At 49.5% G+C, this 41,289-nt stretch carries 39 protein-coding genes and 1 pseudogene; 18 read left to right on the forward strand and 22 right to left on the reverse strand.

The window, feature by feature from the left end; all coding sequences use genetic code 11:
* The 3 genes from BEG40_RS22200 to gadW all read left to right on the forward strand — a co-directional run.
* A partial coding sequence (locus tag BEG40_RS22200; RefSeq protein WP_286135164.1) for a hypothetical protein occupies nucleotides 1-80 on the forward strand: 80 nt, incomplete at its 5' end.
* A gap of 367 nt (nucleotides 81-447) precedes the next feature.
* Nucleotides 448-1,248: a DNA-binding transcriptional regulator GadX gene (gene gadX, locus BEG40_RS19670; protein WP_001191771.1), complete on the forward strand. Its 801-nt coding sequence runs from the start codon at nucleotides 448-450 to the stop codon at nucleotides 1,246-1,248.
* 382 nt (nucleotides 1,249-1,630) lie between these two features.
* Nucleotides 1,631-2,359 (forward strand): acid resistance transcriptional activator GadW, encoded by a 729-nt coding sequence (gene gadW / locus BEG40_RS19675; RefSeq protein WP_000951546.1) that lies wholly within the window; start codon nucleotides 1,631-1,633, stop codon nucleotides 2,357-2,359.
* Between the two features lie 353 nt (nucleotides 2,360-2,712).
* Here gadW and mdtF read toward each other — a convergent pair whose 3' ends face one another.
* The 4 genes from mdtF to hdeD all read right to left on the reverse strand — a co-directional run bounded on the left by mdtF (nucleotide 2,713) and on the right by hdeD (nucleotide 9,201).
* On the reverse strand, nucleotides 2,713-5,826 hold the full coding sequence (gene mdtF / locus BEG40_RS19685; RefSeq protein WP_105285992.1) for a multidrug efflux pump RND permease MdtF: 3,114 nt from the start codon (nucleotides 5,824-5,826) through the stop codon (nucleotides 2,713-2,715).
* Between the two features lie 24 nt (nucleotides 5,827-5,850).
* Complete coding sequence (mdtE, locus tag BEG40_RS19690; RefSeq protein ID WP_309246982.1) at nucleotides 5,851-6,960, reverse strand: multidrug transporter subunit MdtE; 1,110 nt, start codon at nucleotides 6,958-6,960, stop codon at nucleotides 5,851-5,853.
* A 411-nt stretch (nucleotides 6,961-7,371) separates the two neighbouring features.
* Nucleotides 7,372-7,899, reverse strand: a complete 528-nt coding sequence (gene gadE, locus BEG40_RS19700; protein WP_000576683.1) for an acid resistance transcriptional activator GadE — start codon at nucleotides 7,897-7,899, stop codon at nucleotides 7,372-7,374.
* A 732-nt stretch (nucleotides 7,900-8,631) separates the two neighbouring features.
* Nucleotides 8,632-9,201, reverse strand: a complete 570-nt coding sequence (hdeD, locus tag BEG40_RS19705) for an acid-resistance protein HdeD (RefSeq protein WP_000965661.1) — start codon at nucleotides 9,199-9,201, stop codon at nucleotides 8,632-8,634.
* 254 nt (nucleotides 9,202-9,455) lie between these two features.
* On the opposite strand from hdeD, the gene hdeA reads away from it, so the two are divergent.
* The 3 genes from hdeA (at nucleotide 9,456) to BEG40_RS19720 (ending at nucleotide 10,942) form a co-directional block, all read left to right on the forward strand.
* Nucleotides 9,456-9,788: an acid-activated periplasmic chaperone HdeA gene (gene hdeA, locus BEG40_RS19710; RefSeq protein WP_000756548.1), complete on the forward strand. Its 333-nt coding sequence runs from the start codon at nucleotides 9,456-9,458 to the stop codon at nucleotides 9,786-9,788.
* A gap of 116 nt (nucleotides 9,789-9,904) precedes the next feature.
* Nucleotides 9,905-10,231: an acid-activated periplasmic chaperone HdeB gene (gene hdeB, locus BEG40_RS19715; protein ID WP_016158878.1), complete on the forward strand. Its 327-nt coding sequence runs from the start codon at nucleotides 9,905-9,907 to the stop codon at nucleotides 10,229-10,231.
* A gap of 63 nt (nucleotides 10,232-10,294) precedes the next feature.
* Nucleotides 10,295-10,942: an MgtC/SapB family protein gene (locus BEG40_RS19720; protein ID WP_016231541.1), complete on the forward strand. Its 648-nt coding sequence runs from the start codon at nucleotides 10,295-10,297 to the stop codon at nucleotides 10,940-10,942.
* 52 nt (nucleotides 10,943-10,994) lie between these two features.
* Here the strand turns inward: BEG40_RS19720 and BEG40_RS19725 are convergent, their stop codons facing one another.
* Genes BEG40_RS19725 through shuT form a run of 6 tightly spaced genes read right to left on the reverse strand, consistent with a single transcriptional unit; the run spans nucleotide 10,995 to nucleotide 16,216 of the window.
* Nucleotides 10,995-11,765, reverse strand: a complete 771-nt coding sequence (locus BEG40_RS19725) for a heme ABC transporter ATP-binding protein (RefSeq protein WP_000622219.1) — start codon at nucleotides 11,763-11,765, stop codon at nucleotides 10,995-10,997.
* Nucleotides 11,762-12,754, reverse strand: coding sequence for a heme ABC transporter permease ShuU/ChuU (gene shuU / locus BEG40_RS19730; protein ID WP_000910395.1), 993 nt, complete (start codon nucleotides 12,752-12,754; stop codon nucleotides 11,762-11,764). The genes BEG40_RS19725 and shuU overlap by 4 nt, the downstream gene beginning before the upstream one ends.
* A gap of 51 nt (nucleotides 12,755-12,805) precedes the next feature.
* Entirely contained in the window at nucleotides 12,806-13,429 is a 624-nt protein-coding gene (chuY, locus tag BEG40_RS19735; RefSeq protein WP_000189340.1) for an anaerobilin reductase, read from the reverse strand.
* Nucleotides 13,429-13,923, reverse strand: a complete 495-nt coding sequence (gene hutX, locus BEG40_RS19740; RefSeq protein ID WP_000020032.1) for a heme utilization cystosolic carrier protein HutX — start codon at nucleotides 13,921-13,923, stop codon at nucleotides 13,429-13,431. Before hutX ends, chuY begins: the two co-directional genes overlap by 1 nt.
* Nucleotides 13,924-13,935: 12 nt before the next feature.
* A complete protein-coding gene (gene hutW, locus BEG40_RS19745) occupies nucleotides 13,936-15,273 on the reverse strand; it encodes a heme anaerobic degradation radical SAM methyltransferase ChuW/HutW (RefSeq protein WP_001056418.1) in 1,338 nt (445 codons plus the stop codon).
* Between the two features lie 19 nt (nucleotides 15,274-15,292).
* Nucleotides 15,293-16,216, reverse strand: coding sequence for a heme ABC transporter substrate-binding protein ShuT (gene shuT / locus BEG40_RS19750; protein WP_024191052.1), 924 nt, complete (start codon nucleotides 16,214-16,216; stop codon nucleotides 15,293-15,295).
* Between the two features lie 775 nt (nucleotides 16,217-16,991).
* Here shuT and chuA point away from each other — a divergent pair.
* Nucleotides 16,992-18,881: a TonB-dependent heme/hemoglobin receptor ChuA/ShuA gene (gene chuA / locus BEG40_RS19760; protein ID WP_309487038.1), complete on the forward strand. Its 1,890-nt coding sequence runs from the start codon at nucleotides 16,992-16,994 to the stop codon at nucleotides 18,879-18,881.
* A gap of 48 nt (nucleotides 18,882-18,929) precedes the next feature.
* On the forward strand, nucleotides 18,930-19,958 hold the full coding sequence (chuS, locus tag BEG40_RS19765; protein WP_105285994.1) for a hematinate-forming heme oxygenase ChuS: 1,029 nt from the start codon (nucleotides 18,930-18,932) through the stop codon (nucleotides 19,956-19,958).
* A gap of 61 nt (nucleotides 19,959-20,019) precedes the next feature.
* On the opposite strand, the gene BEG40_RS19770 is transcribed toward chuS, so the two are convergent.
* From BEG40_RS19770 to arsR, 5 genes are all read right to left on the reverse strand, one after another.
* Complete coding sequence (locus BEG40_RS19770; RefSeq protein WP_000478613.1) at nucleotides 20,020-20,550, reverse strand: helix-turn-helix domain-containing protein; 531 nt, start codon at nucleotides 20,548-20,550, stop codon at nucleotides 20,020-20,022.
* A gap of 141 nt (nucleotides 20,551-20,691) precedes the next feature.
* On the reverse strand, nucleotides 20,692-21,258 hold the full coding sequence (slp, locus tag BEG40_RS19775) for an outer membrane lipoprotein Slp (RefSeq protein ID WP_001044202.1): 567 nt from the start codon (nucleotides 21,256-21,258) through the stop codon (nucleotides 20,692-20,694).
* Between the two features lie 386 nt (nucleotides 21,259-21,644).
* On the reverse strand, nucleotides 21,645-22,070 hold the full coding sequence (gene arsC, locus BEG40_RS19780; protein WP_000065770.1) for a glutaredoxin-dependent arsenate reductase: 426 nt from the start codon (nucleotides 22,068-22,070) through the stop codon (nucleotides 21,645-21,647).
* 12 nt (nucleotides 22,071-22,082) lie between these two features.
* A complete protein-coding gene (gene arsB, locus BEG40_RS19785; RefSeq protein ID WP_010357270.1) occupies nucleotides 22,083-23,372 on the reverse strand; it encodes an arsenite/antimonite:H(+) antiporter ArsB in 1,290 nt (429 codons plus the stop codon).
* Nucleotides 23,373-23,426: 54 nt separating this feature from the next.
* Complete coding sequence (gene arsR / locus BEG40_RS19790) at nucleotides 23,427-23,780, reverse strand: As(III)-sensing metalloregulatory transcriptional repressor ArsR (protein WP_105285995.1); 354 nt, start codon at nucleotides 23,778-23,780, stop codon at nucleotides 23,427-23,429.
* Nucleotides 23,781-24,522: 742 nt separating this feature from the next.
* On the opposite strand from arsR, the gene dinQ reads away from it, so the two are divergent.
* A complete protein-coding gene (gene dinQ / locus BEG40_RS19800; RefSeq protein WP_001295215.1) occupies nucleotides 24,523-24,606 on the forward strand; it encodes a damage-inducible type I toxin DinQ in 84 nt (27 codons plus the stop codon).
* A 53-nt stretch (nucleotides 24,607-24,659) separates the two neighbouring features.
* On the opposite strand, the gene gorA is transcribed toward dinQ, so the two are convergent.
* Together gorA and rlmJ are read right to left on the reverse strand one after the other, a co-directional pair.
* Nucleotides 24,660-26,012, reverse strand: a complete 1,353-nt coding sequence (gorA, locus tag BEG40_RS19805; RefSeq protein ID WP_000160819.1) for a glutathione-disulfide reductase — start codon at nucleotides 26,010-26,012, stop codon at nucleotides 24,660-24,662.
* Nucleotides 26,013-26,083: 71 nt separating this feature from the next.
* On the reverse strand, nucleotides 26,084-26,926 hold the full coding sequence (gene rlmJ / locus BEG40_RS19810) for a 23S rRNA (adenine(2030)-N(6))-methyltransferase (protein ID WP_010349921.1): 843 nt from the start codon (nucleotides 26,924-26,926) through the stop codon (nucleotides 26,084-26,086).
* Between the two features lie 262 nt (nucleotides 26,927-27,188).
* Between rlmJ and prlC the strand changes: the two genes are divergently transcribed.
* A complete protein-coding gene (gene prlC / locus BEG40_RS19815; RefSeq protein ID WP_105285996.1) occupies nucleotides 27,189-29,231 on the forward strand; it encodes an oligopeptidase A in 2,043 nt (680 codons plus the stop codon).
* A 7-nt stretch (nucleotides 29,232-29,238) separates the two neighbouring features.
* Nucleotides 29,239-29,991: a 16S rRNA (guanine(1516)-N(2))-methyltransferase RsmJ gene (gene rsmJ / locus BEG40_RS19820; protein WP_000686600.1), complete on the forward strand. Its 753-nt coding sequence runs from the start codon at nucleotides 29,239-29,241 to the stop codon at nucleotides 29,989-29,991.
* Nucleotides 29,992-30,037: 46 nt separating this feature from the next.
* Here the strand turns inward: rsmJ and dtpB are convergent, their stop codons facing one another.
* Both dtpB and uspA read right to left on the reverse strand, forming a co-directional pair.
* The gene (dtpB, locus tag BEG40_RS19825; protein ID WP_016158891.1) at nucleotides 30,038-31,507 is read right to left on the reverse strand and encodes a dipeptide/tripeptide permease DtpB; all 1,470 of its coding nucleotides are present in this window, start codon (nucleotides 31,505-31,507) and stop codon (nucleotides 30,038-30,040) included.
* Between the two features lie 312 nt (nucleotides 31,508-31,819).
* Nucleotides 31,820-32,254: a universal stress protein UspA gene (gene uspA / locus BEG40_RS19835; RefSeq protein ID WP_000323571.1), complete on the reverse strand. Its 435-nt coding sequence runs from the start codon at nucleotides 32,252-32,254 to the stop codon at nucleotides 31,820-31,822.
* 390 nt (nucleotides 32,255-32,644) lie between these two features.
* Between uspA and uspB the strand changes: the two genes are divergently transcribed.
* A complete protein-coding gene (gene uspB, locus BEG40_RS19840) occupies nucleotides 32,645-32,980 on the forward strand; it encodes a universal stress protein UspB (RefSeq protein ID WP_000626187.1) in 336 nt (111 codons plus the stop codon).
* Nucleotides 32,981-33,047: 67 nt separating this feature from the next.
* Here uspB and pitA read toward each other — a convergent pair whose 3' ends face one another.
* Nucleotides 33,048-34,547 carry an inorganic phosphate transporter PitA gene (gene pitA, locus BEG40_RS19845; RefSeq protein WP_000902771.1) on the reverse strand — a complete coding sequence of 500 codons (1,500 nt, stop codon included), beginning with the start codon at nucleotides 34,545-34,547 and terminating at the stop codon, nucleotides 33,048-33,050.
* Nucleotides 34,548-34,777: 230 nt separating this feature from the next.
* On the opposite strand from pitA, the gene BEG40_RS19850 reads away from it, so the two are divergent.
* Nucleotides 34,778-35,977, forward strand: coding sequence for a BaiN/RdsA family NAD(P)/FAD-dependent oxidoreductase (locus BEG40_RS19850; RefSeq protein ID WP_105285997.1), 1,200 nt, complete (start codon nucleotides 34,778-34,780; stop codon nucleotides 35,975-35,977).
* Between the two features lie 67 nt (nucleotides 35,978-36,044).
* Here BEG40_RS19850 and BEG40_RS19855 read toward each other — a convergent pair whose 3' ends face one another.
* Nucleotides 36,045-36,932 (reverse strand): LysR substrate-binding domain-containing protein, encoded by an 888-nt coding sequence (locus BEG40_RS19855; protein ID WP_000566329.1) that lies wholly within the window; start codon nucleotides 36,930-36,932, stop codon nucleotides 36,045-36,047.
* Nucleotides 36,933-37,064: 132 nt separating this feature from the next.
* Between BEG40_RS19855 and BEG40_RS19860 the strand changes: the two genes are divergently transcribed.
* From BEG40_RS19860 to BEG40_RS19880, 5 genes are all read left to right on the forward strand, one after another.
* The gene (locus tag BEG40_RS19860) at nucleotides 37,065-38,075 is read left to right on the forward strand and encodes an aldo/keto reductase (RefSeq protein ID WP_000023622.1); all 1,011 of its coding nucleotides are present in this window, start codon (nucleotides 37,065-37,067) and stop codon (nucleotides 38,073-38,075) included.
* A gap of 19 nt (nucleotides 38,076-38,094) precedes the next feature.
* Nucleotides 38,095-38,892, forward strand: coding sequence for an SDR family NAD(P)-dependent oxidoreductase (locus tag BEG40_RS19865; protein WP_000762716.1), 798 nt, complete (start codon nucleotides 38,095-38,097; stop codon nucleotides 38,890-38,892).
* 25 nt (nucleotides 38,893-38,917) lie between these two features.
* On the forward strand, nucleotides 38,918-39,334 hold the full coding sequence (locus BEG40_RS19870; RefSeq protein WP_001140838.1) for an SRPBCC family protein: 417 nt from the start codon (nucleotides 38,918-38,920) through the stop codon (nucleotides 39,332-39,334).
* 157 nt (nucleotides 39,335-39,491) lie between these two features.
* Entirely contained in the window at nucleotides 39,492-39,704 is a 213-nt protein-coding gene (locus tag BEG40_RS19875) for a YdgH/BhsA/McbA family protein (RefSeq protein ID WP_000848792.1), read from the forward strand.
* Nucleotides 39,705-39,722: 18 nt separating this feature from the next.
* Nucleotides 39,723-40,820, forward strand: a complete 1,098-nt coding sequence (locus BEG40_RS19880; protein ID WP_105285998.1) for an alkene reductase — start codon at nucleotides 39,723-39,725, stop codon at nucleotides 40,818-40,820.
* 103 nt (nucleotides 40,821-40,923) lie between these two features.
* On the opposite strand, the pseudogene BEG40_RS19885 reads toward BEG40_RS19880, so the two are convergent.
* A pseudogene (locus BEG40_RS19885) lies at nucleotides 40,924-41,232 on the reverse strand (permease); the annotation flags it as partial.
* Between the last annotated feature and the right edge of the window lie 57 nt (nucleotides 41,233-41,289).

A 41,289-nucleotide genomic window follows, 5' to 3' on the forward strand; every position in this document is an offset into this window, starting at 1 on the left:
ACAAAGCCTCCCTGAAATATCTCAGCGATCACCCGAAATTGCAGGGTATTGCTCATCAAAATAGCTTTAAACATACCTGATAACAGGATGCTATAAGGGACCTCAGCCCCGGCTGGCAAGCCGGGGCTGAGAGTTCGGTCAGAATATAACCCGGAAATATTGGTTTATATTCATATTGTTATTAAGTTGTATAAAGTATGAATGTTTATAAATTATAATGGTATAAGTGAAATATCACCTTAAGGTATTATTCACCAGGTATTCATTATCTTGCATTTTTATCTATGCATTTTTGTATTATAAATACCATAATACTGCGCAATTTATTCCACTCATTATCCTTTTTCTTACCGCTTCGTTTAAATTTATACGCCAGTAAATTTGACTTAGATATAATGCGTGCTACATTAATAAACAGTAATATGTTTATGTTATATTAAGTCAACTATGCAATCACAACATGGCACTTGTCTCATTGCGTACGCAACACATAAATATATTCTCACCGTGGCTAATGGTGAATATCGCTATTTGAATGGCGGTGATTTGGTCTGCGCGGATGCAAGTCAGGTTTTAGTTTCTAACTCCTTAGAAAATTTAGTATTTGTCACGAAGGAAACGCTTTCATTATTTCTCCAGATGCTCAAGGAGGAGGCATTAATTTTCCATGCTCATAAAAAAGCACCTTCGTTAATTATTCACCACTGCGCCAAAGAAATTCCAGTTTTTCAGGAAGTTGCACAACTCTCGCAGCAACATAATCTCCGCTATGGTGAGGTATTGCGCAAAAGAGCATTAATATTTGCATTATTGTCAGTTTTTCTTGAGGATGAGCAGTTTATACCGCTACTTGTGAACATATTACATCCCAATATGCGCACGCGAGTTTGTACAGTTATCAACAATAATATCGCTCATCAATGGACATTATCACAGATCGCCAACGAGTTACTGATGAGTCAGAGTCTGTTAAAGAAAAAATTGCGTGAAGAAGATACGTCTTATTCACAACTGCTCACCGAATGTAGAATGCAGCGTGCATTACAACTTGTTGTAATGCCTGGTATTCCAATAAAACGTGTAGCAATGTCCTGTGGCTATAACAGCATGTCATATTTTATTTACGTTTTTCGAAATTATTATGGGATGACACCCACAGAGTATCAGGAACAAATAGCACAAGGAAGGTTCAATGGCGACTCAATGACAAGGCTTGTTACAGAGGAAAATTTTATAGTTCGGCTGTAAGAATAAGATTACAAAGTCTGCCCGAACATAAAAAAAACCCGGCATAGGGGACCGGGAAGAGGATAGTCTGCCGTCTCCAGACTAATAAACCGTTATAACACTCCCTGTTGGCACGGGAAACTTTTGTGCTCTCAGTAAGTTAAATATAACGTTTGCTGGAGATAAGATCAGCCAAATTTTTATAAACATAGGCTATACGATTTTTAAAAATATAATTTTATTGTATTTACTTACTTCCAATTAACTGTTATGCAAATTTGCGTAATAGGTAAATTATGATCCTACTAAATATGGCAGTTTTAGCCCTGAGGAACAGTCAGGCATCATTTCATCAGTATACTGAAATTGAAATAATCGCAGTAATGGAATATAAGGGATAGTCATGGCTCATGTTTGCTCGGTGATCCTCGCCTGCCGTTCGTTCGATATTTATCATGAACAGCAAAAAATATCGTTGAACAAAGAGAGTATTCTACTACTGGAGAAAAATTTGGCAGACGATTTTTCGTTTTGTTCACATGATACGCGACGTCTGGATATCGATGAGCTGACGGTTTGTCATTACTTACAAAATATTCGTCAGGCACCACATAATTTGGGGCTACATAACAAAAATCGTTTATTAATTAACCCAGAGCCGCCCATGCCTCTGGTGATAGCGATTTTTGATAGTTTTGCTAAATCCGCTGTAAATTCTCCGATATTGAGCAATATGCTCTATCTTTCCTGCTTATCAATGTTTTCTCATAAGAAAGAGCTTATACCCTTACTTTTTAACAGTATCAGCACTGTCTCGGGGAAAGTTGAACGTATTATTAGCTTTGATATAGCCAGGCGTTGGTATCTGCGTGATATCGCAGAAACAATGTATACCAGTGAGAGCTTAATCAAAAAAAAGTTGCAGGAAGAAAATACTTGCTTCAGTAAAATATTACTCGCCTCGAGGATGTCGATGGCCAGAAGACTACTTGAGTTACGGCAAGTTCCTCTACATACCATTGCTGAAAAATGTGGGTATAGCAGTACGTCGTACTTTATAAATACATTTCGACAATATTATGGCATCACACCACATCAGTTTGCACAGCATTCGCCGGGAACCTTCTCCTGATTTTGGGTATTGGTCAGGATCTCACACTCGCTGCATGTAAAACTCTTTCCTGATTATCTCTGCCGGAACCAACGGCAAGTTCTCTTTGGCAGTTCGCAAACGGGTATTAGTATTTTCAGGAGGAAAAGACGCAGCATGTTTGGGATTATTAAGCTAACAATTCATATAATTACGGGAATGCTGGTCTGTATTGTGCTGTTCAAATTGATGACCAATGGCTGGAGTGGTTTCTACTTTCACTGCTGTTTGTTAAGTCTGGTATTCCTCACGATTAGCTGGTTGTTGAGTAGTGAGTGGTTGCGAGGAAAGAGTAAGGCCGAACGCTCATGTTCAACCTTACTCTCATTCATACGTTACACTTTTTTAATGCGGGCAAAGAGATGTTCCACAACGACAAAAAAGACGGGAACGAAGTAAATTGCCAGCACAGTTGCTGCAAACATCCCCCCCATAACGCCTGTACCTACCGCGTTTTGTGCGCCGGAACCTGCGCCATGACTGATAACCAGCGGCAGCACGCCAAGAATAAAGGCCAGAGAGGTCATGAGGATTGGGCGTAAACGCATCCGCGCCGCTTCGATAATCGCTTCTACCGGCGTCTTCCCTTCTTTCTGCATCATCTCAACCGCAAATTCGACGATCAGGATGGCGTTCTTGGCGGAAAGCCCGATGGTGGTCAGCAACCCGACCTGGAAGTAGACGTCATTGCTTAATCCGCGCAGGTCAGTTGCCAGTAATGCACCAATGACACCCAACGGTACAACTAACATCACCGAGAACGGAATTGACCAGCTTTCATACAGCGCGGCGAGGGCGAGGAACACCACGACCAGTGAAATGGCATACAGTGCGGGAGCCTGGTTGGAGGATAACGCTTCCTGATATGACAGCCCGGTCCAGGAGTAGCCGACGCCCGCCGGAAGTTTAGCGACCAGATCCGCCATAAATTTCATCGCGTCACCGGTACTTTTCCCGGCAGCGGCTTCCCCTAAAATCTCCATCGACGGAATGCCGTTGTAACGTTCCAGTCGCGGCGAACCGTAGGTCCATTCTGTTGAAGAATATGCAGAAAGCGGAGCCATCGTGCCAGAGGCGTTGCGTACATACCATTGGTTGATGTTGTCTGGCAGCATACGGAAGGGCGTTCCAGCCTGGACATACACTTTTTTCACACGCCCCTGATTGAGGAAGTCGTTGACGTAGCTACTGCCGAAGGCGGTAGAGAGGGTCTGGTTGATATCAGACAGTTCCACGCCCATCGCTTCGGCTTTCGCGGCGTTGACGTTCACTTTGAACATCGGCGTATCTTCCAGGCCGTTCGGGCGAACCGCTGTTACCTGATCGGGTGATTGTGCTGCCAGCGACAACAACTCGTTTCTCGCCTGGGTCAGCTTTTCGTGCCCCAGGTTGCCGTTGTCCAGTAGTTCCATATCAAAACCTGATGCTGTACCCAGCTCCGCTACCGCAGGTAAGTTGAACGGGAAAATCATCGCTTTATTGATACTGCTCAGAGCCACCATTGCCCGCTGAATGATTGCGGTCACCGAGTTTTCCTCGCCGACGCGTTCAGACCACGGCTTGAGGCTGATAAACGCCAGACCGTTGTTTTGCCCCTGACCGCTGAAGCCAAAGCCGCCAACGGTAAACACCGACTGGACATTATTTTTCTCTTTGGTCAGATAGTAATCAGTCACCTGTTGCAGCACTTTCGTGGTGTTAACCATGGTGGAACCTGACGGTAGCTGCGCGGTGGTCATAAAGACCCCCTGATCCTCTTCCGGTAAGAAAGAGGTCGGTGTACGCAGGAACAGCACCGCCATCCCGGCACAAATCAGTAGGTAAACCACCATATAGCGACCAGTGCAACGCAGCAGTGAGCGGGTGCTGTCGGTATAGTGCTGAGTCGATTTTTCAAACAGATGGTTGAAGCGTTCGAACAAGGCGTTCGGTTTGTGACCACCTTCCGGTGCGGCTTTCAGAATGGTGGCGCAAAGTGCCGGGGTCAGGCTCATCGCCACAAACACCGAAAGCAACATGGAGGAAATCAGCGTAATGGAGAACTGGCGATAAATTTCCCCGGTCGCGCCGCTCATAAAGGCCATTGGCATAAACACGGCGGACAGAACAACGGCAATCCCGACCAACGCACGCTGGATTTGCCCCATCGATTTATGCGTCGCTTCCTGCGGCGGTAGCTTATCTTCCGCTATCACGCGCTCGACGTTTTCCACCACCACGATGGCGTCATCCACCAGAAGCCCTATAGCTAACACCATCCCGAACATGGTGAGGGTGTTGATGGTAAAACCGACCGCCGACAAAATCGCGAACGTACCGAGAATAACCACCGGCACGGCGATAGTCGGGATAATCGTAGCGCGAATGTTCTGTAAAAACAGATACATGACCAGGAAGACGAGGATGATCGCCTCAACCAGCGTTTTGAAAACTTCCTGAATTGAAATTTGGATAAACGGCGTAGTGTCGTAAGGATAAACCGTCTTCAGGCTGGCGGGGAAATAGGCTGATAAGCGGTTGAGCTCTGCTTTTACTGCCCGCGAGGTATCGAGCGCGTTTGCCCCGGTAGCCAGTTTGATGGCGATACCGGCGGCAGGTTTGCCGTTATAGCGCGCCACGGTAGAATAATCTTCCGCCCCCAGCTCGACGCGAGCAACGTCGCGCAGCAATACTTGCGAACCATCTTGCTGAACTTTCAGCAGGATTTTGCCAAATTCTTCCGGCGTTTGTAGGCGCGTCTGCACAATGATTGAGGCATTCAGTTGCTGGTCTGCCGCCTGTGGCATCCCCCCCAGTTGACCGCCGGAAATCTGGTTGTTTTGTACTTTGATTTGGGAAATAACATCAGAAGGAACGAGATTGTATTTATTGAGTTTTTGCGGGTCCAGCCAGATACGCATGGCGTACTCTGAACCAAAGAGCTGTACGCTACCGACACCTGCGGTACGGCTGAGTGGATCTTTAATATTAGAAGCCACATAGTCCGCGATGTCGTACTGGTTGAGGCTGCCGTTATCAGAGATAAACGCCGCCACCATCAGGATATTGCTGCTCGATTTATTGACGCTAATTCCTTGTTGCTGTACCGCTTCGGGGAGCGATGGCATGGCGAGTTGCAGTTTATTTTGTACCTGAACCTGCGCGATATCGGGCGATGTTCCCGTCTCAAAGGTCAGGGTGATGGATGCATTACCTGCTGCATCGCTGGTTGATGACATATACATCAGGCCATCAAGCCCATTCATATTTTGTTCAATCACCTGAGTGACTGAGTCTTCTACCGTTTGCGCATCAGCGCCCGGATAGGTGGCGCTGACGGTGATGGTCGGCGGCGCAATCTGCGGATACTGCGCAACCGGTAAGTTCATGATCGCCAGACCGCCTGCGAGCATCAAAATAATGGCAAGTACCCAGGCAAAAACCGGGCGATCAATAAAATAGTTAGCCATGAAAGTCCCCTTAAGCCTGCAACGTTATTGTTTCGATTCGGTGCTGGCGTTTTCCTGGCTGGAGGAAATTGCGCGTGCCTTGATACCCGGATGTATGCGTTGCAAACCGGAAACGATCACCCGATCGCCAGCCTGCAAACCAGAGGTAACAACCCACTGGTTTCCGATAGCTTTGGTCGCGTCAATTTCGCGTAACTGCACGACATCGTCTTTATCCAGAATGAGCGCCGTCGCTTTACCCTGAGCGTTGTGGGTAACACCTTCCTGCGGCACCAGTAACACATTCTGGCGGCTACCTTCATCCACTAATGCTGTGACGTACATGCCTGGCAGTAAGTCACCATTTGGATTGGGGAAAATCGCACGCAACGTGACGGAACCCGTGGTTTCATCTACCGTCGGGTCGGAAAATTTCAGCGTGCCGGTCTGGCTGTAACGTTTGCCATTTTCCAGATTAAGCTGCACAGGCGTACTGCCCTGAACCTGTTTGATCTGCCCACTGGCGACTTCCTCTTTCATGCGCAAAAAATCTTGCACTGACTGGGTGAGATCGACATAAATCGGGTCAAGACGCTGCACGGTAACCAGGGAATCAGCTTGATTAGCGGTAACTAATGCGCCGACGGTCACCGACGATTTTCCGCTGACGCCCGTAATCGGCGAGGTGACATTTGCGTATTGCAGATTGATCGTCGCCTGCTCAACAGCCGCTTTGGCGACGGTGACGTTGGCTTCTGCTTCATTCAGTTGGGTGCGCGCGGTGTCGTAATCCTGACGGCTAACGTAGTTGGTCTTCAGCAACGATGCCTGGCGGTTAAAGGTGATGCGGGCATTGCTGGCGGTGGAGAGAGCTTTCGCCAGCGAACCTTTGGCGGAGTTCAGCTCTGCCTGTAAAGGTGCAGGATCAATCTGATACAGCGAGTCGCCCTGGTTAACTTTATCGCCTTCGATAAAGTTGCGTTTAATGATAATGCCGCCTACCTGGGGGCGTATCTCAGCAACTTCATAAGGAACAGTTCTGCCGGGCAGTTCGCTCATCACATTGACCGAACCGGGAGAGAGTGTCACCACACCCACTTCAGGTGTCATCGCGGCGGCATTTTCCGTCGATTTGTCATCGCAGGCGGTGAGTATCGCGCCGCAGAATAACAACGGTATTAACAGTATTCTTTTTCTGTTCATTTTAGTCCCTGAAAACTCGTGAGAAATAACGGTTCTTTGAATTGCGTGCGGGGAGAGGTATGAGGGATTTACAGACCAGCGGCATAATGCAAGTCATGAGCTTGTAAGCCTGTGAGAGAGCATGTAGGCAGAGCGACCAATATCGTGATGTTAATGGCAAAAAAAATGTTGCCGTTCTGCCGACAGTCTCTGTCTGCATCCGGGCAACGAAGGTTTCTACTGGTGGATACACAAACCAGGGGAATAAATTCGTTTTCGCTTCTCCTTGGGTTATCACCGGGAGTAATGGAGTCAGCATTTGCATCCCTCGTCATGCCAGCCATTAATTTCAAACAATTATCGCTGGGTCACTTCGGCGCCTTATTAAAAATAAGAAGAAATTCCCAGAGTCACGATGTCGCTCATACGTCTCAGTTTCAGCTTGTACATGATATTGAATTTCTGGATCTTTAACGTTTGCTGCGAAATATTTAGTGTTGATGTGATATTACTTTCATTTTTGTTTTTCAGAATCAGTTGCATAATTTTGAATTGATTGTGCGAGAAACATAATTGAGAATTCTTATGGGGTAAGTGTTTTCCATAAGTAATATCAATCAGGTTTTTAATACTTTCTTTGCGGCTGATAAAATAAATAGGCGACTGACTTTTCAGTTTACTGATGTGATAAGGTGCCAGAACAATGATTCTTTCGGCATCTAATTTCTCAAGAAACTTAATAGCTTCTTCATCAAGGATATGATTATGATAGGTATCAATGATCACCTTGAATGGTTTGTTGCCTATGCTTTTGAGCTCTGACAGGGAATTGATTTTTATCATTTCGTGATTATCTTTCAACTGCAAAAAGCCCTGTAAAAGAAAAGAATCCTTCGTCATGAGAAAAATCATAACTTGCTCCTTAGCCGTTATCGTTTCGAACATGCTGTCCTTTTCATTATTTACATCCATGTCCGAATATGGTGTTCAATATAGTAAACGCCTATAAGAACCTTGCCCTTCGTGAACTAATACGTCTATTAACACTAATCAAAACTTCAGATTTAGCCATCATCTGGTCCATATATTGATCCTAGGTAAGATTCCTGGTTGTTATTGATTTGTAATTAATAAACAAAACATTAACACGCTGCGGACTTCTACCCAAGAATAAGTTATAAATAATCCATTTGTGATCTCTGAAGAATATGACTAAAGTTAAAGCGTAATCCGATTTAAATATTGAGTCTCCTTGTTTCTATTTAAGCTGGCAATTGGATTGCCAGCTTTCTTTTAGTGCATTGATAGTGAAAAAATAAACTCTGTAATATTTGTTTATCTACCTATAGCATCGATGTTTATGGAACCTTCAATTCACTTTCTCACAGCACTTCTAAAACATTAAACCTGACAACGAAAAATATCAGCCATGATAATGTTTGAAATGGCTAATTCGCCGTGAAATAAATAAAAAATACAAAAATTTCAGATAGTTGATTTAATCGCTGTGTGCGATTTATTTCAACGATAGTACGTGTTTTATCAAAGTAGCTATGCGGTGGTGTGGGTATTAGCCACCTCATAATCATTGTGCGTGACTATGAGGCAGGCTAAAAAATAGAGCGGAGATACGTCGGCTAGTTATTATTTTTTAACGAACAAACTAGCAAAACTGAACAGGCTGGCGGCGCTAAATATGAGTTCGATCCCTACCAGGGTAGATACCAATGTCACAGAAACCATCGGTGTTGCGCCAAGGAATATCCAGGCAATGACGATATCCAGCACACCAATAACGAGTTGTAGCCAGCTACCTTTCATTGAACGCTGACGATACCAGCTCATCAGGCGAATAACCCCTGCGACGCAGAACAGACCCGCAATAAACGCTGCAATGGCGAAAATCCCTAGCTCCGGTGCGCGGATAAAGAAATAGCCGATCAATAAATAGGCTACTGCCACGAGGAACCCCGATAATACAGGCCAGAAATTATGACTGCGGTTGCTGAATAATCCAACAATAAGTGCAATGCCCGAGCAGATTAATAATACGCCAACTACCGTGCTTAGAATATCACCAGAAACAAACGGGAAACTGATACACAGTAAACCGACGATGAACAGCAGTACTGCAATAAACTGGATCGCTCTGCGATGCTTCTTAAGCATATCCAGATCAAACTTCAAAATTGTTGCCTTATCTATATATAACATAGAACCACCCTATAAATTTAAGAAGGAAAACCCCTGCTATCAATCTATGCCAAAAATGCATCTGAGAATGCAGTTGATTTAATAAAAATTTCCTAATTACCGTGCTTGATGACCGTGTAACTTGTTGTATTAGAATAAAAATATCTGATTTTGATATTTTGTCTCAACATGACATACCCAGAAAACCAGGTTATAACCTCAATGTCGAAATTGATTCGTGACGGCTCTTTCACTTTATAGTTGAGGATATTACGATGAAAAAAGTATTAGGCGTTATTCTTGGTGGGCTGCTTCTTCTACCTGTAGTGAGCAATGCAGCCGATGCGCAAAAAGCAGCTGACAATAAAAAACCTGTCAACTCCTGGACCTGTGAAGACTTCCTGGCTGTAGACGAATCCTTCCAGCCGACAGCTGTCGGTTTTGCTGAAGCTCTGAATAATAAAGACAAACCGGAAGATGCGGTTTTAGATGTTCAGGGTATTGCAACCGTAACCCCTGCGATTGTTCAGGCTTGTACCCAGGATAAAAAAGCCAGCTTTAAAGATAAAGTTAAAGGCGAATGGGACAAAATTAAGAAAGATATGTAATTACGGGAATGCGTTACATCGTATTTCCTTAAATATTGAACAGGCCGGAATATCTTGCTTATAAAGCAGGTAATCCTCCTGTTCATATATCAATTATTTATTGAATGGGTTGTAAAATGAATATTGCATCTCTACGTAAAGCCATTGTTTTCGTTGGCGCTGTAGCGGCACTGTCACTGGTTAATGCGCAATCTGCACTGGCAGCTAATGAATCGGCTAAGGATATGACTTGTCAGGAATTTATTGACCTGAATCCGAAAGCGATGACACCTGTTGCATGGTGGATGCTGCATGAAGAAACAGTTTATAAAGGTGGCGATACAGTAACCTTAAATGAAACTGACCTGACTCAGATCCCTAAAGTGATTGAATATTGTAAGAAAAATCCGCAGAAAAATTTGTATACTTTTAAAGATAAATTGGCAAATGTCCTGCCGAATTAACAGGAATAAAGCAAAAAGGAGTAGCAAGCCGAGCCATCTTGCTGCTCCTTTTTGCGTTTTTATATGACTACCGAATTTATTATTCGTTTGATCCTGGCCGCAATTGTTTGTGGTGCTATTGGCATAGAAAGGCAAATACGCGGCAAGGGTGCTGGTTTACGTACTCATGTCTTGATTGGCATGGGCAGCGCGCTGTTCATGATTGTGTCGAAATATGGTTTTGCTGATGTGCTGGCGTTGGATCATGTCGGGCTTGATCCCAGCCGTATTGCCGCTCAGGTCGTCACTGGCGTCGGATTTATCGGTGCGGGGAACATCCTCGTTCGCAATCAAAATATTGTCGGTTTAACGACCGCTGCGGATATTTGGGTAACGGCAGCCATTGGTATGGTGATTGGTAGCGGCATGTATGAACTGGGGATTTACGGTTCCGTGATGACCTTGCTGGTGCTGGAAGTCTTCCATCAATTAACCTTCCGCCTGATGAACAAAAATTACCATTTACAGCTGACGTTAGTGAACGGTAATACGGTATCAATGCTCGACTGGTTTAAGCAGCAGAAAATAAAAACAGATTTAGTTTCGTTGCAGGAAAATGAAGATCATGACGTGGTTTCCATTGATATCCAGCTTCATGCCACGACGTCGATAGAAGACCTGTTGCGATTATTAAAAGGCATGGCAGGGGTGAAAGGCGTTTCAATTAGCTAATCTGTATCGTTATTTATTCGGCAGGAGTACCAGAGCGGTACTCCTGTTGGTTTTAATGATCGAGGACGATCAGTGGTGAGTGGTTGGCAGGATCTTTTAACACGGTAATATCCGCGCCATAGAGCATTGTCAGCGCCTGTTGTGTCAATACGTCCTGCGGTTTGCCATTTGCGACAACCTTTCCTTTTTGCATCAAAACAACACGGTCAGCATAACGGGCTGCAAGATTAAGATCGTGCAATACGCAGCAGACGTTAAATTGCCGTTCGCGAACTAACTGGCGTAATAAACGAAACAGATGTTGTTGATGGTGAATATCCAGCGCCGACGTCGGTTCATCAAGAAATAACCATTTCGGTGAGGGGACAGGTTCCCAGAGTTGCACCAGCAGGCGAGCCAATTGCACACGCTGTTGTTCACCGCCGGATAATTGCCGGTAGTCGCGGTTAGCGAGTGCCTGACAGTCGCATAACGCCATAATCTGCACCGTTTCACCACTCTGATGGCCGGTACGATGCGGATGCCGCCCCATCTGGATAACTTCCTGTACGCTGAATGGAAATGCCATGTGGCTATTTTGACGCATCACGGCCCGGTGTTTCGCCAGTTCGGTGATTGACCATTCATTTAATGGCTTATTAAACAACCGGCATTCGCCGCTATCAGGTTGAAGGTAGCCGGTTAGCTGGCGAAGCAGCGTGGATTTTCCCGCGCCATTAGGGCCGAGAATGGCAACAATTTCTCCGCCGGGAAAAGTCAGCGAGACATTATCAGTCAGACGCCGTCCATGAAGGCTATAAACCAGGTTTTTGGCGCTGATCATGTGATCCTCCGGTTACGCAGAATCAACCACATAAAATAAGGGCCGCCAAGCAGACTGGTTAATAATCCCACGGGCATTTCTGCGGGCTGTACCAGCGTGCGGGCAAGCGTGTCTGCCATCAGCAATAAACAGGCGCCGGCGAGGGCAGAGCAAGGGATTAACCAGCGGTGATTTGCCCCGGTCGTCATGCGAATCAGATGCGGGATCACCAGGCCAATAAAGCCGATAATGCCGCTTACCGATACGGCAGCGCCAACCAGCAGTGAGCTAATCAACAGTAATTGCTGGCGTTTACGCTTTACGTTGACGCCGAGGTAATGGGCTTCTTCATCACCAAGCTGGAGTAAATTTAGCGTTCCAGCGAGACAGGTTGTTGCCATAATGGCTGGCAGAATGAATGAACTGGCGACCAATAACGTCGGCCATTGCGCCTGACCGAGATTACCCATCATCCATAATGTCAGTTGTCGTAGCTGCTGTTCATCGCCGATATAGCTCAGTATGCCGATCGCCGCACCGCACAGGGCATTGATGGCGATCCCGGCCAGTAACAATTGCATCATGCTGCCATCGCGATGGCGCTGTGTGATGAGAAAAATGACGGTACAGACCACTAAACTGCCGGCGATGGCAAACACCATTTGCTCATAGAGCACCAGCACCACTGGGAAGGAGAAGGGCAGCACAATAGCAACGCCAACCATTAATGCAGAACCGCTACTGACGCCAAGTAATCCAGGGTCAGCCATTGGGTTGCGAAAAAGCCCCTGCATAATCACCCCGGCGGTTGCCAACGCTGCGCCTACCAGCACTGCCAGTAAAACGCGAGGCAGGCGAATATTCAGCCAGATATCGCGGTATTCCTCATCAAAAAGGGCATCAAAACTGATCTTTAACGCTCCCTGACTGGCACCGAACAGCACCAGAGCAAGCAATAATAGTGATAGCCCCATAAAGACACTGGCGGAAGAAAATGAATCCTTGAGCACGCAAAACTCCATTACGACATTACGGCGCGGATATTCCGCGCCGGGAGGGGATTACGCTGGTTTCAGATCTGGTTCAATCAGACTGTAGATCTGCTTGTTGAGTGTCGGCTGACTGGCCAGTTCAGCAATATGTGCAGCGACATCGGCACGGCGGACAAAACCATGGCATTCCTGATTTTGTATCCGTAACGCTTTACCCGTTGCTGCGCCATCAAGCAGACCGCCTGGACGGAGAATGGCGTAATCAAGTTGGCTGGTTTGCAGCCAGCTTTCCGCCAGCGTTTTTTCCCGTACCGCCTGACCAAACGCGGCTTTGGCGCGATCCGATAAAAACGGCCAGCTATCTCCGCATCCCAAAGAGGTCACCAGAATCATGCGCTTGATACCGGCCTTTTCGGCCTCATCAATCACTGTTCTGTGCGCCAGATAATCCTGTGCGCCACCCATTGTTGAGATTACAAGCGCATCCGGGCCAGCCGCGCGGCAGGCCGCTGCGACCACGCTGGCATCACAGGCGTCGCCTGTAAAAACCTGCACACCTTGTTGTGCCAGTTTAGCCGCAGCGTCTGTACGGCGAACGACAGCAACGACCGGACGTTGTTCCGCCAGCGCCAGTGCAAGCGTTCTGGCTCCAACTCCCTTTCCGCCTGCGCCAAAGAGTAGCCACGGCGTCATCAGGCATGTTCCTTCAGAGATGCCGCCAGAGCATGGAAGGCGCTGACTTGTTCGCTCAGGAGTTGACGATGGTCATCCCTGCCGAGGAAGATTTTCAGCATGGCGCTGCCTTCCTTATTGAAAAAGAGAATAGAGGCAGTGTCCATGCCCATGAATTTACGTTCGATTAAGGCAATATGTGTGCAGTTTTCTGCTTTGATATGCCCGGACATGCCGTGCTTTCCGCGTAGGTTGAAATAGCCGTGACGATGGAAACCCGAAGGCAGTTCTCCGCTAAATTCAAGGATCACATCGGCAGTATGCACCAGCGTGGTGACGTTGCCCCATTCGCAGACGGTATCCCAGACAGTATCGAATTTATCGCCTGACACGACCGTCGGAGAGGGCAGATTTTTCACTACCTCCAGCAGTGTGGTGTTGTATTGTTCGGCGATCGCTTCCAGCGTACCGTCTGGCTCCGTTTTCAAAAATTCCTGTAACGAGACATGGCTCATAAATCACTCCTGTTATGGTTTTCCAAGCGCAATCGCTGGCGCATTAAGTACCTGAATCAGTTCATTAAGAGACTGCAAAATATTGCTTGCCCAGAAACGACCTTCATTGGTCAGCCGCAGGCAAGTTGAAGCATCGCGGCTTAAGCCTTTTTGGTGCCACTGAGCCAGTAACGGCGCGAGTTTTTCGGCATGTGGCGTAAGTTCGTCCAGTGGTACACGCGCCGTTTCAATGCCCGATTGCAAGGTATGACGCCACTGCGCGTTACGTTCGGCGTTACGCATGATCATCATCAGCGGTTTTTTGCCTGCCGCGACGGATTCATGCCAGGTCTGAAGATTACGTTCGTTCATCCAGGAGTAACCATTAACCGAACCGCCAGCACCGGAACCAAAGGCCAGACAATCGGCACCCTGTTTAATCAGCAGGTTATAGAGATTACGTTCGCGTGTGGTGCGACCCCAGTGGCTGTTACTGATGCAGCGCCAACCGGCATCGTCCATGAAGTCACACCCTTGCAGATAGAGATCGCGACGTTCTGCCGGAGAGGGCACGGTAGTGCGCCCGTTTTCCACGGCTTTGCCCAGCGGCGTGTTGGGCAGGACATTGAGCGCATAGAGATCGACACCATCGAGACCGATATCGCGGGCAATAGCCAGATCTTCTCCCCAGGTTTGCGCATCCTGACCTGGCAGGCCGAACAGCAGGTCGCACACCACCGCAGCCCGGTCGCGTTTGACCAGGCTTTCCATAAACGCAATGGCGGTCGGACCATCAGAGGTGCGTGCCATTTTCTTGCGGATTTTGCTGTTAAATGACTGAATACCAATCGAGAAACGATTTGCTCCTGCGTCAAGGCAAGCATCGATTCGATCAGCATCAAAATTCAGTACCCGGCCTTCAATGGTGATTTCACAATCGGGTGCCAGCGGTAATTTCTCTCGTAGTGTGGTGATGATTCTGGACAAATCGCGCGCCGAGAGCGCGGAAGGTGTGCCGCCACCGAAATAGACCGCGTGGATGGGTGCGGACTGATGCAATACGCTGTCTGCCTCCAGCTCGATTTCTCGAATCAGGGCATCGGTGTAACGAGCGCACGCATCTTCGTTAAAACGATTCTGATAAAAGCCACAAAACGTGCAGTGTGTCGCGCAAAAAGGAATATGCAGATAAACCAGTCGTTTACGAGGTGAAGTCGTTTGACCAATCATCTCTTGCCAGGTTTGTGCCAGTTGTTCTTTGGCGACCGGAATGGCCCCACGAAACGGCATCATGGCGCGCCTGTCTTTAAATGGCTGGTCTCCGTCTAAAGCAAAATGTGGCGTGAGATCCAGGGTGTTTTTCATGTTCATACGTCTGATTTAAATCCGTTTATTGCGGCCAAAGCTGCTGGTGTAAAGACTCAACGACATCAGCAATACGCGGGCCCATTCCCAGAATCAGGTTTTGATCAACGGTGATAATGCGCTGGTTCTTCCAGGCGGCGGTGTGGGTAATTCCGGCAATAGAACGCAGCCGATTAATATCGCCATCGACCATTTGTGAGGTGACGACAATCACTTCAGGGTTAGCCGCAATCAGCGATTCCGCGCTGTAGCTTTTGTACTGCTGGTGGGTAGCGACGTTTTCTGCACCGGCAAGTGACAGAATGGCGTCTGCGACGCTGCCTTTACCGGCAACCTGTGGCGCACTGCCGCCTGCGGAGAGAATAAACATCGCTTTAACTGGAGCTTTTTTGGCCGCCACGCTTTGCTGTACCCGCTCCAGGCGTTGGTTGATCTGTGTCACCAGCGCGTCGCCTTGTTCAGGAACCTGTAACGTTTTCGCCAGTTGGCGAATGTTGGCGTACATCTGCTCAAGGGTGGCGGGCACACGCGGTAGGGTGACGACGTTGACCTTCTGCGCCCGTAGCTGGTCGAGCACAATTTGCGGCCCGGCATCCTGCCAGGTAATTACGCTATCCGGGCGAAGTGACAAAATGCCTTCACTGCTCAGTTGCTTCCAGTAGCCAATATGCGGCAGTTTGGCGGTTTCTGGTGGATAAGATGTCGTTTCATCGACACCAACCACGCGGTTGCCAGCACCCATCGCGTAGATCAGTTCCGTCAGTGACCCTCCAGCAACCACGATACGTTCGGTCGCCGTTGCGCTAAAAGCCCAGCTAAGAGCCAGTACTGCCGTAAACAGTTTTTTCATGGGGATATGATTTACCGTGGTCTTCGCGGCAGAGGCCACGGCTGAAATACATAACGTTAGTGGGGAAAAAAGACACGGCCTGGTGGTGATCCTTGGCATCATATGAGAACTCTTATCAAATTGAGAATGATCATGATTATCATTTGAGTTATATATGAAATACCACCATCGATTCAATACGCAAGGCGTTACAAGCGTATTTATTTTTGATTTTTATCAAGATGATTCGTCAGCTAACGTTATTGTTACCGACTAAATTTGAGGGCGGGGAAAAGGCGAAATACCAGCAATGTTGCGGGTTGCAGGGCAAAGAGATAGCAAAATTATTGCAGTTAACGACAAAGATTCGTTACGGCACGGTGGGGCGAATTGTGACAAGGAGGCTGTGGTTGATGAGACATAAACAGATTTTATAACCCCCTGTTTAGTGTGTTAATAGCGGTTAAAAAAAGCTTGATCATAAAAAATTGATCGATAATAATTCTCATTATCAAGTTGGTATTTAACAACACATGATCATATGGATAATGAAACTATAACTTTTGTAAGGGATAACGCACTGCACTCTTCACTCCAGACGTGGTGTACCACCAGACCTGATAAAGAGGGCGTGTATTTGCGCAATTGTCAGAAATACCAGGTAATTTCACGGGATATAAACGCCAATTAACTCACCTGGCTAATACTATCGCTTTGAATCGTAAATAAATTTATTTTCGCCAGCCACCCCGGTTTTTACCCAGGCAGCCAGCATTTTTTATTTTCCTCATGGAGAATCGCTATGTCACGTCCGCAATTTACCTCGTTGCGCTTGAGTTTGTTGGCTTTGGCTGTTTCCGCCAGCTTGCCGACGATTGCTTTTGCTACTGAAACCATGACTGTTACTGCAACGGGGAATGCCCGCAGTTCCTTCGAAGCGCCAATGATGGTCAGCGTTATCGACGCTTCCGCCCCTGAAAACCAAACGGCCACTTCAGCCACCGATCTGCTGCGCCATGTTCCTGGGATTACTCTTGATGGTACGGGACGCACAAATGGTCAGGATGTGAATATGCGTGGCTATGATCATCGCGGCGTGCTGGTTCTTGTCGATGGTGTTCGTCAGGGAACTGATACCGGACACCTGAATGGTACTTTTCTCGATCCGGCGCTGATCAAACGTGTTGAGATTGTCCGTGGGCCTTCGGCATTACTGTATGGCAGTGGCGCGCTGGGAGGGGTTATCTCCTACTATACGGTCGATGCAAAAGATTTATTGCAGGAAGGACAAAGCAGTGGTTTTCGTGTCTTTGGCACTGGCGGCACGGGAGACCATAGCCTGGGGCTGGGCGCCAGTGCTTTTGGGCGAACTGAAAATCTGGATGGTATTGTGGCCTGGTCCAGTCGCGATCGTGGTGATTTACGCCAGAGCAATGGTGAAACCGCGCCGAATGACGAGGCTATCAACAACATGCTGGCGAAAGGAACCTGGCAAATTGATTCTGCCCAGTCTCTGAGCGGGTTAGTGCGTTATTACAATAACGACGCGCGTGAACCCAAAAATCCGCAGACCGTTGAGGCTTCTGATAGCAGCAACCCGATGGTTGATCGCTCAACGATTCAACGTGATGCGCAGCTTGCTTATAAACTCGCTCCGTTGGGCAACGACTGGTTAAATGCCGATGCAAAAGTTTACTGGTCGGAAGTTCGTATTAATGCGCAGAACACGGGGAGTTCCGGCGAGTATCGTGAACAGACAACAAAAGGTGCCAAACTGGAGAACCGTTCCACTCTGTTTGCCGATAGCTTTGCCTCTCATCTGCTGACATATGGCGGTGAGTATTATCGTCAGGAACAACATCCTGGCGGTGCGACGACGGGCTTCCCGCAAGCGAAAATCGATTTCAGCTCTGGCTGGCTGCAAGATGAGATAACCTTACGCGATCTGCCGATTACCTTGCTTGGCGGAACCCGCTATGACAGCTATCGCGGTAGCAGCGACGGCTACAAAGATGTGGATGCCGACAAATGGTCGTCTCGTGCAGGGATGACTATCAACACGACCAACTGGCTAATGTTATTTGGCTCGTATGCACAGGCATTCCGCGCCCCGACGATGGGCGAAATGTATAACGATTCTAAGCACTTCTCGATTGGTCGCTTCTATACCAACTATTGGGTGCCGAACCCGAATTTGCGTCCGGAAACCAACGAAACTCAGGAGTACGGCTTTGGGCTGCGTTTTGATGACCTGATGTTGTCCAATGATGCCCTGGAATTTAAAGCCAGCTACTTTGATACCAAAGCGAAGGACTACATCTCCACTACCGTCGATTTCGCAGCGGCGACGACCATGTCGTATAACGTCCCGAACGCCAAAATCTGGGGTTGGGATGTGATGACGAAATATACCACTGATTTGTTTAGCATTGATGTGGCCTATAACCGTACCCGTGGCAAAGACACCGATACCGGTGAATATATCTCCAGCATTAACCCGGATACTGTTACCAGCACCCTGAATATTCCCATTGCCCACAGCGGCTTCTCTGTCGGTTGGGTCGGTACGTTTGCCGATCGCTCAACACATGTCAGCAGCAGTTACAGTAAACAACCGGGCTACGGCGTGAATGATTTCTACGTTAGTTATCAAGGACAGCAGGCGCTCAAAGGCATGACCACCACTCTGGTACTGGGCAACGCCTTCGATAAAGAGTACTGGTCGCCGCAGGGTATCCCGCAGGATGGTCGTAACGGAAAAATTTTCGTGAGTTATCAATGGTAATCATCTGCCCCGATATTTCGGGGCGTTTATCTGGAAGGAAGAGAGACAATGAACCACTACACACGCTGGCTTGAGTTAAAAGAACAAAATCCCGGAAAGTACGCGCGTGACATCGCAGGTTTAATGAATATTAGCGAAGCAGAGCTGGCATTTGCCCGTGTCACGCACGATGCGTGGCGGATGCGTGGCAATATTCGTGAAATTCTGGCGGCACTGGAAAGCGTTGGCGAAACCAAATGCATTTGCCGGAACGAATATGCTGTTCATGAGCAGATTGGTGCTTTCACGAACCAGCATTTGAACGGTCATGCCGGATTAATACTCAACCCGCGTGCGCTGGATTTGCGACTGTTTCTCAATCAGTGGGACAGTGTTTTCCATATAAAAGAAACCACGGCTCGCGGCGAACGCCAGAGTATTCAGTTCTTTGATCATCAGGGCGATGCGTTACTGAAAGTTTATGCCACCGACAATACTGACATGGCGGCATGGAACGAGCTTCTGGGGCGTTTTATCGTCGAAGAGAATACGCCGCTTGAGTTAAAAGCCGTTGATGCGACTGCCGCACAAACCGACGTAGATGCCAGTGTGGTCGAGCAAGAGTGGCGGGCGATGACCGACGTTCATCAGTTTTTTACGTTGCTCAAGCGCCACAACCTGACTCGTCAGCAGGCGTTTAATCTGGTGACAGACGATTTGGCCTGCAAAGTACCCAACAGCGCGCTGGCGCAGATACTGGAATCCGCCCAGCAAGATGCTAATGAGATCATGGTATTTGTTGGCAACCGTGGTTGCGTACAGATCTTCACCGGTGTGGTTGAAAAAGTGGTGCCGATGAAAGGCTGGCTGAATATTTTCAACCCAACGTTTACTCTTCACCTTTTAGAGGAGTGCATTGCTGAAACCTGGGTTACTCGTAAACCCGCCAGTGACGGTTATGTGACTAGTTTGGAATTGTTTGCTCATGATGGTACGCAGATTGCGCAGCTCTATGGTCAACGTACAGAAGGCGAACAGGAGCAAGCGCAATGGCGTAAACAGATTGCGGCATTGACGCAGGAAGGTGTTACTGCGTAAAGCGTAATTGTGTGGAGGTCTGGCGGTCGCCGGGCCTCTTTATAAATATCAGCTGGTGAGTTCAGACCAGATAATCAATATGTTGATGACGTACCAGTTCGTTGATCCGCTTAAGGTTAAGAATCATCATAATATTGTGTTTATGGCAATAGAATGTTTTCAGCGAAATTTTTAATTTCCCCAGAATATCTTCCGTCGTCATTTGATTAGCAATGCAGGTCAGAACCTGATGTTGTTTGCATGAGAGTGACACATCCGCTTCTGGCACAGAACAGTAACTGCCATTAAGCAGCGCGACAAAGTCAATAATCGTAATATTTCTCTGGACAAAGGTTACCGGGACTTTTCCCAGACAACGTTTAATATTAAACGGTGAGAAAACAATGACATGAACAGGCTTCAGATGTTCAATTTTGTTGAGTATTGAAGAATGAAAGACATTATTCATTAACGTGTCAATAATCACTAAGGCATTCTGATGCAATGTTAAGTCGATCTCTTCTTCGTTCTGTATATGAACGACATTACCCTTACTTAAAATATTTTTCATGGCGGTGAAAAACATTGTATCCCTAGTAATTATAAGAAACATAACCGACTCCTGTTGCGGACATTAACTTTATAATCAGGTGCCAAAGGTAATAAATAGAGAGGATATTATAATTATAGTTATATATAAATATTCATACTAAAGATGCAGATATTTGAAAAATATCTGCATCTTTAAACTAAATCATTTCACCAGTTCTGGTGTTACCTGGCTAACCGCATTAGTGTAGTAAGGTGCGCCCCAGCCTGGTTCAGGCCAGAATGCGCCGTAGCCGTAATCCCACAGGTTGTAGGTGGTGTTGACCACTTCTCTCAAATGCCACACCTGAATACCTTGTACATTCACGTCAACGAAGTTATACGGGACTTTATTGATAAATCCAGGTTGTTCGCCCTGAATTGTGCCGAGAACGGTAACAAAGTGATTGCGGTAGTTCACTGGGTCAAGGAAGCCATTTTGTCTGGCGAGCAGGCGACCCTGATAGTTGGCTTCAATTTCAGGTTTGGCATAGCTATCCAGCGGTAATACGGCGATTTCTAACAACGTATCTGTTTTGCCGTTAATAACGTTGATAACCTTACCGCCAAAGCGTGCCTGTTGACCAACATACAAATTTGGTTGGTTATGAACAGCAACAAAACTTTTTTGAATATCAGGTTGGTTATTGCCTTTGATATTTTGCGGAATCGAACTACATGCGGCAAGAAAAAATGAAAGGCTGAAGATGAGTGCACCTTTTGTCTTGTTCATGTTACTATCCTTATCAACAAATGTTAAAACCATAATAGATATTTCTTTATAGTTTTCATCCGATTCTTAGGCGATATGCCTGATAGTAACGTAAACCTGTCTGATATTTATATCCTTGAACATTAGTCCCGGATAGCATTAACATATGAAGTTATTATCCGCCTCCTTGTAATATTAGTTCTTTATTTAATTATTATAATGAGTTTATTTTTTCTCTCATGTTACATGGAGTACTAATTATTAGCATTATGGTGATAACCATTTATTAAAATGGAAACTATTTATCCGCGAGGGCAGGAAGCGCAATTTACTGAAATTGCGCGATCATGCATCCGGTAAGAAATGATACGCGTTCGTCAGAGATTGGGGGCACAGCCCCCCTTTGTTTATTTTAATCGTTTACCCGAATCATCAACCACTTTCTCGCCATCTTCCTTGCTGAACGCGCCTTTTTGCGCATCTGGCAGGATCTCCAGCACCACTTCCGAAGGACGGCAAAGACGGGTTCCCAGCCGCGTTACCACGATTGGACGGTTAATCAGAATCGGGTGTTGCAACATAAAGTCGATTAACCGATCGTCAGTAAATTTATCTTCTGCCAGACCCAGTTCCTCATACGGTTCAACGTTTTTACGCAGCAGAGCGCGAACAGAAATCCCCATATCAGCAATGAGTTTTACCAGCTCATCACGCGTCGGCGGGGTTTCCAGATAGTGGATAATGGTCGGTTCTGTACCGCTGTTGCGGATCATCTCCAGCGTGTTACGCGACGTGCCGCAGGCCGGGTTGTGATAAATGGTAATGTTGCTCATATCAGTATCTCATTACAAAGTGAAAGAGAGGCGTAGCGCCAGCGCCACCAGCGTTACAAACAGTACCGGCAGGGTCATGATAATTCCTGTGCGGAAGTAATATCCCCAGGTAATCGTCATATTCTTCTGCGAAAGTACGTGCAGCCAGAGCAGCGTTGCCAGGCTACCAATAGGTGTAATTTTCGGCCCCAGATCGCAGCCAATAACGTTGGCGTAAACCATCGCTTCTTTGATCACACCAGACGCCGTGCTGCTATCAATAGACAACGCACCAACCAGTACCGTAGGCATATTGTTCATGATCGAAGAGAGGAAGGCTGTCAGGAATCCGGTGCCCAGCGTCGCCGCCCACAGACCGTTATCTGCCAGTACGTTGAGTACGCCAGAAAGGTAATCTGTCAGTCCCGCATTGCGCAGGCCATAAACCACCAGATACATACCGAGCGAGAAGATGACAATCTGCCAGGGTGCACCGCGCAGCACTTTACCCGTATTGATAGCATGACCGCGTTTAGCGACGACAAATAATATCAGCGCACCCACCGCCGCAATGGCGCTTACCGGAATGCCGAGTGGTTCCAGGACGAAAAATCCCACCAGCAGAAGCAGTAAAACAACCCAGCCAGTTTTGAATGTAGCAGGATCTTTAATCGCTTCGGCGGGAGATTTCAGCAGCGCCATATCGTAGTTCTGCGGAATATCTTTGCGGAAATAGAGATGCAACATCACCAGCGTGGCCAGTATCGCGGCGATATCCACCGGCACCATTACCGAAGCATATTCGCGAAAGCCAAGACCAAAGAAATCTGCCGAAACGATATTCACCAGGTTCGAGACGATAAGCGGCAGGCTGGCGGTATCGGCAATGAATCCGGCCGCCATCACGAACGCCAGCGTAGTGCCTTTGCTGAACCCTAACGCCAGCAGCATGGCGATGACAATCGGCGTTAAAATAAGCGCCGCGCCATCATTGGCAAACAGGGCTGCAACGGCGGCACCGAGCAGGACAATCCAGGTAAACAACAGGCGACCACGACCATTGCCCCAGCGTGAAACGTGCAGCGCCGCCCATTCGAAAAAGCCGGACTCATCCAGCAGCAGACTGATGATAATAACGGCAATAAATGCGGCAGTTGCATTCCAGACGATATTCCACACTACAGGAATATCGCCAGGATGAACCACACCTGTAACTAACGCCAGTATTGCGCCCAGCGTTGCACTCCAGCCGATGCCTAAACCTTTCGGTTGCCAGATAACCAATACGATGGTCAGGACAAAGATAGCGCCTGCCAGTAACATAATGCCTCCCGGATATAACACATGCGAAAATTCATATGTGTTTAGATAAAATTTTTAACTGCAAATGTTCTTACTGTCTGCGGAACAATTTTGTCGGGCCAGGTTACGGACAATAGCCTGAACATTTTCCTGTTCACATCGCCAGGTCTGCTCAATAATTTTTGCAGCCCAGGAAGGAATATGCGGCGATAAACGGTAATGAACCCACTTACCTTGCTTGCGATCCAGCAATAAACCGCTTTCCCGCAGCAATGCCAGGTGGCGTGAGATCTTGGGCTGCGACTGATTCAGGGCAGTACAGAGATCACACACGCATAACTCCCCCATCTCACTGAGCAGTAATACGATGCCCAGGCGGGTCTCATCGGCAAGAATTTTGAAGAGTTGGATGGGTAACAGAATTGACATATTGCGCTCCTGATTGTTGCAGGTAGTGTCTCTCTTCAAAACGGATAAGTCAAAAACATATATGGTTTAACGGATGCGTAGGTGCAAAGGAAGGTAATGGGTGTGAATTAAGCGTTGGGTATTCATTTGAAAAAAGGCCCGAATCAGGACGTAAAAAAACCGACTTGTCGTCGGTTTTTTACTTTTCAGCCCAGAGTTGGTGGCTCTGGCTGGAGTGAGATAGTCATCATCTAACAGCTCAATACTATTAGCCAGTGGCTAACATTGCAAGAATTAGCGATTTCTTCCGCTGGCAGAGGGGCAGTTTGGTATACATGGCGGTGAAAGAGGATTTATATACTTTCACTTGATCGCCGCCGTATTAAGCCTTGTCCGAATCAGGACGTAAAAAAACCGACTTTGCGTCGGTTTTTTACTTTCCAGCCCTGAGTTGGTGGCTCTGGCTGGAGTGAGAATGCCATCATCTAACGCATCAATGCTAATACCATACTGAAACTATTGCAAGGACATGCTGGTTTTATAACCTGAATATACTGTATGATTATCCAGTTAGCTCTGAGGCATTTTCACTCTGGCAATGCGCATAAACGCTTTCAAAGTCCTGATCAGTGGTACGGGTGGTGCCGTTAACTGATGCTCTGGCCGGAGTGAGATAGTCGTCATCTAACAATGGGACATGCGCCGTGACAGGCAATGGATGAGTAAGCGGATGCATTCTCACTCCATCGCATGGAGAAAACGGGTGATTGATAAAGCAATCATCGTTCTTGGAGCGTTAATTGCGCTGCTGGAACTGATCCGCTTCCTGCTTCAGCTTCTGAACTGATAGCGGAAACGTAGCTAAGGGCTAAGAGCACACTACTCTTAGCCCTTTAATATTTAACGCATGGTCACGAACTCTTCTGCCGCCGTCGGGTGAATGGCAACCGTGTTGTCGAAGTCTTTTTTGGTTGCGCCCATCTTCAGCGCCACCGCGAAGCCCTGCAACATTTCGTCCATGCCAAAACCAATGCCGTGAATACCGACAATTTTCTCTTCCGGTCCAACGCACACCAGCTTCATGCGGCACGGCTGGCGGTGAGTGGTGACGGCGGTATACATCGCGGTGAAAGACGATTTATACACTTTCACCTGATCATCGCCGTACTGCTCACGCGCCTGCGGTTCCGTTAAACCAACAGTACCAATCGGCGGATGGCTGAAGACCACGGTCGGAATGTTGCTGTAATCCAGATGCTCATCCGGCTTGTTGTTAAACAGCCGTTCAGAGAGACGGCGACCCGCCGCCACCGCGACCGGCGTCAGTTCCACTGCACCTGTGTTATCGCCCACCGCGTAAATACCTTCAACGTTAGTATTTTGATATTTATCGACGACGATATAGCCTTTTTCGTTGGTTTTAACGCCAGCGGCTTCGAGGTTGATGTTGTCATTGGCAGGTTCACGTCCAATCGCCCAAATCAGGCAATCCACCGTTTCACTGCGACCATCTTCCAGCTCCAACGTCAGGCTGCCATCGGCATTTTTCACCACCGCTTTCGGGATTGCATTGGTGTGCAGCTGCGGGCCTTCAGCGTTCATCACTTCGACCAGTGTTTCAGTGATCATCGGGTCAAAGCTGCGCAGCGGCGCGTGTTTACGCACAAACAGATGCGTCTTCGCGCCGAGGCCGTTAATAACGCCAGCCAGTTCAACGGCGATGTAACCCGCACCAACAACTGCCACGCGCTCTGGCAAAGCGGGTAGGGCAAAGAAACCATCGGAATCAATGCCATATTCCACGCCCGGAATATCCGGGTGGCTTGGACGACCACCGGTGGCGATCAGAATATGATCGGCCGTAATGGTTTCACCGTTTACCTCCAGCGTTTTGGCATCAACGAAGCGGGCAAAGCCCTTGATTACATCAACGTTATTTTTACCGAGCACGTTTTCATAGGAAGTATGAATACGGTCGATATAGGCGGTACGGCTGGCGATCAACGTTTCCCAGTTGAACTTATTTATGGTGGTATCAAAGCCATAATCCGGGCCGTACATGTGGATCGCTTCGCGGATTTGCGCCGCGTGCCACATCACTTTTTTCGGCACGCAGCCAACATTCACGCAGGTGCCGCCCAGTTCTTTGGCTTCAATCAGCGCGCATTTCTGACCGTACATAGCCGCGCGGTTGATGGAGGCGATACCGCCGCTGCCGCCGCCGATGGCGATGTAATCATAGTGTTTAGTCATGACATATTGTCCTTATCGTTGATTACCGCGATTGTAGCGCGAGACGTAATAGGTGCCAGCGATGGTTGCAATTACTCCGGCACGATCCAGCTTACGGTGGCGTGCCCGGTGCCTGCCGGAACCAGTTTGCTGTGCAGCCACGGCAGCACGTTGTTCATTTGCTGCTCCAGCTTCCAAGGTGGATTAATCACAATCATGCCGGAAGCGGTCATACCACGGCGGTCGCTGTCTGGCAGCACCGCTAGTTCAATTTGCAGAATTTTGCGAATGCCGGTCGCTTCCAGGTCGTGGATCATGCGCTTGATCTGCTGGCGCAGCACCACCGGATACCATAATGCGTAAGTGCCGGTAGCGAAACGTTTGTAGCCTTCTGCTATTCCGCTGACCACCGCCTGATAGTCGGTTTTCATTTCATACGGTGGGTCGATAAGTATCAAACCACGGCGGGAAACTGGCGGCAGTTTTGCTTTCAGTTGCAGGAAACCGTCGGCTTTTTCTACGCGCGCACGGCTGTCTTTCTGAAATTCAGAACGCAGCAACGGGTAATCGCTCGGGTGTAGCTCGGTCAGTTGCAGGCTGTCTTGTTCACGCAGTAACTGACGGGCAATCAACGGCGAACCGGGGTAGTAACGCAACTGTCCGCTACGGTTGAAGTGTTTTACCACATTGATGTACGGCTCCAGTTCTGCGGGCAAATCGTCCTGCTGCCAGATACGGGCGATGCCTTCGAGATATTCGCCAGTACGCTCGGCATGTTCGCTGCTTAACTGATAACGCCCGGCACCCGCATGGGTATCGAGATAGAGAAACGGTTTATCTTTCTCTTTCAGCGACTCGATGATCAGGCTCTGAACGGTGTGTTTAAGGACGTCGGCGTGGTTGCCAGCGTGAAAGCTGTGGCGATAACTGAGCATGGGTAAAGGTGTTCCGGTAAGTAAAAATCGGCCCGTATTCGGGGCGCACAAAAGCATATCAGGACAGTATACCGAAAAGAGGACGTCGCCGCGAAAGCGTAACGTTTCTCATTGAAATTCACTACACTTAACCCCATGCTATTACCCATTACGCGTCGGATGGCATCGGCCTATTAACGTAGGCCGGATAAGACGTCAGCGTCGCCTCCGGCGAAAGCGCCTGTGAGCGTTTCGTTCCCTCTATTTAACCAGGACTGTACCTATGACGAATTCGTTACTGACTCCCTTTGAATTGCCTCCGTTTTCTAAAATTCTCCCGGAACATGTCGTTCCTGCTGTCACTAAGGCGCTGAACGACTGCCGCGAAAATGTGGAGCGCGTGGTAGCGCAGGGGGCACCGTACACCTGGGAAAATCTCTGCCAACCGCTGGCGGAAGTGGACGATGTGCTGGGACGTATTTTCTCCCCGGTCAGCCACCTGAACTCGGTGAAAAATAGCCCGGAGCTGCGCGAAGCCTACGAACAAACGCTGCCGCTGCTGTCGGAATACAGCACCTGGGTAGGGCAACACGAAGGGCTGTACAAAGCGTACCGCGATCTGCGCGATGGCGATTACTACGCCACGCTGAACACGGCACAGAAGAAAGCGGTTGATAACGCACTGCGTGATTTTGAACTCTCTGGCATCGGTCTGCCGAAAGAGAAACAGCAGCGTTACGGCGAAATTGCCACCCGTCTTTCTGAGCTGGGCAACCAGTACAGCAACAACGTCCTCGATGCGACGATGGGCTGGACCAAACTCGTCACCGACGAAGCGGAGCTGGCGGGGATGCCAGAAAGCGCGCTGGCTGCAGCAAAAGCCCAGGCCGAAGCGAAAGAACTGGAAGGCTATCTGCTGACGCTGGATATCCCAAGCTACCTGCCGGTAATGACCTACTGCGACAATCAGTTTCTGCGTGAAGAGATGTATCGCGCTTACAGCACCCGCGCCTCCGATCAAGGCCCGAACGCCGGTAAGTGGGACAACAGCAAGGTGATGGAAGAGATCCTCACCCTGCGTCACGAACTGGCGCAACTGCTGGGCTTTGAAAACTACGCCTTTAAATCCCTTGCCACTAAAATGGCAGAAAACCCGCAGCAGGTGCTTGATTTCTTAACCGATCTGGCAAAACGTGCGCGCCCGCAGGGCGAAAAAGAGCTGGCGCAACTGCGCGCCTTCGCCAAAGCGGAATTTGGCGTCGATGAGTTGCAGCCGTGGGATATCGCATACTACAGCGAAAAACAGAAACAGCACCTCTACAGCATCAGTGACGAACAACTGCGTCCGTACTTCCCGGAAAACAAAGCGGTTAACGGCCTGTTTGAAGTGGTGAAACGTATTTACGGCATCACCGCTAAAGAGCGTAAAGATGTTGATGTCTGGCACCCGGATGTACGTTTCTTTGAACTGTATGATGAGAACAACGAACTGCGCGGCAGCTTCTACCTCGACCTGTATGCCCGTGAGAACAAGCGCGGCGGGGCGTGGATGGATGACTGCGTAGGCCAGATGCGCAAAGCCGACGGCTCGCTGCAAAAACCGGTCGCGTATCTGACCTGTAACTTCAACCGCCCGGTGAACGGTAAACCGGCGCTGTTTACCCATGACGAAGTGATCACCCTGTTCCACGAGTTCGGTCATGGTCTGCATCATATGCTGACCCGCATCGAAACTGCCGGTGTTTCCGGGATCAGCGGGGTGCCGTGGGATGCGGTCGAACTGCCGAGCCAGTTTATGGAAAACTGGTGCTGGGAGCCGGAGGCGCTGGCGTTTATCTCCGGTCACTATGAAACCGGCGAACCGCTGCCGAAAGAGCTGCTGGATAAAATGCTGGCGGCGAAGAACTACCAGGCGGCGCTGTTTATTCTGCGCCAATTAGAGTTCGGTCTGTTCGATTTCCGCCTCCATGCAGAGTTCCGCCCGGATCAGGGAGCGAAAATCCTCGAAACCCTGGCAGAAATCAAAAAACTGGTTGCCGTGGTGCCGTCTCCGTCATGGGGTCGTTTCCCACATGCATTTAGCCATATCTTTGCCGGTGGTTATGCCGCAGGTTACTACAGCTACCTGTGGGCCGATGTGCTGGCGGCGGATGCCTTTTCGCGCTTTGAGGAAGAGGGGATCTTCAACCGTGATACTGGACAGTCGTTCCTCGACAACATTCTGAGCCGTGGCGGTTCAGAAGAGCCTATGGAACTGTTCAAACGCTTCCGTGGTCGCGAACCGCAACTGGATGCGATGCTGGAGCATTACGGCATTAAGGGCTGATCATTCAGTGAAAATCTGCTTAATTGATGAATCGGGCGCCGGAGACGGCGCCTTATCTGTTCTGGCGACCCGTTGGGGGCTGGAGCACGATGAAGACAACCTGATGGCGCTGGTATTAACGCCGGAGCATCTGGAACTGCGTAAGCGTGATGAGCCGAAACTTGGCGGCATTTTCGTTGATTTTGTCGGCGGGGCAATGGCGCACCGACGCAAATTCGGCGGTGGTCGCGGTGAGGCGGTAGCAAAAGCGGTGGGCATTAAAGGCGATTATCTGCCGGATGTCGTCGACGCCACCGCAGGGCTGGGGCGCGATGCCTTTGTACTGGCTTCGGTCGGCTGCCGCGTGCGGATGCTGGAACGTAATCCGGTGGTTGCCGCATTGCTCGATGACGGCCTGGCGCGTGGCTATGCCGATGCGGAAATCGGCGGCTGGTTGCAGGAACGGTTGCAGTTGATTCACGCCTCCAGCCTGACGGCGCTGACCGATATTACTCCGCGCCCGCAGGTGGTCTATCTTGACCCGATGTTCCCACATAAGCAGAAAAGCGCGCTGGTGAAAAAAGAGATGCGTGTGTTTCAGTCGCTGGTGGGGCCGGATCTCGATGCCGATGGGTTGCTGGAGCCTGCGCGGTTGCTGGCGACCAAACGTGTGGTGGTGAAGCGCCCGGACTATGCGCCGCCGCTGGCGAATGTCGCCACACCGAACGCGGTTGTTACCAAAGGGCATCGCTTTGATATTTATGCGGGTACGCCGGAGTAAAAGTAAAACGGGTAGCGTTATAGCTACCCGTTTTTCTGCAAAAAAATTAATGGCTTTCCGGTGTCTCAATCATTCGTTTCAGCCAGGGCACCATCATCAACATCACTACTGCAACGCCCAGCGTGACCAGACCAATCTTACCAAACACGTTGGTGTAGACAGGTAACGTCTCAAGCGGATCGGTAATATTGTCTGGCACTGCGGTAAATGTTGCCACATAGCCGCCGAGCAAGAACGCGGCAGCCTGCGTCAGAAACCACATCCCCAGAATAAAACCCATCAAATGCTGCGGCACCAGAGCAGCAACCATTGCCAGCCCCAGGGCGCTAATAAACAGTTCACCCAGGCTCTGGAACAAGTAAACCAGCACGATAAACCACGGTGATGTCAGCCCCTGCGCATCAGCAAACCACATCCCCGCAGCGGCGGCAGTCAGAAAACCCAGCGAGCACATAAACATGCCGAGAGTAAATTTCATCGGCATCGAGAGGTCTTTGCCTTTGTTACCCAGATGAGTATAAATGCCCGCCAGTATTGGGCTGGCGAGTACCACCCAGAACGGGTTAAGCGCCTGGAAGCTGACCGGGTTGATGGAAAAACCGAGAATTTCATGATGCACGTTGTTGATGGCAAAGAAGTTCAGCGACGTTGGCATCTGGGCGTAGAGGATGTAAAACACCACCGCTTCGAGCATCAGCACAAAGGCGACAAACATTTTATTGCGCCCGGTTTTATCCAGCTTGAATGCCTGGCGGAAGAAGATAATGGTGACAACGATGGAGAGGACGATCAGTACCAGATTGGCGACTTCTACGTTGTGCATCAGCCATGCACAGACGAAGATCATCACTACGCTGCCAATCAACACGTACAACAGTTTGCCGAAGTTCAGTGGTCGGAAGTCTGGATCTGACCCAATATTTTGCACCATCCCGCGACAGGCGATGTAGACCAGTAGCGCGACAATCAAACCTACCCCGCACAGGTTATAGGTAACGGAATAACCAAATCTATCGGCAATCACTGGTGCCAGCGACAGCGCCACCAATGAACCAATATTGATCGACATGTAAAACAGAGTGAAAGCACCATCCAGACGCGGGTCTTTCGGTGGATAGCATTTAGAAAGCAGGCTTGCCGGGTTGGCTTTAAACAAGCCGTTGCCGACGGCAATAGTGCCCAGGGCGATGAAAATCAGATCAGGCTTAAGTAGCGACATTCCGGTCATGAAGTAACCAATCGCCAGCACAATAGCCCCAAGAACAATGGTGCGTTTAGTCCCAAGTAGGTGGTCGCCGACATAGCCACCAATGGAGATAAGTCCATAGACCAGCGCAGCAAAAGCGCCAAAGGTGACAAAGGCCTGCTCTTGTGAGAATCCGAGCTGTTTAACGAAGAAAACTGCCAGCACGCCTTGCACGCCGTAGTAGCCGAATCGCTCCCATAATTCGACAAAAAAGATCATGAAAAATGGGCGAGGTTGTTGCAGCATCCCGGTGGGTGTTGTTGTATTCATATTTATTAACCTTCCAATACCATCCTGAAAAGTATGAATGCGTAATTGATTGCGCGCGAAAGATTTTACAGATGTCTAAGATTTTTAATATTGATGTGGTAAATAGTTATATGCACTATTTCTATAGAAAATAACCAGATAATCATGCTGGTTGTTTGAAGTAAGATGGTTTTACATTCTGCTTTTTGATGTGCTGAAAATTTGGATAGCTCTATGTATCTATGAACCTGCAGGCCGTATCTGGAAAACAGGAGTGCGCAAAAGCAGAACGCCCGCATAAGCGGGCGTCGGGAGCAAGTCGGGAGGGGATGATTATTCTTCTTCGTCGCGCAGCGGAACAATCAGCATATCAACGTGAACGGTGTTGATCAGTTGACGCGCGGAAGACATCAGTTTGCTCCAGAAGTCCTGGTGATGACCACAAACAACCAGATCCATATCGTATTTCTTGATTGCATCCACCAGAACCTGACCCAGATCGCCGCTGCCGCTTAGGGTTTCAGTGATTGGGTAACCTGCGTTGGTGGAGAGCTCGGTCAGCGCGTGATGAGTCTCTTCGGAGATGCGTTTCTGCATATCACCCAGATTCACATCAATAAGCCCGGTGTATAGGTCAGAGTAGTTTACATCTACGTGGATCAGAGAAACCTTCGCATTGTAGGGGCGAGCCATAGAGACTGCTTTCTCTACCAGAACTTTGCTTTCCGGGGAGAGATCGACCGCGATGAGAATGTGTTTATAAGCCATAGTGTTACTCCTTCCATAAAGTTGTCGATGACTGGCCAGCTAGCGTTTCTTGTGCCGTTACGTCACCCGCGTCCTGCGAACTACGTGCGCGGGGCTAACCCAGCCGTAAAGATTCAGTGTTAAGACCATCCTTACCTTATAGCGACCCGGATGATCCGTCAATCCGCCTTGCTTACCAATCAGATAATCAAATTTTCGAGATGAATATATTGATAGTGGTTAACCTTATGGAAAAAAAACAAGCTGATCTCCTACACTATCTATAGAGCCGCTCGGATGTGTGTCACGACAAAAGCGGTTTCTCCAGGACCTGGTGTTAACTGATTGGCAGCGTATCGGGAGCGGTAGCCCCGGAGTGGAACTCCGTGGGCCGGTCGCCGGGGAGGAGGTATGATAAGCACCGTCGCATTATTTTGGGCTTTATGTGTCGTTTGCATTGTTAACATGGCGCGCTATTTCTCATCACTACGCGCGTTGTTAGTGGTACTGCGTAATTGCGATCCATTGCTCTATCAATATGTAGATGGAGGGGGCTTTTTTACCTCACATGGCCAACCTAACAAACAGGTGCGTCTCGTTTGGTATATCTATGCTCAGAGGTATCGCGATCATCACGATGATGAGTTTATTCGTCGCTGCGAGCGTGTGCGTCGGCAGTTTATTCTGACCAGCGCCTTGTGTGGTCTGGTCGTGGTAAGCCTGATTGCATTGATGATCTGGCATTAAGTACCACAGCAATAACGCATAAAAAAAGCGGGTCAGAAAACTGACCCGCTCGTTTTTATGCGTGCGATTACAGGAACTGCAAGGAGATCCAGTACAGCCCGCCGGAGAGCAGTATCGCAGCCGGGAGAGTAAACACCCACGCCATCAGAATGCTGGTTACTGTTTTACGCTGTAAGCCGCCACCATCAACAACCATCGTCCCCGCTACGGAAGAGGAGAGTACGTGAGTGGTGGAAACCGGCATCCCGGTATAACTCGCCAGGCCGATAGACACCGCAGCCGTCATCTGGGCAGACATCCCCTGAGCGTAGGTCATGCCTTTCTTACCGATTTTCTCACCGATAGTCGTTGCCACGCGACGCCAGCCAATCATCGTACCGATACCTAACGCCAGCGCGACCGCCATGATGATCCACACCGGAGCGTACTCGATGGTACTCAGCATATCGGACTTCAGTTTCTTCAATAGACGCTGATCATCTGCTGTGACGCCAGGCATTTTCACCACTTTGTCGATGGTGTCAGAAACGCACAGCATAATGCGGCGCATCTGGCTACGTTGGTCAAGCGACAGCTTGTCGTAGCTTTCCACGTCAGCAGTCAACATGCCTTTCAGGCGATTGAGCGCGTTAATGGTATTCGACGGATGGCAATGGAACTCCGCAGGTTGTGTTGCGCCTGCTTCCGGAGTCGGTACTAACTGATCAGCACCGGTCGCCTGTTTCAGCAGTGCAGGGTGTTGCTCAAAATAAGCTTCCACGTTGTTGATTGCATCACGGGTACGAGTGATTTCGTAGCCTGAGGCATTCATATTAACCACGAAGCCCGCTGGTGCGACGCCAATCAGCACCAGCATAACCAGACCAATGCCTTTCTGACCATCGTTCGCACCGTGAGAAAACGCCACGCCGACAGCGGAAAGGATCAGCGCGATACGCGTCCAGAACGGCGGCTTTTTCTTGCCGTCTTTCTTTTCACGCTCCGCTGGGGTCAGGTGGATACGGGCGCGTTTCTTAGTGCCGCTCCAGTAGCGACGCAGCAAGAAAATCAGACCGCCAGCAAACACCAGGCCGACAATAGGGGAAACGATCAGAGATGCGAAAATACTTAATACTTTCGGGATATTGAGTGCATCCACCACTGACGTACCGGTCATCAACGCATTGGTTAAACCAATACCGATGATTGCGCCGATCAGCGTATGGGAGCTGGATGCAGGCAAACCAAAGTACCAGGTACCCAGGTTCCAGATAATCGCTGCCAGCAACATAGAGAACACCATGGCGAGACCATGGGACGATCCCATATTAAGCAGCAAGTCTGTCGGTAGCATATGCACAATGGCATAGGCAACACTAAGACCACCCAGCAAAACACCCAGGAAGTTGAACACTGCCGCCATAACCACTGCGAGCTGAGAACGCATCGCGCGGGTATAGATGACAGTTGCCACAGCGTTGGCTGTGTCATGGAAACCATTAATGGCTTCGTAGAACAGCACAAAAGCCAGTGCAAGCAATAATAACAGCCCGGTATGCAAATCCAGGCCAGCAAACAAATGTAGCATAGGACGTTACGCCATTTTGAGGACATGAACGCGGCGCATTATCAGTGACTTTCGCGGCGCGGGCAAAGTGAAATATAGATTTTTTTGATTTGCCTCCTGTATGATTTTTACCCAAAAAATAATTATCTTATATAATTCAGGTAAATACTTCCCCTAAGTAATATTGATGCTGGTGCGACCACTGAGGAATCTTTACAATTCACGCCCGTTTTTTCTAAGAGGAGCGCAACGTGGAAAGGTTTGATGCCATTATTATAGGCGCTGGTGCGGCTGGTATGTTCTGTTCTGCGCTGGCAGGTCAGGCGGGACGCAGAGTTTTGCTGATTGATAATGGTAAAAAACCGGGGCGCAAAATCCTCATGTCTGGCGGTGGGCGCTGCAACTTTACCAACCTTTATGTCGAACCTGGCGCCTATCTGAGCCAGAATCCGCATTTTTGTAAGTCAGCTCTCGCCCGCTTTACCCAGTGGGATTTCATTGATCTGGTCAATAAACACGGCATCGCCTGGCACGAGAAAACGTTAGGACAACTCTTCTGTGATGACTCTGCACAGCAGATTGTCGACATGCTGGTGGATGAGTGTGAAAAGGGTAATGTGACCTTCCGATTGCGCAGCGAAGTGCTGAGTGTGGCAAAGGATGAAACGGGGTTTACGCTTGAACTGAACGGTATGACCGTCGGCTGCGATAAACTGGTCATTGCCACCGGAGGCCTCTCGATGCCTGGTCTGGGCGCATCGCCGTTCGGTTATAAAATTGCCGAACAATTTGGCCTCAACGTGTTGCCAACCCGCGCTGGCCTGGTGCCATTCACCCTGCATAAACCGTTGCTGGAAGAGTTACAGGTGCTGGCGGGCGTGGCGGTGCCTTCGGTGATCACCGCTGAAAACGGCACCGTATTTCGCGAGAACTTACTCTTCACTCATCGTGGCTTATCCGGCCCTGCGGTATTACAGATTTCCAGCTACTGGCAGCCGGGCGAATTTGTCAGCATCAATCTGCTACCGGATGTGGATCTCGAAACCTTCCTTAATGAGCAGCGTAACGTACATCCAAACCAGAGCCTGAAGAACACCCTGGCGGTTCATCTGCCGAAACGGTTGGTTGAACGGTTACAACAACTGGGGCAAATCCCGGATGTCTCGCTAAAACAGCTCAACGTGCGTGATCAACAGGCGCTGATTACCACATTAACCGAATGGCGTGTGCAGCCCAACGGCACCGAAGGCTATCGCACCGCCGAAGTGACGCTCGGCGGTGTGGACACCAACGAACTCTCTTCACGGACAATGGAAGCGCGCAAAGTGCCGGGGCTGTACTTCATTGGTGAAGTGATGGACGTCACCGGCTGGCTGGGGGGCTATAACTTCCAGTGGGCGTGGTCGAGCGCATGGGCTTGTGCGCAGGATTTGGCGGCTGTGAATAAATAATAAAAATTCGGCGCCGTTATCAACATCAAGGCCGGGAAGCGGGAACTAATGGTTCCCGCTTAACGTTTTATTCACCGCGCAAAATCTGGCGGAAATGGGAAACCAGCGGACGTTGGTTGGCTTTATGCCATGCTGCCCATAATTGCGTTGAATAATTCATCCACGGCAATTCACGTAATACCACCCCTTCCGGCGCATTATGACGCAGACTATGTTGAATTAAGGCCAGACCTAATCCCGCAGCGACCAGACCTAATGCCGTGAGTGGTTCACCCGCTTCCAGGCGAATATCAGGATTAAACCCGGCGTTAACACAGGCGGCGACAAAATGATCGCGAGAATGCGCATCGTCGTTATGAATCACCGCAATCCACTGCTCATCGCCAAGTTGTGACGCGACAAGGTTTTCCTCCTGCGCCAGAGGATGATTTTGCGGTAAGGCCAACAACATTCGATCATCCAGAACCTGAATATATTCCAGATCCTGCTCGCTGTCGGCGGGCGGCGTATCGACCAGAGAAAAATCGAGACTGCGCTGGCGCAGGCCTTCAATCTGGGTGGCCGGTGGTTGGCTGTAAAGTGCGATATGCACATTCGGACGCGATACACGTAACGTACGTAGCGCCGTAGAAAGCACCCCGGAATGCATGGCGTTTTCAATATAGCCAATACACAAGCCACCATCTTCCCCCCGTCCCAGGCGTTTGCCTAACGACTCCAGACGGTTGGCGTGTGTCAGCAACGAACGTGTTTCGGCAAGGAATGTCTGTCCATCAGCGGTCAGGCGAATGCGCTGCTGATTACGCTCAAACAGCATCAGCCCCAGCCGTTCTTCCAGTTGTGCAATCTGGCGGCTCAGCGGTGATTGCGAGATATGTAATCGCTCGGCTGCGCGTCCCACGTGCTCTTCTTCTGCGACCACCACGAAGTACTTCAGTTGGCGTAAATCAATCATGTTAGACCTCAAAGGACTTAAGTCAGACGAATTATGTCCTATCAAGTCACAACCTCGCAAGGTAATGTGATCCACGTCACAGGGCGATAGCAAAAAACGCCCGAACCCAAACCGAATAATTGAGGACATCTTATGAGCATCAAAAATTTACTTCCCGGCAAAATTGGCTTAGGCGGCGCACCGCTCGGCAACATGTTCCGTGCCATTCCGGAAGAAGAGGCCCACGCCACCGTGAGCGAAGCCTGGAACCTGGGCGTGCGTTACTTTGATACCGCGCCGCTGTACGGCTCTGGCCTTTCTGAGATTCGTATGGGTGAAGCGCTGTCTCAGTATCCACGCGATGAATACGTTCTGAGCAGCAAAGTCGGCCGCATCATGCTGGACGAAATGGAAGATCCGGCAAAACGTGATTTCGGTGAAAAAGGTGGCCTGTTCGAACACGGCCTGAAAAACAAAATTCTGAATGACTACTCTGCTGACGCCACGCTGCGCTCGATTGAAGACAGCCTGAAACGCCTGAAAACAGACCGTCTGGATATTGTCTGGATCCACGACCCGGCGCAGGACTTCTACGGTGACAGCTGGCTGGAGCAGTTCAACATTGCTCGTACCGGTGCGTTTCGTGCGCTGACGCGTTTGCGTGACGAAGGTGTGATTAAAGCCTGGGGACTGGGTGTGAACCGCGTCGAACCTTGCGAACTGACGCTGGCGCTGGACGAACCGAAGCCAGATGCGTTCCTGCTGGCGGGGCGTTATTCCCTGCTGGATCACGAACGTGCGCTGCAACGCCTGATGCCAGAAGCACTGGAACAGAATGTGGATATCGTTGTCGGTGGTCCGTACAGCTCTGGCGTACTGGCAGGCGGCGAGCACTTTGAATATCAGAAAGCCTCTGCGGCCATCCAGCAGAAAGTGGCGCAAATTAACGCCATTGCCACACGTTTCAATGTGAACGTTAAAGCAGCTGCGCTGCAGTTTGCGCTGGCAAACCCGGCCGTTGCGGCGGTTATTCCTGGCTCCAGCCGTCCTGGCCGTATGGCAGAAGATCTGGCTGCACTGAATGCGCCTGTTCCGGCTGAATTCTGGGCAGAAATGCGCCGTCAAAATCTGGTTGCGGAAAACGCTCCGCTGCCGACCCGTTAAGCAACCTGGTGAGAAAACGATGAAACTGGATCTGACAGGTAAAGTCGCGGTGGTCAGCGGCTCAACCTCCGGCATTGGGCAGGGTATCGCCGCCGGACTGGCAAAAGCAGGCGCAACGGTGGTTGTCGTCGGCCGTAAACAGAGCGGCGTTGATGACGCCATGGCTGCGATTGCGGCACAAACTCCCACAGCGTCACTGCGCGGCGTGGTGGCCGATCTCAGCACCGAAGACGGCGTGGCTGCGCTGATCGCTGCAGTCCCAACGGCTGATGTGCTGGTCAATAATCTGGGTATTTTCAACGATAAAGATTTCTTTAGCGTGCCGGATGATGAGTGGATGCACTTCTATAACGTCAACGTCCTCTCCGGCGTTCGTCTGGCGCGTCACTATGCGCCAGGCATGACGGAACAGGGCTGGGGGCGGATTATCTTTGTCTCGTCTGAATCCGGCGTGGCAATCCCTGGCGACATGATCAACTACGGCGTCACCAAAGCCGCGAATCTGGCGGTCTCTCATGGTCTGGCGAAACGACTGGCGGGGACCGGTGTGACCGTCAACGCCATTCTGCCAGGGCCAACCTTTACCGATGGCCTGAAAGAGATGCTGGCGGATGCCGCTGCACAGTCGGGACGCAGTGCGCGTGAACAGGCCGATGAGTTTGTTAAAACCTCGCGTCCGAGCTCCATCATCCAGCGTGCGGCGGATGTGGAAGAAGTGGCGAATCTGGCGGTTTATCTCGCGTCACCACTTTCCTCGGCAACCACAGGGGCAGCCCTGCGCGTCGATGGCGGTGTCGTCGACACCCTGACTATGTAACCCTATAAATTAAGAGAAAATTATCATGGCTAAAACAACTGTATCAATCGAAATCCCGGCTTCTGCCGACGCCGTATGGCAATTGATGGGCGGCTTTGATGCGCTGCCAGACTGGCTGCCATTCATCCCGAAAAGTGTGGTGACAGAAGGTGGTCGCGTTCGTTCGCTGACAACCTCTGACGGTGGCACTGTGGTTGAACGTCTGGAAGCGTTTGATAACCGTCAACGCAGTTATACCTATTCCATTATTCAGGCACCGTTCCCGGTGGTGGATTACCTCTCCACCATTACCGTTCATGAAACCGCCGACAGCCAGGTTTCCCGTGTGGAATGGTTCGGTGAATTCACCCCGGTGAATGTGACGAACGAAGAGGCCGAGGCGCTGTTTACCGGCATCTATCGGGATGGTCTCAAGGCGCTGAAGGACAACTTTGTTGCCTGATGCGATCGACAGGCGTCGGAATGTCCGGCGTCTGATTATTAACAAAAACAGAATAGTCTGTTGTCATTTGTATCATTTATGTTATCAGACGGCAGGCGTATTCTCTCCCCATCGCGTTAATAAACGCCAAACAATTAAGACACTCTGGAATATAAACATGAAAACGATCATCGCAATTTTTACGGCTTCTCTTTTCTCTGTCGCGGCGTTTAACGCATCGGCGCAAAGCGTGACAGCAACCGGTACAACACTGGATTCTGCGGAAGCGGTTATTGCGCAGAAAGCGAAAGAGATGAACGCCTCCGAATACAAAATTACCAGCGCTCGCATGGGCAATACCGTCACCATGAGTGCCGAACTGTATAAATAATCGCGCGAGGAACCCATTATGTTATTTGCTAAATATGCGCTGAATGCGTTGCCATTAAAAAACCGCATTGTAATGCCACCGATGACGCGTTCCCGCGCCGGTGCGGGTGACGTTGCGACTGACATGATGGCGGACTATTACGCGCAGCGTGCCAGTGCTGGACTTATCATCAGCGAAGGTACGCAAATCAGCCAGCAGGGGCAGGGTTATGCCTGGACGCCGGGTATTTATTCTGAGGCGCAGATTGCTGGCTGGAAAAAAGTGACCGATGCGGTACATCACGCAGGTGGTAAAATTTTTGCTCAGCTGTGGCACGTCGGTCGCGTGTCTCATACCGTGCTGCAACCGAACGGCGCCGCACCGGTGTCCTCTTCGGCGATTCAGGCCGAAGGGGTAAAAGTGTTTGTCGATGTGGAAGGCCGTGGTCCGGAGAACGGCGTTGGCGAGATGGTTCAGCATGACATGCCACGTGCACTGACGCTGGAAGAGATCCCGTCAATCGTTGATGACTATGCACAGGCGGCGCGTAATGCGATTGCCGCTGGCTTTGACGGTATTGAGTTGCACGGCGCGAACGGCTATCTCATTAACCAGTTCATTGACTCGCAGGCCAACCTGCGTGATGACGAATACGGCGGCTCGCTGCAAAATCGTCTGCGCTTTATGAAAGAGGTGGTGGAAGCTGTCTCTTCGGCGATTGGTAAAGAGCGTGTAGGAATTCGTCTCGCGCCGCTGACTACGCTGATGGGCTCCAGAGACGATACGCCGGAAGCGACCTACCTCGCGGCGGCAAGCGTACTGAACGAGCTGGGGATTGCCTATATCCATATTGCCGAAGCCGACTGGGAAGATGCGCCGGTGATGCCTGCGGCCTTTAAAGAAGCGCTGCGCATAATTTTCCACGGCACGCTGATTTACTCCGGTAAATACACCAAAGCGCGCGCCGAAGAGGCGCTGGCTAACGGCTGGGCTGATCTGATTGGTTTTGGTCGTCCGTTTATTGCCAACCCGGATCTTCCGCATCGTCTGGAAAACGATTTACCGCTGAATGCGCCCATCAAAGAGAAATTCTTTGGCGGCGGTAAAGATGGATATCTGGATTATCCGGTTCTCTGAATTTGTTTTTTGTCACATGTAGATATCGTTACATATCAATTTGTTGTGTTTTTAGTGGCATTATTTTCATGTCAAATATTGAAACTTTTTTAACGCTACAGCCTCAGAATAACGCTTGCGTTACATATCCCATGACCACTGCCATTCCTAAAATTACCATCAGAAAGGCAATAATCATCGGCGTGCGAAACATCGATTTCAGCAAAATAACTTCTGTTAAGCTGGCACCCGCGCTACCGATGATGAGTGCCATTACAGCTCCCATCCCCATGCCTTTGGTCATTAATACCGAGGCGAGGGGAATTACGGCCTCTGCACGTATATAGAGCGGGATACCTATAACCGCGCTCAAGGGGATGGCCAGTGGATTATCCGTTCCGGCATGTGCTGCAATCCATTGCGCTGGAATAAAGCTAGACTGGCCCCCTGAATCTCCAGACAACCAATATCACTTAAATAAGTGATAGTC

Source organism: Escherichia sp. MOD1-EC5495 (assembly GCF_002965965.1).
Classification (GTDB): domain Bacteria; phylum Pseudomonadota; class Gammaproteobacteria; order Enterobacterales; family Enterobacteriaceae; genus Escherichia; species Escherichia ruysiae.

Coding starts and splice junctions, on each gene's coding strand:
- gadX (WP_001191771.1), top strand. CDS start 448: ATGCAATCACAACATGGCACTTGTCTCATTGCGTACGCAACACATAAA.
- gadW (WP_000951546.1), top strand. CDS start 1,631: ATGGCTCATGTTTGCTCGGTGATCCTCGCCTGCCGTTCGTTCGATATT.
- mdtF (WP_105285992.1), bottom strand. CDS start 5,826: ATGGCTAACTATTTTATTGATCGCCCGGTTTTTGCCTGGGTACTTGCC.
- gadE (WP_000576683.1), bottom strand. CDS start 7,899: ATGATTTTTCTCATGACGAAGGATTCTTTTCTTTTACAGGGCTTTTTG.
- hdeD (WP_000965661.1), bottom strand. CDS start 9,201: ATGTTATATATAGATAAGGCAACAATTTTGAAGTTTGATCTGGATATG.
- hdeA (WP_000756548.1), top strand. CDS start 9,456: ATGAAAAAAGTATTAGGCGTTATTCTTGGTGGGCTGCTTCTTCTACCT.
- hdeB (WP_016158878.1), top strand. CDS start 9,905: ATGAATATTGCATCTCTACGTAAAGCCATTGTTTTCGTTGGCGCTGTA.
- BEG40_RS19720 (WP_016231541.1), top strand. CDS start 10,295: ATGACTACCGAATTTATTATTCGTTTGATCCTGGCCGCAATTGTTTGT.
- BEG40_RS19725 (WP_000622219.1), bottom strand. CDS start 11,765: ATGATCAGCGCCAAAAACCTGGTTTATAGCCTTCATGGACGGCGTCTG.
- chuY (WP_000189340.1), bottom strand. CDS start 13,429: ATGACGCCGTGGCTACTCTTTGGCGCAGGCGGAAAGGGAGTTGGAGCC.
- hutX (WP_000020032.1), bottom strand. CDS start 13,923: ATGAGCCATGTCTCGTTACAGGAATTTTTGAAAACGGAGCCAGACGGT.
- hutW (WP_001056418.1), bottom strand. CDS start 15,273: ATGAACATGAAAAACACCCTGGATCTCACGCCACATTTTGCTTTAGAC.
- shuT (WP_024191052.1), bottom strand. CDS start 16,216: ATGCCAAGGATCACCACCAGGCCGTGTCTTTTTTCCCCACTAACGTTA.
- chuA (WP_309487038.1), top strand. CDS start 16,992: ATGACTGTTACTGCAACGGGGAATGCCCGCAGTTCCTTCGAAGCGCCA.
- chuS (WP_105285994.1), top strand. CDS start 18,930: ATGAACCACTACACACGCTGGCTTGAGTTAAAAGAACAAAATCCCGGA.
- BEG40_RS19770 (WP_000478613.1), bottom strand. CDS start 20,550: ATGTTTCTTATAATTACTAGGGATACAATGTTTTTCACCGCCATGAAA.
- slp (WP_001044202.1), bottom strand. CDS start 21,258: ATGAACAAGACAAAAGGTGCACTCATCTTCAGCCTTTCATTTTTTCTT.
- arsC (WP_000065770.1), bottom strand. CDS start 22,070: ATGAGCAACATTACCATTTATCACAACCCGGCCTGCGGCACGTCGCGT.
- arsB (WP_010357270.1), bottom strand. CDS start 23,372: ATGTTACTGGCAGGCGCTATCTTTGTCCTGACCATCGTATTGGTTATC.
- arsR (WP_105285995.1), bottom strand. CDS start 23,780: ATGTCAATTCTGTTACCCATCCAACTCTTCAAAATTCTTGCCGATGAG.
- gorA (WP_000160819.1), bottom strand. CDS start 26,012: ATGACTAAACACTATGATTACATCGCCATCGGCGGCGGCAGCGGCGGT.
- rlmJ (WP_010349921.1), bottom strand. CDS start 26,926: ATGCTCAGTTATCGCCACAGCTTTCACGCTGGCAACCACGCCGACGTC.
- prlC (WP_105285996.1), top strand. CDS start 27,189: ATGACGAATTCGTTACTGACTCCCTTTGAATTGCCTCCGTTTTCTAAA.
- dtpB (WP_016158891.1), bottom strand. CDS start 31,507: ATGAATACAACAACACCCACCGGGATGCTGCAACAACCTCGCCCATTT.
- uspA (WP_000323571.1), bottom strand. CDS start 32,254: ATGGCTTATAAACACATTCTCATCGCGGTCGATCTCTCCCCGGAAAGC.
- uspB (WP_000626187.1), top strand. CDS start 32,645: ATGATAAGCACCGTCGCATTATTTTGGGCTTTATGTGTCGTTTGCATT.
- pitA (WP_000902771.1), bottom strand. CDS start 34,547: ATGCTACATTTGTTTGCTGGCCTGGATTTGCATACCGGGCTGTTATTA.
- BEG40_RS19855 (WP_000566329.1), bottom strand. CDS start 36,932: ATGATTGATTTACGCCAACTGAAGTACTTCGTGGTGGTCGCAGAAGAA.
- BEG40_RS19860 (WP_000023622.1), top strand. CDS start 37,065: ATGAGCATCAAAAATTTACTTCCCGGCAAAATTGGCTTAGGCGGCGCA.
- BEG40_RS19865 (WP_000762716.1), top strand. CDS start 38,095: ATGAAACTGGATCTGACAGGTAAAGTCGCGGTGGTCAGCGGCTCAACC.
- BEG40_RS19870 (WP_001140838.1), top strand. CDS start 38,918: ATGGCTAAAACAACTGTATCAATCGAAATCCCGGCTTCTGCCGACGCC.
- BEG40_RS19875 (WP_000848792.1), top strand. CDS start 39,492: ATGAAAACGATCATCGCAATTTTTACGGCTTCTCTTTTCTCTGTCGCG.
- BEG40_RS19880 (WP_105285998.1), top strand. CDS start 39,723: ATGTTATTTGCTAAATATGCGCTGAATGCGTTGCCATTAAAAAACCGC.